Annotated in this window: 56 protein-coding genes (2 of these 56 cut by a window edge); 41 read left to right on the forward strand and 15 right to left on the reverse strand. The window is 69.1% G+C overall.

From position 1 onward, the window contains the following. Both ABZU76_RS12710 and ABZU76_RS12715 read right to left on the reverse strand, forming a co-directional pair. Positions 1-1,295: the 5' portion of an FAD-dependent monooxygenase gene (locus ABZU76_RS12710; RefSeq protein WP_354868167.1), read on the reverse strand. 496 nt of this gene lie to the left of the window's left edge; only the first 1,295 of its 1,791 coding nucleotides appear in the window; its start codon is at positions 1,293-1,295; its stop codon lies beyond the left edge, outside the window. 399 nt (positions 1,296-1,694) lie between these two features. Next, on the reverse strand, positions 1,695-2,585 hold the full coding sequence (locus ABZU76_RS12715; protein ID WP_354868170.1) for an SAM-dependent methyltransferase: 891 nt from the start codon (positions 2,583-2,585) through the stop codon (positions 1,695-1,697). Positions 2,586-3,011: 426 nt separating this feature from the next. Here ABZU76_RS12715 and ABZU76_RS12720 point away from each other — a divergent pair, with 426 nt between their 5' ends. The 4 genes from ABZU76_RS12720 (at position 3,012) to ABZU76_RS12735 (ending at position 5,533) form a co-directional block, all read left to right on the forward strand. Further along, the gene (locus tag ABZU76_RS12720) at positions 3,012-3,275 is read left to right on the forward strand and encodes a flavin reductase family protein (protein ID WP_354868173.1); all 264 of its coding nucleotides are present in this window, start codon (positions 3,012-3,014) and stop codon (positions 3,273-3,275) included. 62 nt (positions 3,276-3,337) lie between these two features. Then, positions 3,338-3,955, forward strand: a complete 618-nt coding sequence (locus ABZU76_RS12725; protein WP_354868176.1) for a hypothetical protein — start codon at positions 3,338-3,340, stop codon at positions 3,953-3,955. Between the two features lie 78 nt (positions 3,956-4,033). Beyond that, complete coding sequence (locus ABZU76_RS12730) at positions 4,034-4,642, forward strand: NAD(P)-binding oxidoreductase (protein ID WP_354868179.1); 609 nt, start codon at positions 4,034-4,036, stop codon at positions 4,640-4,642. Positions 4,643-4,672: 30 nt separating this feature from the next. Then, positions 4,673-5,533, forward strand: a complete 861-nt coding sequence (locus ABZU76_RS12735; protein WP_354868182.1) for a class III extradiol ring-cleavage dioxygenase — start codon at positions 4,673-4,675, stop codon at positions 5,531-5,533. A gap of 195 nt (positions 5,534-5,728) precedes the next feature. Here the strand turns inward: ABZU76_RS12735 and ABZU76_RS12740 are convergent, their stop codons facing one another. The 3 genes from ABZU76_RS12740 to ABZU76_RS12750 form a co-directional block, all read right to left on the reverse strand. Continuing rightward, complete coding sequence (locus ABZU76_RS12740; RefSeq protein ID WP_354868185.1) at positions 5,729-7,114, reverse strand: amidase; 1,386 nt, start codon at positions 7,112-7,114, stop codon at positions 5,729-5,731. A 191-nt stretch (positions 7,115-7,305) separates the two neighbouring features. After that, positions 7,306-7,641 carry a muconolactone Delta-isomerase family protein gene (locus ABZU76_RS12745; RefSeq protein ID WP_220241737.1) on the reverse strand — a complete coding sequence of 112 codons (336 nt, stop codon included), beginning with the start codon at positions 7,639-7,641 and terminating at the stop codon, positions 7,306-7,308. A 41-nt stretch (positions 7,642-7,682) separates the two neighbouring features. After that, positions 7,683-8,384 carry an alpha/beta hydrolase family protein gene (locus ABZU76_RS12750; RefSeq protein ID WP_354868188.1) on the reverse strand — a complete coding sequence of 234 codons (702 nt, stop codon included), beginning with the start codon at positions 8,382-8,384 and terminating at the stop codon, positions 7,683-7,685. Positions 8,385-8,486: 102 nt separating this feature from the next. Between ABZU76_RS12750 and ABZU76_RS12755 the strand changes: the two genes are divergently transcribed. The 15 genes from ABZU76_RS12755 to ABZU76_RS12825 all read left to right on the forward strand — a co-directional run bounded on the left by ABZU76_RS12755 (position 8,487) and on the right by ABZU76_RS12825 (position 23,788). Beyond that, positions 8,487-9,599, forward strand: a complete 1,113-nt coding sequence (locus tag ABZU76_RS12755; RefSeq protein ID WP_354868190.1) for an alcohol dehydrogenase catalytic domain-containing protein — start codon at positions 8,487-8,489, stop codon at positions 9,597-9,599. A 52-nt stretch (positions 9,600-9,651) separates the two neighbouring features. After that, positions 9,652-10,932: a Rieske 2Fe-2S domain-containing protein gene (locus ABZU76_RS12760; protein WP_220241734.1), complete on the forward strand. Its 1,281-nt coding sequence runs from the start codon at positions 9,652-9,654 to the stop codon at positions 10,930-10,932. Positions 10,933-10,960: 28 nt separating this feature from the next. Continuing rightward, a complete protein-coding gene (locus tag ABZU76_RS12765) occupies positions 10,961-11,152 on the forward strand; it encodes a hypothetical protein (RefSeq protein WP_220241733.1) in 192 nt (63 codons plus the stop codon). Further along, the gene (locus tag ABZU76_RS12770; protein ID WP_354868193.1) at positions 11,149-12,141 is read left to right on the forward strand and encodes an ABC transporter substrate-binding protein; all 993 of its coding nucleotides are present in this window, start codon (positions 11,149-11,151) and stop codon (positions 12,139-12,141) included. Before ABZU76_RS12765 ends, ABZU76_RS12770 begins: the two co-directional genes overlap by 4 nt. 46 nt (positions 12,142-12,187) lie before the next feature. Next, a complete protein-coding gene (locus tag ABZU76_RS12775; protein WP_354868196.1) occupies positions 12,188-13,327 on the forward strand; it encodes a hypothetical protein in 1,140 nt (379 codons plus the stop codon). Further along, the gene (locus ABZU76_RS12780; protein ID WP_354868199.1) at positions 13,324-14,283 is read left to right on the forward strand and encodes a PDR/VanB family oxidoreductase; all 960 of its coding nucleotides are present in this window, start codon (positions 13,324-13,326) and stop codon (positions 14,281-14,283) included. Before ABZU76_RS12775 ends, ABZU76_RS12780 begins: the two co-directional genes overlap by 4 nt. A 95-nt stretch (positions 14,284-14,378) precedes the next feature. After that, a complete protein-coding gene (locus ABZU76_RS12785) occupies positions 14,379-15,482 on the forward strand; it encodes an ABC transporter substrate-binding protein (protein WP_354868202.1) in 1,104 nt (367 codons plus the stop codon). Further along, positions 15,479-17,230 carry an iron ABC transporter permease gene (locus ABZU76_RS12790; RefSeq protein WP_354868204.1) on the forward strand — a complete coding sequence of 584 codons (1,752 nt, stop codon included), beginning with the start codon at positions 15,479-15,481 and terminating at the stop codon, positions 17,228-17,230. The genes ABZU76_RS12785 and ABZU76_RS12790 overlap by 4 nt, the downstream gene beginning before the upstream one ends. Before the next feature lie 24 nt (positions 17,231-17,254). Continuing rightward, complete coding sequence (locus ABZU76_RS12795; protein ID WP_354868432.1) at positions 17,255-18,403, forward strand: ABC transporter ATP-binding protein; 1,149 nt, start codon at positions 17,255-17,257, stop codon at positions 18,401-18,403. Positions 18,404-18,511: 108 nt separating this feature from the next. Continuing rightward, positions 18,512-19,186 (forward strand): GntR family transcriptional regulator, encoded by a 675-nt coding sequence (locus tag ABZU76_RS12800; RefSeq protein WP_354868206.1) that lies wholly within the window; start codon positions 18,512-18,514, stop codon positions 19,184-19,186. 151 nt (positions 19,187-19,337) lie between these two features. Continuing rightward, a complete protein-coding gene (locus ABZU76_RS12805; protein WP_255638155.1) occupies positions 19,338-20,030 on the forward strand; it encodes a GntR family transcriptional regulator in 693 nt (230 codons plus the stop codon). 208 nt (positions 20,031-20,238) lie between these two features. Continuing rightward, positions 20,239-20,982, forward strand: a complete 744-nt coding sequence (locus ABZU76_RS12810; RefSeq protein ID WP_220241725.1) for a GntR family transcriptional regulator — start codon at positions 20,239-20,241, stop codon at positions 20,980-20,982. A 21-nt stretch (positions 20,983-21,003) separates the two neighbouring features. Then, positions 21,004-21,375, forward strand: coding sequence for a cupin domain-containing protein (locus ABZU76_RS12815; RefSeq protein ID WP_354868210.1), 372 nt, complete (start codon positions 21,004-21,006; stop codon positions 21,373-21,375). Positions 21,376-21,414: 39 nt separating this feature from the next. Then, positions 21,415-22,845, forward strand: a complete 1,431-nt coding sequence (locus ABZU76_RS12820) for an MFS transporter (protein ID WP_354868212.1) — start codon at positions 21,415-21,417, stop codon at positions 22,843-22,845. A gap of 25 nt (positions 22,846-22,870) precedes the next feature. Continuing rightward, positions 22,871-23,788, forward strand: coding sequence for a polysaccharide deacetylase family protein (locus ABZU76_RS12825; RefSeq protein WP_354868215.1), 918 nt, complete (start codon positions 22,871-22,873; stop codon positions 23,786-23,788). A 489-nt stretch (positions 23,789-24,277) separates the two neighbouring features. Here ABZU76_RS12825 and ABZU76_RS12830 read toward each other — a convergent pair whose 3' ends face one another. The 3 genes from ABZU76_RS12830 to ABZU76_RS12840 all read right to left on the reverse strand — a co-directional run bounded on the left by ABZU76_RS12830 (position 24,278) and on the right by ABZU76_RS12840 (position 26,473). Further along, positions 24,278-24,403, reverse strand: a complete 126-nt coding sequence (locus ABZU76_RS12830; protein ID WP_354868217.1) for a hypothetical protein — start codon at positions 24,401-24,403, stop codon at positions 24,278-24,280. A 3-nt stretch (positions 24,404-24,406) separates the two neighbouring features. Next, a complete protein-coding gene (locus ABZU76_RS12835) occupies positions 24,407-25,411 on the reverse strand; it encodes a TerC/Alx family metal homeostasis membrane protein (RefSeq protein ID WP_354868219.1) in 1,005 nt (334 codons plus the stop codon). 252 nt (positions 25,412-25,663) lie between these two features. Beyond that, positions 25,664-26,473, reverse strand: coding sequence for an IclR family transcriptional regulator (locus ABZU76_RS12840; RefSeq protein ID WP_354868221.1), 810 nt, complete (start codon positions 26,471-26,473; stop codon positions 25,664-25,666). Positions 26,474-26,758: 285 nt separating this feature from the next. On the opposite strand from ABZU76_RS12840, the gene ABZU76_RS12845 reads away from it, so the two are divergent. From ABZU76_RS12845 to ABZU76_RS12855, 3 genes are read left to right on the forward strand one after another with little or no spacing between them, the layout of a single operon-like run. Next, entirely contained in the window at positions 26,759-27,565 is an 807-nt protein-coding gene (locus tag ABZU76_RS12845; RefSeq protein WP_354868224.1) for an ABC transporter permease, read from the forward strand. A gap of 46 nt (positions 27,566-27,611) precedes the next feature. Beyond that, positions 27,612-28,655: an ABC transporter substrate-binding protein gene (locus ABZU76_RS12850; RefSeq protein WP_354868227.1), complete on the forward strand. Its 1,044-nt coding sequence runs from the start codon at positions 27,612-27,614 to the stop codon at positions 28,653-28,655. A 52-nt stretch (positions 28,656-28,707) separates the two neighbouring features. Further along, positions 28,708-29,553 carry an ABC transporter ATP-binding protein gene (locus ABZU76_RS12855; protein WP_354868230.1) on the forward strand — a complete coding sequence of 282 codons (846 nt, stop codon included), beginning with the start codon at positions 28,708-28,710 and terminating at the stop codon, positions 29,551-29,553. 64 nt (positions 29,554-29,617) lie between these two features. Here ABZU76_RS12855 and ABZU76_RS12860 read toward each other — a convergent pair whose 3' ends face one another. Beyond that, entirely contained in the window at positions 29,618-30,433 is an 816-nt protein-coding gene (locus ABZU76_RS12860) for an IclR family transcriptional regulator (protein ID WP_354868232.1), read from the reverse strand. A 169-nt stretch (positions 30,434-30,602) separates the two neighbouring features. Between ABZU76_RS12860 and ABZU76_RS12865 the strand changes: the two genes are divergently transcribed. The 17 genes from ABZU76_RS12865 (at position 30,603) to ABZU76_RS12945 (ending at position 49,519) form a co-directional block, all read left to right on the forward strand. Further along, on the forward strand, positions 30,603-31,418 hold the full coding sequence (locus ABZU76_RS12865) for a sugar phosphate isomerase/epimerase family protein (RefSeq protein WP_354868234.1): 816 nt from the start codon (positions 30,603-30,605) through the stop codon (positions 31,416-31,418). Then, positions 31,415-31,921, forward strand: coding sequence for a MaoC/PaaZ C-terminal domain-containing protein (locus ABZU76_RS12870; RefSeq protein ID WP_220241715.1), 507 nt, complete (start codon positions 31,415-31,417; stop codon positions 31,919-31,921). The genes ABZU76_RS12865 and ABZU76_RS12870 overlap by 4 nt, the downstream gene beginning before the upstream one ends. Next, complete coding sequence (locus tag ABZU76_RS12875; protein ID WP_354868236.1) at positions 31,921-32,676, forward strand: SDR family NAD(P)-dependent oxidoreductase; 756 nt, start codon at positions 31,921-31,923, stop codon at positions 32,674-32,676. The genes ABZU76_RS12870 and ABZU76_RS12875 overlap by 1 nt, the downstream gene beginning before the upstream one ends. After that, on the forward strand, positions 32,673-34,289 hold the full coding sequence (locus tag ABZU76_RS12880; protein ID WP_354868238.1) for a CoA-transferase: 1,617 nt from the start codon (positions 32,673-32,675) through the stop codon (positions 34,287-34,289). Before ABZU76_RS12875 ends, ABZU76_RS12880 begins: the two co-directional genes overlap by 4 nt. A gap of 5 nt (positions 34,290-34,294) precedes the next feature. Further along, a complete protein-coding gene (locus ABZU76_RS12885; RefSeq protein ID WP_354868240.1) occupies positions 34,295-35,551 on the forward strand; it encodes a CoA transferase in 1,257 nt (418 codons plus the stop codon). Between the two features lie 24 nt (positions 35,552-35,575). After that, a complete protein-coding gene (locus ABZU76_RS12890) occupies positions 35,576-36,751 on the forward strand; it encodes a DUF993 family protein (protein WP_354868242.1) in 1,176 nt (391 codons plus the stop codon). After that, complete coding sequence (locus ABZU76_RS12895; protein WP_354868244.1) at positions 36,748-38,148, forward strand: four-carbon acid sugar kinase family protein; 1,401 nt, start codon at positions 36,748-36,750, stop codon at positions 38,146-38,148. The genes ABZU76_RS12890 and ABZU76_RS12895 overlap by 4 nt, the downstream gene beginning before the upstream one ends. After that, positions 38,145-39,122 (forward strand): D-erythronate dehydrogenase, encoded by a 978-nt coding sequence (gene denD, locus ABZU76_RS12900; RefSeq protein WP_354868250.1) that lies wholly within the window; start codon positions 38,145-38,147, stop codon positions 39,120-39,122. Before ABZU76_RS12895 ends, denD begins: the two co-directional genes overlap by 4 nt. A 60-nt stretch (positions 39,123-39,182) precedes the next feature. Continuing rightward, entirely contained in the window at positions 39,183-40,487 is a 1,305-nt protein-coding gene (locus tag ABZU76_RS12905; RefSeq protein ID WP_354868252.1) for an MFS transporter, read from the forward strand. Positions 40,488-40,752: 265 nt separating this feature from the next. Then, positions 40,753-42,114, forward strand: coding sequence for an MFS transporter (locus ABZU76_RS12910; protein WP_354868254.1), 1,362 nt, complete (start codon positions 40,753-40,755; stop codon positions 42,112-42,114). Continuing rightward, the gene (locus ABZU76_RS12915) at positions 42,114-43,274 is read left to right on the forward strand and encodes a mandelate racemase/muconate lactonizing enzyme family protein (protein WP_354868257.1); all 1,161 of its coding nucleotides are present in this window, start codon (positions 42,114-42,116) and stop codon (positions 43,272-43,274) included. Before ABZU76_RS12910 ends, ABZU76_RS12915 begins: the two co-directional genes overlap by 1 nt. Before the next feature lie 27 nt (positions 43,275-43,301). Then, positions 43,302-44,717, forward strand: a complete 1,416-nt coding sequence (locus tag ABZU76_RS12920; protein ID WP_354868259.1) for a PLP-dependent aminotransferase family protein — start codon at positions 43,302-43,304, stop codon at positions 44,715-44,717. A 148-nt stretch (positions 44,718-44,865) separates the two neighbouring features. Then, positions 44,866-46,674, forward strand: a complete 1,809-nt coding sequence (locus ABZU76_RS12925; RefSeq protein ID WP_354868261.1) for an APC family permease — start codon at positions 44,866-44,868, stop codon at positions 46,672-46,674. Positions 46,675-46,740: 66 nt separating this feature from the next. Beyond that, positions 46,741-47,100, forward strand: a complete 360-nt coding sequence (locus ABZU76_RS12930; protein WP_354868263.1) for a metalloregulator ArsR/SmtB family transcription factor — start codon at positions 46,741-46,743, stop codon at positions 47,098-47,100. Beyond that, positions 47,097-47,798, forward strand: a complete 702-nt coding sequence (locus tag ABZU76_RS12935) for a cation transporter (protein ID WP_354868265.1) — start codon at positions 47,097-47,099, stop codon at positions 47,796-47,798. Before ABZU76_RS12930 ends, ABZU76_RS12935 begins: the two co-directional genes overlap by 4 nt. Before the next feature lie 147 nt (positions 47,799-47,945). Continuing rightward, positions 47,946-48,761, forward strand: a complete 816-nt coding sequence (locus ABZU76_RS12940; RefSeq protein WP_354868267.1) for an ATP-binding cassette domain-containing protein — start codon at positions 47,946-47,948, stop codon at positions 48,759-48,761. Beyond that, positions 48,758-49,519: an ABC transporter permease gene (locus ABZU76_RS12945; protein WP_354868269.1), complete on the forward strand. Its 762-nt coding sequence runs from the start codon at positions 48,758-48,760 to the stop codon at positions 49,517-49,519. Before ABZU76_RS12940 ends, ABZU76_RS12945 begins: the two co-directional genes overlap by 4 nt. Before the next feature lie 41 nt (positions 49,520-49,560). On the opposite strand, the gene ABZU76_RS12950 is transcribed toward ABZU76_RS12945, so the two are convergent. The 5 genes from ABZU76_RS12950 to ABZU76_RS12970 form a co-directional block, all read right to left on the reverse strand. Continuing rightward, positions 49,561-49,935, reverse strand: coding sequence for a DUF190 domain-containing protein (locus tag ABZU76_RS12950; RefSeq protein ID WP_354868271.1), 375 nt, complete (start codon positions 49,933-49,935; stop codon positions 49,561-49,563). Continuing rightward, positions 49,932-50,294 (reverse strand): DUF190 domain-containing protein, encoded by a 363-nt coding sequence (locus ABZU76_RS12955; protein ID WP_354868274.1) that lies wholly within the window; start codon positions 50,292-50,294, stop codon positions 49,932-49,934. The genes ABZU76_RS12950 and ABZU76_RS12955 overlap by 4 nt, the downstream gene beginning before the upstream one ends. A 163-nt stretch (positions 50,295-50,457) precedes the next feature. Further along, complete coding sequence (locus ABZU76_RS12960; protein ID WP_354868276.1) at positions 50,458-51,822, reverse strand: FAD-dependent oxidoreductase; 1,365 nt, start codon at positions 51,820-51,822, stop codon at positions 50,458-50,460. Between the two features lie 252 nt (positions 51,823-52,074). Further along, complete coding sequence (locus tag ABZU76_RS12965; RefSeq protein ID WP_354868278.1) at positions 52,075-52,965, reverse strand: M24 family metallopeptidase; 891 nt, start codon at positions 52,963-52,965, stop codon at positions 52,075-52,077. Further along, positions 52,962-53,132 carry a hypothetical protein gene (locus tag ABZU76_RS12970; protein WP_354868281.1) on the reverse strand — a complete coding sequence of 57 codons (171 nt, stop codon included), beginning with the start codon at positions 53,130-53,132 and terminating at the stop codon, positions 52,962-52,964. The genes ABZU76_RS12965 and ABZU76_RS12970 overlap by 4 nt, the downstream gene beginning before the upstream one ends. A 128-nt stretch (positions 53,133-53,260) precedes the next feature. Between ABZU76_RS12970 and ABZU76_RS12975 the strand changes: the two genes are divergently transcribed. Beyond that, entirely contained in the window at positions 53,261-53,995 is a 735-nt protein-coding gene (locus ABZU76_RS12975) for a hypothetical protein (RefSeq protein WP_354868284.1), read from the forward strand. Positions 53,996-54,007: 12 nt separating this feature from the next. Here the strand turns inward: ABZU76_RS12975 and ABZU76_RS12980 are convergent, their stop codons facing one another. Continuing rightward, entirely contained in the window at positions 54,008-54,949 is a 942-nt protein-coding gene (locus ABZU76_RS12980) for a GlxA family transcriptional regulator (RefSeq protein WP_354868287.1), read from the reverse strand. Positions 54,950-55,370: 421 nt separating this feature from the next. On the opposite strand from ABZU76_RS12980, the gene ABZU76_RS12985 reads away from it, so the two are divergent. After that, positions 55,371-56,367, forward strand: the 5' portion of a protein-coding gene (locus ABZU76_RS12985) for a hypothetical protein (protein ID WP_354868290.1). Its footprint extends 203 nt past the window's final position; the window shows 997 of its 1,200 coding nt (coding positions 1-997); it begins with the start codon at positions 55,371-55,373; the stop codon falls past the right edge of the window.

Below are 56,367 nucleotides of genomic sequence, written 5' to 3' on the forward strand. Positions count from 1 at the left end.
TTGGCGATCGCCCGTCGCATGGCGGACTGGAGCTCCGCGTCCTCGTCGCGGTCGCTCCAGAGCCGCCGCATCGCCGCCCAGTTCTCCTCGCCGCCGGCCTCCGGGCTGATGCCGAGCAGCGCGGTCGCCGTCAGGTGGCTAATGGTGTTGTCCAGGGAACGCTGCACGTTGCGCGCGGTCGTGACCCTGCGCTCGGGCTCGTAGGTGGACAGCAGGTCCTCGTCGGCCTGCCCGGCGAGCACGGCGGCCAGCTTCCACGAGATGTTGTGCGCGTCCTGGATCGCCGAGTTCAGCCCGAGGCCACCCGTGGGCGGGTGCCGGTGGGCGGCGTCGCCGAGCAGGAAGATGCGCCCGTCCTGGAACTTGTCGGCGAGCACGCCCTCCACCGACCACCGGGACACGACGTGAACGTCGATCTCGTGGTCGGGCAGGCCGAGCGCGGCCCGCATGTCCGCCACGACCGCGTCGTCGTCCAGCGCGCGGGTGTCGTCCGAGAGGTAGTTCACGTGGCACACCCATTCCTCGGACTCCGGTCCCCAATGATCGGGGCCCAGCGGCGCCATGACCACGCCGAGTCCGACGTGCGGCGCCTGCATCCAGCGGATCAGCACATCGGGATCCCGCGCCCACTCGGAGAGGTCGGCGGTGAGGTGCATGGTCACCATGCGAGCGAGGTCCCGGACGCCGTCCATCGTGACGCCGATCGACGGGCCGACGGTCCGCCCGCCGTCACACCCCAGCAGGAAACGGCTTCGCACGCGGTACTCGGTGCCGGTGGCCTTGTCGTGCACGGTGGTGGTGACTCCGTCGGCGTCCTGGCCGATCGCGATCGCCTCGTGGCCGAACCTGACCCGATCCGGTCCCAGCTCTTCGGCGTGCTGCCTGAGCAGCGGCTCCAGGCGGATCTGCGGCAGGTTGGTCTGGCGGCACGGGCTGGCCGCCGCCCACGCGGGGTTCGTGCCGCCGCGGCCCCAGCTCTCCATCCGGCCGTACTGCCTGCCGCTGTCGGGGTCGTCGCCGCGTAGGCCGGCGTACCAGGCGGTGTAGGCCATCTGCTCGGGCGGGGTGCCTCGCTCGTAGACCATGGCGTCGGCGCCGACACCGCGCAGGATCTCCATAGTGCGCTGGTTCAGCAAGTGCGCCTTCGGCAGCCGGGAGGTGTCGGCCCAGGCGTTGATCAGCAGGGTCTCGACCCCGAGCTGCGACAACAGCATCGAGGCGGTGAGGCCGGCGGCCCCGCCGCCGACGATGAGAATCGGCACTTCGAGGTCCGGGGTCGTGCTGCGGTCGGTCATGATGTTCTCCTTGGTAGGGAAGAAAAGTCGGGAGAGTCTCGGATGCGACGCGTGGACGTCCGATCCGGTCTTCGTCTTCGACAGGTCCTGCCGCCGGCCTGGATCGGCTTCTTCGGCGCCGCGCAAAGCTTCTGGTGCGCGAAGCAGCTCGTTTCCGCGCCGAGGAACTCGCGCGTGACCGGCGGGACCTTCATCGGAAACGATGGCATCGGTCGGAAAGGCCGACAATGGTACGGCGTCACAAAGAGTTTCCTCGGAGCTGATCCCGGATACCGGGCTCTCCGGAGATCAGCGTCCGCGAGATCGCCGGCGCCGCAGACGTGGGCTTCGGCGGGATGAACCGCCGGACCGCGCACGTCATCGGCTTTCCCCGCCGTTGCCGGGAATGTGCGTAATCGGTCAGCGCCGCGTGGCGGTGAACATCCGCACGCGCAGCGGGTCGGGCTTGCGGGGGTCGAAGAGTTCGGGCACGGGTCGCCCGGCCGAGGTGAGCACGTCCACGAGGTCCGGACCGGCACCGTCCCAGCCGTGGGCCGCGAGCCAGTCGGCGGGCGGCCGGCTGCCGGGGCCGCCGCGGTCGGCGGAGACGAAGATCTCCGCGATCGCGCGGTCGCCGTCGTCGGCCAGCGCAAGGTCGGCCAGCCGGGTGCGGCGGTTCAGGTACTCCCCGGCCAGCGTGCTGGTCGGTGCCGAGAGTTCGCGGATCCGGTCGACGAACACGTCGGCTTCGCCGGGCTGCAGGTACATCAGCAGCCCCTCGGCGAGCCAGGCGGTCGGCGTCCGCGGGTCGAACCCTGCGGCGAGCAGGGCGCTGCCCCAGTCCTCACGCAGATCGGCTTTGACGGCCCTTCGTTCGGCGCCGCTTTCGGCACCCAGGCCGGTGAGCACGTTCTCCTTGAAATCGAGCACACCCGGGGTGTCGACCTCGTAGACGATCGTGCCGGCGGGCAGGCGCAGGCGAAACGCCCGTGAGTCGAGGCCGGCTCCGAGCAGGACGAGCTGCCGGCACCCTGCTTGTGCCTGCCCTGCGAGGTAGGTGTCGTAGAAAGGCGTGCGGCTGGAGAAGTAGGCGACGAGGCCGTTCCACAGTGGCGACGAACCGTCCTCTCGCGCGGGTCCGAGCCGGGGGAGTGATCCGGTGAGCCGGTCGAGACCGAGGGCGTGGGCGATGAACTCCGCCGCCTGCGGATCGTCGAACAGCCGGTCGGCGCGCCGGGACTCCTGGGCACGCGCGTAGGCGGTGAACAGGGCGGTGAGACCGACCCCTTCGGGCAGCTGTGGTTCGTTCACGGGTGACCGTCCTCGGATTCTCCGGCCGCGCCCCGGCGAGACGCGGGTATGCGCACTGGGACACTGTCCATTCTGGACGTTTGCGGGCCGGGCGCAACGCGACAGTGATCATGGCGACAGGTCCGCGGCCGCACGGAAAGGTTGCGGGGCAACCGGACCAGTGGACAGGGTGTCGAGTGGACCAGATCCCGGCCGCGTGGTGCGGCTAGGGTCGAGGCAGGGCTGCCCACGACGGTCCGGCCGCGACACGACGAGGAGTGCAGTGAACGCAGAACAGCTTGCGACCGGGCTTTTCCGGGTACTCGAGACCGGCGACCCGGGCTTGGCCCGGCAGGTGGTGGGTCCGGGCAACCACAACCGCGAAGCTGTCGTTTCGCCCGTCGCGTGCCGGCTCCCCGGCCCCGCGGGCACCCTGGCGTCCGGGGCGTGCATGCGCTTCGCCTTCGACGATCTGCGTTTCCCCGTCCTCGGCGTCGCGGAGGCGGACGGTTCTCCGGAGTCGACGAGTCGCCAGGAGCGTTCGGCAATCCCCGGCTGGCCGGCGCCTGCGCGTGGATCGAATGCGACATCAACGCGGTGTCCGACGGCGGTGACCACCTGGTCGTGCTCGGCGATGTGCGGGCGCTCGACGCCGACGATGCGCGGGCTCCGCTGCTGTTCCATCGGGGGAGCTACCGCAAGGTCTTGTGAGGGCCGTCGTGTGAAATGACACTCAGCTGTCACTTCCCGCGGCACTGCTCGGTCTGTTCGGTATGACAGAAGGAATCGAGCCGGCGCGGCGCCGGCTGTACCTGGCCGGAAGCGTGGTCGTCTTCGCGGGTCTCGTGTTCCAGATTTCCTACGGGGTCGCGGGAACCACACCCGGGTCGATCCCGCTCCTGGTCGCGGCCGCGCTGGTCGTCTTGACGGCTACGGCGGCCATGCGTGCGCGGAGGGCCGCCGCGGTCGCCGGATGGGTGGCGGCCGTCCTGCTCGCCGCGGACTTCGGGGGCGCGGTCGCCGACCGGTTCGGCCTGCTGGGCGCGCCGGGCGAAAGCGGTGTCACCTGGGGCAGCTGGACGGCCTTCACGGCCTACACCGGGCAGCTGGTGCCCTGGCTGCCGGCACCACTCGTGGACGCCGCGGCCGTCGGGGCGACGGTGGCGGAGATCGTCGTGTGCGTCTGGCTGTTGTCCGGGTGGCGCCGTCGGGAGGCGGGGGTGGCGGCCGCGGTCGTGCTGGCCGCCTTTTCCGCCGCGATGGTGACGACGGTCGGCCCCGCGGCGGTCGCGAAGAACGCCGTCTTCCTGTTGCTCGGTGGTGCTCTGGTTCTGGCCACGGTGCCGGCGTACGGCGGGTTTCGCGTCCGCAGCGCAGCGCCCGCCCGATGATCGGGGACCGTGGCGCAGGACCTCGAACCCATTGCTGCGCGACCGTATTCACCAGGTGCTCACCCGAGGGAGGAAGTCATGAAGGTATTGGTGCTCGGCGCCACCGGCGCGACCGGGAAGCTCGTCGTCGACCAGGCACTCGCGGCCGGTCATCGAGTCCGCGCATTGGTGCGTTCGCCGGAGAAGGTGCCGCTGAGGCATCCGGAGCTGGAAGTCGTGACGGGGCAGCCCACCGACCCGCAGGACGTCGCGAACGCCATGACCGGCGTCGACGTGGTCATCAGCACGCTGGGTGCGACCAAAGGCAGTGTCCTCACCGACGCGACCCGGGCGATCATCGCCGGGGCGGACCGGAGTGGAGTGCGTCGCGTGGTGGTGTTGTCGTCGTTCACCGTGCTTCGCGGCCGGCTCAGCGGCGCGGCCAAGCTCATGTCGGGCCTGACTATGGGCGCGATGGTGCGGGACAAGACCGCCGCCGAGGAGCTGCTGCGGGCGAGCGACCTGGACTGGACGATCGTGCACGCGATCCGGCTCACCAACGGCCGCCCGACCGGTGTGGCCACGGTGCTGCCGTCCTCGGCGCCCCTCGGCCTGGGAGCTTCCGTCGCCCGGGCCGACGTGGCGGCGCGTCTGCTCTCCTCGGTGTCCGACGACGGCTGGTTCCGCCGTGCGCTGGTCGTCGGCTGAGCCCGCCCCGTCCGTTCGAAAGGCAGCACGATGACAACCGATCCCCGCGGCCCGGCGGGCGCGTACCACGCGCTGGTCGCCCGCGTCCTGGAGCAGGCCCGCGCTCAACGAACCTGGACGAGCGAGGACGGCGCGCTGCCGGCGTTGTTCGTCAGCCACGGGGCACCGCCCACTCTCGACGACCCGGTCTGGCTGGACGAGCTGTTCACCTGGGCGCAGACCCTGCCGAAACCCCGCGGCATCGTCGTCGTGTCCGCGCACTGGGAGGACGCCCCGCTCGCCGTGACCAACCCGGCGGCCGCGACGCCGCTGTACTACGACTTCGGCGGCTTCGACCCGCACTACTACACCTTGGGCTACCCGACGCCGGACGCCACCGCGATCGCCCGGCGCGTCACGGGGAGCCTGCCCGGCACTTCCGAGGTGCACCGGCACACCCGGCGGGGGTTGGACCACGGCGCGTTCATCCCGCTCATGGCGATGTACCCGGCCGCGGACGTCCCGGTCGTCCAGCTGAGCATGCCCGGCCTCGACCCGGGTGCCCTGTTCTCGCTCGGGCAGCGCCTGCGATCCCTGCGCGAGGAAGGCATCCTCGTCATCGGTTCCGGCTTCATGACGCACAGTTTCCTGGCCATGCGGACGCCCACGCTCGCGGACCCGATGCGCGACTTCGACGCCTGGGCGGCGGAAGCACTCGACCGCGGCGACGTCGACGCGCTCACCGACTACCGCGCCAAGGCGCCGTGCGCCGACCTCGCCCATCCGACCGCCGAGCACTTCGTCCCGCTGTTGCTGACCCTGGGCGCCGGCGATCGTCCTGATGCGACAGTCGTCACCGCCATCGACCGGATGGTGGCCAACAACTCCATTCGTTCCGTCCAGGTCGCATGACGGCACGCGGCCCGGCCGGCTCGTGATCCACTTGCGACAGCCGGTGGTTCGTTGTGGTTGCCCGCGCCGCCGTCGGTGCTCGGTGCCGGCGGCGCGGGCAACCTGTTGTCGGACAAGCCGTTCGCCGATCTCGACCCGGTGCCGGCGTCGGTGTCCGGGCGGGCCGATCGGATCACCTACCGGTGGCCGGCGAGGTCACCCCACCGTGCCCACCAGTTCGGGCCGGCCCAGTGCGTCGCCCGCGATCCAGGTGGCCACCTCGAACAGCTCCGCATCGCGGTTGGTGCGGCCCAGTACCTGCAAACCGAGCGGCAGACCTTCGTCAGCCAGTACGGGGAGGGTCAGGGCGGGGCAGCCGAGCAGTGAGGCGGTCACGTTCATGGCGACGTTGCCGGTCGAGTCGAGGCCGGTCGGTGCGGCGCCGCAGGCGGCGACGGTGATCATCGCGTCGAAGTCGGCCGCGGTGTTCTCGTAGGCGGCGCGCACGGTGGTGCGCTGGTCGACGAGCTCGCGGTATTCCTGCTGTGTCATCGCTTCGGCGGTTTTCAGGCGGTCGCGGGCGTCGAGGCTGAGTTTGGCGGCGTCCATGTCGGCGTAGGTGTTGAGCGGCCAGCGACCTTCCCAGGCGACGATCGCCTGGGTGAGCCGCAGAGCGTCGGCGACCGCCTTTTCGACCGTTTCGACCCGGTCGTCCTGTGTGCGGTCCAGTACCTGGACGCCGTGGTCCTGCAGGCGTTGCTTCACCGCGGCGAACGCCCTGCGCGCGCCTTCGGTCGTCGCGCTCCACCCGGCGGTCTCGAGGACGGCGAGCTTCACGGGCTTGGTGCGCCGGGTGAAGTCCACGTCGCCGGCCAGGCCTCCGTAGCCCGGATCGCCGCCCGCACGGTCAGCGATGGCGCGCAGGACCGCCCAGGTGTCGGCGAGCGTCGCGCCGATCGAGCCCTGGCAGCTCTGGCTGAAGTGGTCGTGCGAACCGCTTCGGTTGATTGCGCCGACGCTCGGCTTGAAGCCCACGGCGCCGCAGAAGCTCGCCGGGCGCAGGATCGAGCCGAGCAATTGCGTACCGAGGCCCACCGGCGCCATCCCGGCACCGACGGCCGCCGCCGTGCCGCTGGACGAGCCACCCGGCGTGCGGCTCGGGTCGTGCGGGTTCGTGGTCTCGTGCCACGGGTGTTTCGAGGCCAATTCGGTCGTGGTGGTCTTGCCAAGGACGATCGCGCCGGCCTCGCGCAACGCGTGCACGCTCGCCGAGTCGCGCTTCCAGTCGGTGCCCTCCCACAGCGGCGAGCCCTGACCGGTCGGCATGTCGGCGGTCTCGATGATGTCCTTGATCGCGACGGGCATGCCGTCGATCGGCGACAGTGGCTTCCCGGCGGCCCACCGCTGCGCCGACTCGTCCGCGGCGCGGCGCGCCCCCTCGCGGTTGACGACGACGAACGCGCCCACCGTGCCGTCGAGCTCGTCAATGCGAGTCAGCGTTTCTTCGAGGTACGTACGGGGGCTGAGCCGGCCGGACCGCAGTTCCTCGCCGTGCGACACGTAGCCCCGCAGCCGGCGTCCGGGCATCGTCGGTTCGGTCACGCGTGCACCCCCGGGACCTCGACGTTCGTCCTGCGCAGGCGCCAATTCAGATACGAAAGCATGCCCACATCCTGCGCTACGGGGCGAGAAGACGCCACGATCGTGGCGGATCGCCGAAGTGATGTTCACCCCGGACCCGGCGGATGGGCACGAGGCGCTCGCCGCCTTTCGGCACCATCCGCCGGCGGGGGTCACGCCCTGGTTGCGCCGTTCGTCCCGGTCGGCGCGGTGGCCAGGTTCAGGACCTCGGGCAGCAGCTCCTGCGGATGGGTGGCGAGGGCTTCGACTTCGACGTCGAGGTAGGGGAACAGCGGCAGCGAGGTGAGGATCTCGTGCAGGTGGGTGGCGTCCCGGGCCTCGTACAGGGCGAGCGTGCCGTGTTTGCCGGGCAGCCGCCAGAGTTTCGTCAGGATGCCCTCGGCGCGCAGCCGCATGGCGAGAGTGCGCTCTTGTGCGCGCAGTTCGCCGATGTGGTCCGCGGTCAGGTGCGGGGGGAAGCTGGTGGTCGATCGGACCAGGAACTCCATGGAGGTTCTCTCTGTTCGGAGTGGACGCGGCGTCGGCCGGTTCAGACGGTGATGCGCCGCAGCGAGTCGGCGAGCGCGGCCGGAGCGGTGACCATGGCCTCGTGCCCGGTGCGCAATGCCTCGACGTCGTACCCGCGCTCCGCGGCTCGCTTGGCGTACGGCGCGAACACGGCCATCCAGTCGGTGCAGTCGAGGTAGGTCGCCGGCAGGTCTCGTGGCGGTGCGGCGCTCACGGGATCCAGGTAGGTCTTCCAGGGATGGGGTGACAGGCGCGGGGTCAGCCAGTCCAGATCGTCCTGTTCGGTCACTCCGAGGACTTCCAGCGAGCGCGGGGGGATCAGCCACCCGAAACCGGGTCCGGCCACGGATTCCCGGTAGTGCCCGGCCACGTGTTCGGGCAGCAGGTCGATCGCGCGCTCGCCGGCGTCGGCGACGAAGGCGTCCAGGTACACCGCGCGCCCGATCCGGGCGCGGTTCCTCGCCGCCACCTCGGTGACGACCTGCCCGGCGTAGCTGTGCCCCACCAGCACCACGTCCGTCAGGTCCCACGCCTCCAGCAGGGCGAGTACGTCCTCGGTGTGCGTTTCGAGCCCCACGTCCGGGGAGATCAGGTGGCGCCGGTCGCTGATCCCCGTCAGCGTCGGCGCGAAGACCCGGTGCCCGTGCCGCTGGAGCTCGGCTGTCACCCGCTGCCAGCACCAGCCGCCGTGCCAGGCCCCGTGAACCAGTACGTAGGTGCTCATCCCGCCCCTTCGTTATGTGAACTACATCCTCACGCAGATTGCGCGACAGGATTGTTAACAATAAAGTACAACCAGATCAGCGACGAGGGAAGGACACCTTCAGTGCCGAACGAGCGTCTGGCCCGGGCCGCGGTGACGACCGGCCGCCGGACCGTCGAGTTCCGCGAGCTCCCCGTCCCGGACCTGACCGGCGGCGACGGCCTGCTCGCCGTCGAGGCGGTGGGGATCTGCGGTTCCGACGTGGTTTCCTTCGACCGGGCCGACGAGCCCGCTCGCGTCATGGGCCACGAGACCGTGGGGGTCATTGCGGACGCGACCGCGTCGGCGGTCGCGAGGTGGGGCGTGGCACCGGGGGACCGCGTGCTGCTGGAGGAGTACCTCCCTTGTGGACACTGCCGGTTCTGCCGGTCGGCGGAGTTCCGGTGGTGCCTCGAATCCGATCCGTCGGCGACCCCGGACGCGCTGCGGTACGGGACCACCGCGCTGACCGTGGCGCCGGGACTGTGGGGCGGGTTCAGCGAGGTGCAGTACCTGCACCCGCGCACGGTGCTGCACCGCGTGCCGGACTCGCTGCCGTCCGACATCGCGACCATGGCGCTGCCGGTGGCCAACGGGTACGAGTGGGCCTACCGCAGCGGCGGCGCCGGCCCCGGCTCCGCGGTCGTCGTGATCGGACCGGGCCAGCAGGGCCTCGGGTGCGTCCTGGCCTCCCGGATCGCCGGCGCGTCGGTGATCGTCGCGGTCGGTCTCGAACGCGACGGTGTGCGGCTCGAAGCGGCCCGGTCCCTCGGTGCCACCCACACGCTCACCAGCGGCCCCGACCTGGTGGAGCGGGTTCGGGACGCCACCGGCGGCGAGGGCGTGGACCTGGTCGTCAACACCGCGTCCGGCACGGCCGCGGTGTTCAACGACGCGATCGCCATGCTGCGCAAATCGGGCCGGCTGGTCATGCCCGTGCGCGAGCGGAAGCCGCAGGACGGAGTCGATCTCGGGGCCCTGTCCCGGAAGTGCCTGACCGTGGTAGGCATGCGCGGGCACAGTTTCGATGCGGTGGAGTCGGCCCTCGGCATCCTGCAGGACAACCTCGAGCTCGTCCGTCCACTCGCGACGATGACGGTGCCGTACGACCGGGTGGCCGACGCCATCCTCTCCACCGGTGGTCACGGGCCCGTCGCCGACGTCATCCACGCGACCGTCACCGTCGCGCGGCCGTGACACCCCGCGCTGCTCTGGACACCGCAGCCTGACAGTTCCCCTCGGAGGCAAGATGCGCATCACGCGTGAACAGAACGAACGGCTCACCCGGGTCGAGGGCGAGGCCCCCATGGGGCAGGTCTTCCGCCGGTACTGGATCCCGGCAGTCCTGTCCGAAGAAGTCCCCGAGCCCGACAGCCCGCCCGTGCGGGTAAGGCTGCTCGGCGAAGACCTGGTGGCGTTCCGGGACTCCAACGGCGAGGTCGGTCTGCTCGACGCTTACTGCTCGCACCGGCGGGCGCCGTTGTTCTTCGGCCGCAACGAGGAATGCGGTCTGCGCTGCGTGTACCACGGCTGGAAGTTCGACGTGAACGGCAACTGCCTCGACACGCCTTCGGAGGAACCAGGTGCGCGGCTGCGGTTCCGCGCCGGCATCAAGGCGTACCCGGTGTACGAGGCCGGCGGGATCGTCTGGACCTACATGGGACCGGTCGACACCATGCCCGAACCGCCGGACTACGAATGGCTGCGCGCGCCCGAGACGCACCGCGGCGTCTCGAAGACCAACGAGCCGTGCAACTACCTGCAGGCGATCGAAGGCGGCATCGACACCGCCCACTCCTCGTTCGCGCACAACAACGACCTGTCCAACACCAAGTCGCTGCGGGCGCTGGACCGGCACCCGAAGCTCGAGGTCCAGCTGCAGCCGCACGGGTTCACCTACGCGAGCCTGCGCCGCGTCGGCGGCGGGCGCCGGTACCTGCGCGTGTACCAGTTCGCCATGCCGTTCATGCAGATCCGCAGTGTGCTGCTGAGCTGGCACGGACAAGGTGAGGACGCCGAGTACCCCGCGCTGCACGGTCACATCTGGGTGCCGATCGACGACCACAACACCGCCATCTACAACTTCGTGTACTCCGCGCGGCCCGAGCAGCCGATGCCACAGGGGTGGTTCGCCGAGCACGAGGACGAGATGGGCCGCGGCCCGCAGGACTTCAAACCCGGGACCTACTGGCTGGTCCGGGAACCGGAGAACGATTTCATGATCGACCGCGAGGTGCAGCGCACGCGAACCTTCACCGGCATCGAGGGCGTCAACACCCAGGACTTCGCGATCCAGACCGGCATGGGCCGGATCGTGGACCGCAGCAAGGAAGCGCTCGGCAGCACCGACCTGGCGATCACGACCGCCCGCAAGCTCCTGCTTGACGCGACCGACCGCGCCGAGCGAGGGGAGCCGATGGTCGGTGCCGGCCCCGAAGACCACCGCGACACCCGTGCGGCCGACCTGCTCGTGGCCGAGGGCGACGAATGGCGCGAGGCCGCCAAGGACTTGCAGTCCGCCTGGTACTGAGCCACCGCCGAACTCACGAAAGCGACCCATGACCTACAAGATCGTGACCATCCGCGCCACCGGCCTCACGCCCGAGGCCGTGTCCGAAGAGCTCGAACGCGAGCTCAACAACGCCGTCGCCGAGGGGTGGACCTTCGACCGGATCCAGCCGATCATCTACAACTCCTCGACCACGGGCTACCTGCTGCTCATCCTGAACAAGGCGGGGGAGAGCGCATGACGCGCCGGCTCACCGTCGCCCTCACCGCCAACACGTTCACCCGCCCGCTGCTCGACGGTCGCGTCGGGATCGCCGGCGTCGACTCGACGCTGCTGTCCTACCACCCGTCGGAGCTGTTCTGGCGGCAGCTGCACTTCGCCGAGTTCGACGTCTTCGAGGCGTCGCTGTCGACCTGCTTCCGCCTGGCCTCGCTGAACGACCGGCGGTTCGTGGCGCTGCCCGTGTTCACCACCCGCACGCTGTGCCACCTCGGCATCGTCGTCGGCGAGCGCTCGGGTATCGAGAGCCCCGCGGACCTGCGCGGGCGGAAGATCGGTGTACCGGAGTACCAGCAGACCTCCGCGGTGTGGAGCCGCGGCGTGCTGCAGCACGACTTCGGTGTCGATCCCGCCGACGTCCACTGGGTCATGGAACGCGGCGCCGCCCACAGCCACGGCGCGGCCACCGACTTCCGGCCGCCCGAGGGCGTGCGCGTCGACGTCATGTCCCCGGAGGAGAACATCGGCACCCTGCTCGCCGAGGACTATCTCGCCGGATCCCTGCTGTACTTGTCGGAGAAGAACCTCGTCGACCGCTCGCCCGAGCGCAGCGAAGCCGAGCTGAGGGTCCGCCGGCTGTTCGACCCCGAGGCCGAACGCGCCCGCTACCTCGCCGGCGGCACCGGGCTGCACGCCACGCACTGCGTCGCCGTGCGCCGGGAGCTCGCCGAGGAGCTGCCGTGGCTGGCGCTGAACCTGTACTCGGCCTTCACCGAGGCCAAGGCCGCCGTGCTGGCCGAGGCCGCGCGGAGCTTCGAACCGTGGCGGTTGCTGGATCCCGCGACCGCGGACGCCACCCGCCGGCTCGCCGCGACCGACCCCGTGCCCTACGGCATGGAGGCCAACCGCACGATGCTCGACCGGCTTCGCCAGTACGTGGTCGAGCAGGGCATCGTCGTGCGCGAGGTGCCGCTCGACGAAGTCTTCGCCCCGCAGACCCTGGACCTGTAGGCCACCGCGCCCGTCCCCACCCCCCATCCGCACGAAGGAGAAACGCATGGCTGAGATCGTCGCCGCGGCGGCCGCCGTCCACGCGCCGCAGCTGCTGAGCCGGCCCCAGCACGAGGAGCTCGACAAACTCGACAAGAGCACGGACGCGCTGGTGGCGTTCGGCGCCGCCATCGAGGAAGCCGCTCCCGACGCGGTCCTCGTCATCGGTCTCGACCACCTCGAGACCTTCTGGCTGGAGGCGGTGCCGACCTTCACGATGGTGGTCTCGCAGGAGTGCGAGGCGCACTACATGGAACAGCGGATGCAGAAGAAGGTGCACACCGAGGTCGCCGTCGACCTGCTGAAGAAGGTGATCGCCGACGGCTTCGACGTCACCTACTCCCAGGAAGCGGTGCTGGGACACGCGTTCCTCACGCCGTTCAAGTACATCCTCGGCAAGACCGACGCCCCGGTGATCCCGCTGTTGGTCAACACCTACCTGCCGCCGATCCCGAGCCCGCGCCGCTGCTACGAGCTGGGCCGGGCCATCGGCCGCGCGCTGGAGACCCGGGACGAGCGCATCGCGATCATCGCGAGCGGCGGCATGTCCCACTTCCCGGGCACCTCCCGCTACCTGGCCCCGAACTACGAGTTCGACCGCTGGGTCATCCAGGAGGCCGCCGCCGGCCGCTACCAGGACCTGCTCGACCTCACCCCCGTCAACCTCGACGAGGTCGGCGAAAGCGAGCTGCTGACCTGGTTCGTGCTGCTCGGCATCATCGGCGAGCTGCCCGGGCACCTGCTCTCGTACCAGGAGCTGGCCCACCACGGCCAGGGCGTCGTCCAGTTCCTGCCCAAGGCCGCCGACGACACCGTGCACGAGGCGAGCCGGGAGGTGTCGGTGCCGAAGTACGGCGGGTACGAGTTCATCAGCGAGGACTTCATCTACTACAAGTTCCCCGAGCCGGAGTCATTGCCGCTCAACCGTTTCCTCCACCGCCTGATCGTGGAGGAGCAGCTGCGCGACGACTACGCGCGCGACGCCGACGCGGTGATCACCGCCAGCGGCCTCGAAACCCGCTTCCAGGACGCGTTGCGGGAACCGGGGTTCGACGCGCTCGTCGAGGCCGGGGCGCACCCGTTGCTGGCACTGTCGTCGCGCCAGGTCGTGCGGCTGGCCGCCGACCGCATGGGAACGGGTTCGTGACCGCGCCGGAAGGGACGATCGAGGTCGAGGTCAGTGGGCGGCGCATCGTCGGGAACGGTGTGCTGGAGGTCGAGCTGCGCCCGGTCGACGGCAGCCCGTGGCCCGGCCACGGGCCGGGAGCGCACGTCGACGTGCACCTGCCCAACGGCCTGATCCGGCAGTACTCCCTGCTGTCCGCGTCCGCGGGCGCCGAGACGGCGAAGATCGCGGTGCTCAAGACCGCCGACTCCCGGGGCGGTTCGCGGTTCGTGCACGAGCGGCTGCGGCCCGGGCACCGGATCCTCGTGAGCGAGCCGAAGAACACCTTCGAGCTGGGGGAGGACGACGCGCACGCGGTGCTGATCGCGGGTGGCATCGGTGTGACGCCGCTGCTGGCGATGGCTCGCCGGCTCGCCGCGCGCCACGCCGGCTTCGAGTTCCATTACCGCGTGCGCACGCCCGACCGGGCGGTCTACACCGCCGAGCTCGAGTCCCTCGTCCCCGCCGGCGCCCTGCACGTCGGAGCGGACTCCGACGGAAGCACGTTCGCCCCGGAGGACGCACTGCGCGCGGCCGGTCCGCACTCGACGGTCTACGTGTGCGGGCCCGAGCCGTTCATGGACTACGTGCGCAAGGGCGCGCTCGCCGCGGGGATCGGAGCCGAGGCGTTCCGGGTCGAGCATTTCAAGCACGAGGCCGACACCGAAGGGCGTCCGTTCGTGCTGACCGCGGCCCGGAGCAAGGTGACCGTGGAGGTCGGCGCGACCGAGACTCCGGCCCAGGTCCTCGACCGCGCGGGCGTGTTCGTCCCGACGGCGTGCGAGCAGGGCGTGTGCGGCACCTGCGTGGTGGGGGTCCTCGCGGGGACGCCGGACCACCGCGACGTCGTGCTGACTCCGCGGGAGAAGGCGTCCGGATCGGTCATCACGCTCTGCTGCAGCAGGGCCACCACTTCCGAGCTCGTCGTAGACCTCTGATTGTCCAACAATATTGCTAGTCATATTGTTCGACATCACGTAGTCTCTGTACGCGGGTGCGCGGAGCGCAGCCGTCACCGGAATGAGGAGCAACGATGCTCGAGAAGCCGCGGCAGCGCCTTGCCTGCCTGCTCGCTGTGGCCTGCCTCGGCGGCCTGACGGCGGCGTGCGGGTTTCCCCCTGTGAACACCGAGGCGGTCGCGGTCTACGCGAAATTCGCCGCCATGAAGGGGAAATCGCGCCACGACCAGCTCGTCGACGCCGCCAAGGCCGAGGGCCAGCTGGTCATCTACGTCACCAACACCGCGATCGAGAAGAAGATCGTCCCCGCGTTCGAGAAGGAATACGGGATCGACGTCGCGGTCTACCGCGCGACGACGGAACAGGTCCGCGGGCGCGTCCTGCAGGAAGCGGGCGCGCACCGGGTCCTGAACGACGTGGTCGAGACCAAGGACTCCGAGATGGCGATCCTGGGCCAGCAAGGACTGATCGCCCCGTACACGAGCGACATCGCCGGCACGATCCCGGCCGAGGCGAAGACCGACGACATGGTCGGGGCGTACTACATCGCCACCCTGCCGATCCACAACGTGCGGCTGGTCCAGCCCGGCCAGGTCCCGCCCGACCTCGCGGGTTATGCCGATCCGAAGTGGCAGGGCAAGGTCGCGGTCGACCAGGGCGACTTCAACTGGTACGAGGACTTGTACAACTACTACACAAAGCAGAAAGGCATGTCCGACAACGACTTCGCCGCCATGATGAAGCGCGTCGCGAAGAACTTCCGGGTCGTCGACGGCCACGTCTCCAACACGACGCTGCTGCAGGCGGGCGACTTCCCGGTCTTCCTGTCGGACTTCCTCCAGTACGTGCCCAGCCGCGCGAAGGACCTTTCGTTCCAGCCGGCCATGGACCCCGTGACGCTGCAGATCCTGGGGGCCGACCCGATGAAGGGCGCCGCCCACCCGGCGGCCGCGTTGCTGTTCTGCGACTACTACCTCACCGAGGCGCAGAAGTACCTGCACGACGCCGGGTACATCCCCACCAACCCCGCGGCGATCCCGGGCTACCGGCCGCGCCTGCCGGAAGGAACCGATTTCGTGTACGACGACTGGCGGACCCTGGCCTCCGACCGGGGCAACGCGTGGCAAGAGGCGTGGAGCAACCTGCTCAAGGGCAAGGATCCGGTGCTTCCCCGATGACCCAGACCGTTCTCGACCGGCCGCCTGCCGGTCACGACCCCGGGCCGGGCCCCGGGTTACTGCGCCGGGTACTCGGCCGCATCGAGGCCAAGCACGTGGTTGTGGCGGTGGTCGTGCTGCTGCTCGGCTACCTCGTCCTGGTGCCGCTGGGCTTCCTGCTCTGGCGCACCTTCGTCGCCGACGACGGCTCGGCCGGTCTCGGGGGCTTCGCGCGGGCGTTCCCGAACGACTCCGACACCTGGGCGATGATCGGGAACACGCTGGCGTTCGCCTTCGGCTCGATGGTCGTGTCGATGGTGATCGGCGGCGGGTTCGCCTACCTGGCCGAGCGCACCGACGTCCCCTTCCGGCGACTGCTGAGCCTTTCGGCCCTGATCCCGCTGATCATCCCGGCGATCCTGTACGCGCCGGCGTGGATCTTCCTCGGCAGCTCGAACATCGGCCTGCTCAACAACGTCACCGGGTTCCTGTTCGGCATCCGGCCGTTCGACGTCTACTCGGTGTGGGGAATGATCTGGGTGCAGAGCCTGCACTCCGCGCCGATCGTCTTCCTGTTGCTGTCGGCGGCTTTCCGGGCCGCGGACCCGTCGATGGAGGAGGCGGCGAGGGTCGCCGGGCTCGGCCGGTGGCGGGTGCTGACCCGGATCACGTTGCCGATGGTCAAGCCCGCGCTGGCGGGCGCCGCGCTCATCGTCTTCGTGCAGTCGCTGGAAGTCTTCGAGATCCCCACGTTCCTCGGGCTCTCGGGCGGTCACTACGTGCTCACCAGCAAGCTCTACTACCTGTACCAGGAATATCCCACCGACTACCAGGCGATCGGGGCGATCGGGATCGGCCTGCTGGTGATCGCGTGCGTCGGCGTCTGGCTGGCCGGGCGCGCCGGCGGGTCGCTGCGCGAGTCCGGGACGATCAGCGGCAAGGCGTTCCGCCCGCGGCGCGAGAAACTCGGCCGGGGCAAGTGGGTCGCGGCATTGTTCGTGCTGGGCTACTTCGTCCTCGCCGTGGCGCTGCCGCTGCTGGTCCTGCTCTACTCCTCGCTGCTGAAGAACTACGAACAACCCAGCCTCCAGGCGCTGGGCGATCTGAACCTGGACAACTACCGCACGTTGTTCGGCGACAGCGGGATCATCCGTTCGTTCGAGCACACCGCGATCGTCGCCGTCTGCGCGGCCACCGCGGCGATGGTCCTGTCCGCGGTCGCGTCCTGGGTCGTGGTCCGCACGAGGTCGTCGGGCCGGCGGCTGCTCGACGCGCTGGCGTTCTCTCCGCTGGTGATCCCCGGTCTCGTGTTCGGGGTCGCGCTGGCGGTGGTGTACCTGCGGACGTCGCTGCCGATCTACGGGACGCTGGTCATCCTGTTCATCGCGTACACGACCCGGTTCATCCCTTACGGCATGCGCTACGCGGGCTCCGCGCTCTCGACGGTGTCGGCCGAGCTCGAGGAATCGGCCCACGTCTCCGGGGCCCGCTGGTTCGAAACGATGCGGCGCGTGCTGCTCCCGCTGGCCGCGCCGGGCCTGATCGGCGGATGGGTCTACATCCTCATCGTCAGCTTCCGGGAGCTGCAGAGCAGCATCTTGCTCTACACCCCGGGCAAGGAAGTTCTCTCCGTCACGATCTTCCAGGAGTACCAGGACGGCAACACCACCCTCGTGTCGGCGATCGGCGTGGTCCTCGTCGTCGTGCTGACGGTCCTGGTCGTCATCTCGCAGCTCATCTCGGCGCGCCGCGGCGTGCGCAACCAGTAGCCCGAACCCAAGGCGGTCGAAGTGATGCTCAAGATCAACGACGTGGTGAAGAAGTACGATCCCGCCTCGTCCGGCCGGCTGCGGCGGCGGGGAATCGACGTCGACAAGCACCGTCCCGCGCTGGGCGGGGTGAGCCTGCGCGTCGAGGAGGGGCAGTTCCACACGCTGCTGGGGCCCTCGGGGTGCGGCAAGACCACGCTGCTGCGTTCGGTCGCGGGGCTCGAGCACCCGGACTCCGGCGAGATCGAGCTGGGCGGCGACACGCTCTTCTCCGCCGAGCGGTCCGTCGACCTTTCCCCGGACCGGCGCAAGCTCGGCATGGTCTTCCAGTCCTACGCGATCTGGCCGCACATGTCCGTGCGGCAGAACGTCGCGTTCCCGATGCGGGTGGGCCGGGACAAGCGGCCCAAGGCCGAGGTCGACAAGCTCGTGGTGGCGGCACTGGAATCGGTCGGGCTGAGCGAGGCCATCGACCGGTCGGCCACCAAGCTCTCCGGCGGCCAGCAGCAGCGCCTCGCGTTCGCCCGCGCGATGGTCGGCCGGCCGCGCCTGCTGCTGCTGGACGAGCCATTGTCCAACCTCGACGCCCAGCTGCGCGCGTCGATGCGCCTGGAGCTGAAGCGGTTGCAGAGCGAACTGGGGCTGACCACCCTCTACGTCACCCACGACCAGGCCGAGGCGCTGGCGATCTCCGACGTGATCACCATCATGAGCGGCGGCCGCATCATGCAGCAGGGCACCCCGCGCGATATCTACGACAATCCGGAGAACCTGTTCGTGGCCCGGTTCATCGGGTCGCCGAACCTGCTGTCGGCGAAGATCGACGACGGCTCCGGCCGCCGGACGGTGCTCACGGACATCGGGCCGCTGGTGCTCGACGAAGCGGTCCCGGCCGGCCTCACCGACGTCGTTCTCGTGCTGCGCCCCGAAGACCTCGAGCCGCGGCGACGCGCTGACGGCACCCCCGGTTCGCCGGGGGCCAACGAACTGTCCGGCACCGTGGTCGCCCAGTCGTTCGAGGGCGAGTGCATCCGGCACATCGTGGCGGTCGGCGACGAGCGCATCGAGTGCCGATCGGCCCGGCACTCGGACGTGCGTCCCGGCGACGAGGTGTCGGTCCCGGTGCCCGGGCGGGCGTTGTCGGTGGTCGACGCACACGACGAACCGCACTGAGCCGACGGTGAAACACCCGATCGTCCAATCAGATTGCCAACGATCCTGTTAGGGTAAAATGGCAACGATCCGGCTGGACGGCCGGCCTGGAAAGGAGGGCGGCCGCCTGTGGAAAACCGAGAAACGCTCGTCGACCGGTTGCGGACCGCCATCGTCCACGGCGAGCTCTTTCCCGGCCAGCGGCTCGTCGAGGTCGACCTCGCGGCCGCGTTCGGATCGTCGCGCGGGAGCGTGCGCGAGGCCCTGGTGATGCTGGAGAACGAGGGCCTCGTGATCCGTGAGCGCAACCGCGGCGCGTCGGTGCGGCCGATCTCGCTGCGCGAGGCGATCGAGATCACCGAGGTGCGCGCCGTGGTCGAGGGGCTGTGCGCGCGCAAGGCCGCGTCGGCGATCGGTGCGGAAGACCGGCGCCGCCTTCAGAAGCTCGCCAAGGCGATGCGCGCGGCGGTGAAGGCCGGCGACATCGCCGCCTACAACGACATCAGCCAGGAATCGCACCACGTGATCCGCGAGCTGGGCGACCAGCGGACGGCCACCGAGGTGCTGGAACGGCTGCGCTACCCCAGCGTGCGGTACCAGTTCCAGGTGTCGTTGCTGCCGGGGCGGATCGAGGAAGGGCTCGCCGAGCACGTCAGTGTCATCGAGGCGGTCGCCTCGGGGGACGGGGACCGGGCCGAGGCCGCGATGCGAGCTCACTTGTCGAGCCTGGTCGGGTCCTTGCAGAAGCTCAGCGAGCTGGGCGGCCTGCCCAGGACGACGCTCGGTCGCACGCCGGCTTCGTGACGCGTGCGGCCGGGCCGCGTGGAGTTTCGTTTCGACGAGGTGATCGGCTTGGGTGAGCACGGAGCGGGGACCGGCAGCGTTGCGGCTGCTCGGTTAAGGGAACTGTCGGGGCCGGTCGCTGGGCCGGTGATGTCGCGTGCAGCCTGACGTGGTGGACACCGAAGGTGCGACGTGGCCGTCCGCGGAAGAACGAGAACAGCCGCTCGGGCCCACGGCGGCCCCTGCGATCAGCGACGCCATCCGCGACACGATCCTCCGGGGTGAGTTCGTGCCGAACCAGCGGCTGGTCGAAAGCGACCTGGCCGACCAGTTCGGCGCGAGCCGCAGCGCGGTCCGGCTCGCGCTGCTGGAGCTGATGAACGAAGGGCTGATCGAGCGGGTCCGGAATCGGGGAGCCCGCGTCCGCGCGGTGTCGCTGGACGAGGCCGTCGAGATCTGCGACGTGCGCCTGATGCTCGAACCGTTGTGTGCCTCACTCGCCGCGCTGCGGGCCGACGCGTCCGAGCGTCGTGGCCTGCACGCACTCGGGGACGCCATGCGCGTCGCCGTCGACGACGCGGATCTGGCCGGGCAGTCCGAACTCAACCACCAGTTGCACACACTCGTGCGAAAGCTCAGCGCTCACCACACGGCGACGCGCATCCTGGAACGCCTGCGGGCGCAGTCCGTGCTGCACCGCTTCCGCCTCACCACACGGCCAGGCCGAGCGCGCGAATCCCTCACCGAGCACCTCGCCATCATCTCCGCGATCTGCGACGGAGACGCGGACCGAGCAGCCGACGCGACGCGCCGGCACTTGCGCGCTGTTCTCGATGCTTTGCAACAGACTGGCGCCACGTCGTAGATGTCAACTTGACCGGCGTTCCCGGCGAACGTTCAACTCCGGTCGGCTCGGGTGAGGTGAGCTCCGTGCACCCGCGGTGGGGCGGTTCCGGTCCGCGGTCCGTTGCGCACTTTCCGTAATATCCGCAGGTCCGGGGAGTCTAATCTGGCCTCGAAAGTCCTATGTGCCGACTCTTGTGCGGCCCGGGACACTGGTCTAATCTCTCGGGATGCAGTCTTCAGACCACTCCGAGCGGGCCTCGTTGCCGCAGCGGCGGTACTTGCGTGTGGCTCAGGCTCTTCTGAGTGAGATCCAGCAGGGGGGTTGGACTGCTGGGGCTCGACTGCCCTCGGACCGCGATCTCTCCGCCAAGTTCGAGGTGTCGAGGGCGAGTGTGCGCGAGGCACTGTTCGCGCTGGAATTGAGCGGTGCCATTGTGGTGCGGCACGGCGACGGTACTTACGTGGCGGACCTGAGCCGAGGGCTGTTCAAGGGCTCCGGACGTGAGATCGGCTCAACGCCCGAGCACGTCATCGCCGCACGGCTGGTGGTCGAGCCGCCGCTTTCCCGCCTGCTCGCGGCAAATCCCGGTGATCTCGACCTGGACAAGGTGCAACACGAGGTCGACCTGGCCGCCGGCCTGATCGACGAGCCGGCGCAGCTTCCCGACTTCGTCAACCACTCGATGGCGTTTCACGCCGACTTGGCCGCGATGTGCCCGAATCACATTCTCAGCCACTTCGCGTTGGAACTGGTCGAGATCGATCGGCAGCCGTTGTGGGTCTTGATCAACCAGATCGTGTTGCAGGACCGCGAAAATCGCCTCAAGCTGATCAACGATCACCAGCGCATCCTCGACGCGATTCGCAGTGATGGCCCGCGCGGTGCGGAGGATGCCATGAGGGATCACTTGCGGCTGAACAAGGAACAGCTCTTCCCCGGACAGGCGGGGGTCGAGTGGCCAGGTCTCTGACCGCATCCCAGAAGAGGAATCATGACTGACAGTGTCACGGGAAAGTACGTCCAGGTCACCTACGATCCCGCGAACCCGCCGGCCGACGGCCTGTTGCTGAGCGCGGCCGACGTCCCCGAGATCCAGAACTGCCTCGGTGTGGTGACGATCCCACCAGGATCGCCCAAGACCGACACGATCGCGCACGCCACTTCCGAGGTCATGTACGTCGCCCAAGGGGCTGGTCGGCTGCACACCGACCAAGGCGTTCTGGATTTCGAGCGAGGCCAGGCGATTTTCATCCCGGCGGCTTCGTGGCACGCGCTGGAAAACACCGGAGGCGAGGACCTCGTTTCCGTGTTCTCCTTCCCCTCTCCTTCGCGGCCGTCAACGCGCGCCCAAAGGGTGGCTTGAGGACCCGACAGACAATACTCAACCGTAGGAAGTAGAATCATGGCATTCGATGCGAAAGCCGCCATGAGCAAAAAACCCAGGTCACTCGGTGAAATCATCGATGGCATGGGGCTCACCAGAACCCACTATCTGGCACTTGCTCTCGTGGTGCTGGGCGGCCTCTTCGAGGTCTTCGAGCAGCTCATTCTCTCGGCGCTCGGCCCCTCTCTTCAAAAAGATCTCGGCATCGATGCCTCCGCCTTGGCGCTTCTCTCCACGGTAAGTCTCATCGCCATTGTCATCGGCGGCATCGTCGGCGGTGTGATCGCGGACCTGCTGGGCCGCAGGAGCCTGCTGGCCGTCAGCCTGGGAATCTACTGCCTGGGCTCGGTGCTGTCGGCCATGGCGCCGAACTCGACCGTTCTCGGTGTCACCCGGGTCGTGACCGGCCTGGGGGTCGGCGGCGAGATCGCGGTCGGGCTCACCTACCTGTCCGAGCTGACCCCGACCAGGGTCCGGGGCGTATTCGTTTCCCTGTTCAACACGATCTCCGCGGGCGTCGGCTTGTTTCTCGCCTACGCCTACACATTGTTCGTGATCGGCCCGTTCGCCTCGGCGGTCGGCGCCGGTGACAACGACTGGCGGTGGGCCTTCGGCTTGCTGGGGCTTCCCGCTGTTTTGATCTTCTTCTTCAGGCGGTATCTGCCCGAGACGCCGGCTTACCTCTTGAGCCGGGGCAAGATCCTGGAGGCGAACGAGGCTCTCACCCGCCTGGCGACCGGCAGGCTGCGCGTGCGAAGCGGCGAAATCCACCCCTACGTCGACAGTCAGACCGCCGCCGTCTCGGAGAGCGCACAGGGCGACGGGCCCGCATCTCAGGCGTTGAAGAGTGTCCTCACCAAGCCACTTCGCCGGCGCACCATCGCCTTGGGGATCGCGGCGTTCCTGGCGTGGGGCGCGCAATTCAGTGTGGTGCTGCTGATGCCGATCATGCTGGTCAACCGGGGTTATTCGGTGCAGGGCAGCGTGACGTTCACCATGCTGCAGAACCTGGGTGGTCTCATCGGCTGCGCGATCGCCTCGTACGGCGGATTTGCCATTTCGCGCCGGACCGTGGTCTGTGTGGGTGCGGTGTGCAGTGCCGTCGCCGTGCTGGCCTTCGCCATCTTCGCTCAGGGCGATGCGCTCATCCTGACACTGGGGTTTGTGTTCCAGATCTTCGTGCTCCTCGTCAACACCACCATCTGGACCTGGGCGCCGGAACTCTTTCCGACCCGGGTTCGCAGTTTCGGAACGGCTGTCGTCGTCAACACCGGTTTTGTCGGCGGTGCGATTCTTCCATTGATCGCCAGCTCTCTTCTGCAGGGTGTCGGCCAGTTCTGGGTGTTCGCCATCGTGGCCGTGATGTATGTGGGGTTGGGGCTGGCGGCGCTGTTCGTTCCGGAGACCCATCGGGTTCCCCTTGAGGTTCTTCACGGCTCCGGGCAGTGATTTCGTGAGTGAGGATATGAGGTCGATGCAAGAAATTTCGAGCAACCTTAGCCGGAACCTGGTCGGCTACGGCAAGGATGTTCCGGTCGTCCGGTGGCCCAACGGCGCCAATGTGGCCGTCAACCTCGTGGTGAACTACGAGGAGGGCTCCGAGTACTCCCACGAGATGGGAGATGGCGAGAACGACAGTCTCGCCGAAGTGGAATACGCCTTTCCGGCTCATCTGCGGGATCTGGCCAAGGAATCGATGTACGAGTACGGCAGCCGGGTCGGCGTTTGGCGACTGCTTCGCCTCTTCGACGAGTACGACGTCAAGGCCACTTTTTTCGGCTGCGCGGTGGCCTTCGAGCGCAACCCGGAGGTCGCCTCGGCGGCACGGGAAGCCGGGCACGACCTGCTCGGGCACGGGTGGCGCTGGGAAGAGCAATGGCGCTTGTCGCGCGAGGAAGAGGCGAACCGGATCAAGAAAGCTGTCGCGTCTTTCAAGGAGACGTGGGGGGAAGCGCCCAGTGGCTGGTACTGCCGCTACGGCCCCTCGATCAACACGCGGGAGCTGGTCGTGGAGCACGGAGGATTCCTCTACGACTCGGACGCCTACAACGACGACCTGCCGTATTACGTCGACGTACGCGGAGTCCGGCATCTCGTCGTCCCCTATTCGCTGACCTACAACGACATTCAGGGAACCCGCTCACCGAGCCTGTTTCTCGACTACCTGAAGCGTGGCTTCGATGAACTGTGGCTCGAAGGCTCGAGGGGGCGTCCCAAGATGATGTCCATCGGCCTTCATCCCCGGCTGGTGGGGCAGGCCGCGCGGACGGGGGCGTTGCGGGAGTTCATCGAATACGCCCAGGCCAAGGGTGACGTCTGGTTCGCGCGCCGCGCGGATATCGCCCGCTGGTGGAACGAGCACTCGGCGGAATTCGTCACTGGGCAGGCCTAGGTCCTGCCTGCTCTGAGATTGAGATCGCCTGACCGGTCCTGAGGACGGGTCTTTCGGTGACAGGGCGAGAAGTTCGGCTAACTCGTCCGCCGAGCCGAAAGACCCGTCCCGGTATCACCGCCTACGGCGCGGGCGGCGAACGCGCCGGTCACCCTCGCCTGGCGCGATGCCGCCCCAGCCGATGGCGGTGGCGGTGACGCCCGCGTCAGCAGAGGCGCGGCGGTCTTCGTGCTGCCCTCGGTGCCGTCGAAGCCCATCAGGTTCACTTGGCGGGCCGGGGCGAGGAGGCCGGCGACGCCCATCGAAAGGGCGAGCGCGCCGCTCGCGGCCTGACGTGGTGGCTCTTGCCGAGCTCGCTGAGCAAGCTCATGCCGGCATCGCCGCCACGTCGAACCCGGGAGCGGCGGCCCCCGGCCCCATCCGGCCGACTGCGTCGAGCGTCGGAATCGGAGCGTCAGCCCGACGAAGAAGCCGCCGCCGGCGACCGGCTCAGGAGCCTGGGCCGCGCGGCGGCCGAGGTGGGGTCAATGCCGCACAGGTGATCACCAGCGCGGCGAGGATGAGCAGCGTGACAAAGAGTTCGACCAGGGCGTTGACGAGCAGTTCGGTTGCCATGGCTCAGTCCCGTCCATGGTCGGCGGGCTCGGGTGTGCGGCGTGGCAGGAGGCTGGTGGTGATGACCGTGGCCAGGACGAGGACGATGACCGCCAGCGAGATCGGGGTGGGGATCTGCGGCACGGCGGGCCAGACGCCGTGGGCCCAGTGCAGGACCAGTTTCACCCCGATGAACGCGAGGATGACGGCCAGGCCGTGGTTGAGGTGGCGGAGTTTCGCCAACGCGGTGTGCAGCACGAAGTACAGGGCGCGCAGGCCGAGCAGGGCGAAGGCGTTGGTGGCGAACACCAGATAGGGGTCTTCGGTGATGCCGTAGACCGCGGGCACCGAGTCGATCGCGAACACGACGTCGGTGGTGAACACCGCCACCACCACGACCACCAGCGGAGTGAACACCCGCCGCCCGTGCCGGCGCACGGTCAACCGGGCTCCCTGGTAGTCGTCGGTGATCGGGATGAACCTGCGCAGCAGCCGCACCGATCGCATCCGTGAGGGGTCCGGCTCGGCATCGGCGTCCGTGAGCGCCTGGTGCAGGATCTTCACTGCCGAGGCGAAGAGGACCAGCCCGAACACGAGGAACGCCCAGGTTCCCGCCGCCAGCAGTGCGGCGCCGGCCGCGATGAACGCTCCCCGCAGCACGAGTGCGCCGACGATGCCGTAGAGCAACACCCGCTGCTGCAGCGCGGACGGGACCGCGAACGCGGCCAGCAGCAGCATGAACACGAACAGGTTGTCCACCGACAGGGACTTCTCGACGACGAAGCCGGTCAGGAACTCCACCGCTTGGCCGCTCCCGAACGCGACCCACAGCCAGGCCCCGAACACCACCGGCAGTGCCAGATAGAACACCGACCAGCCGACAGCCTCCCGCATCGACACTTCGTGCGGACGCCGCGTCACCATGAAGTCGGCGACCAGCAGCAAAAGCAGGACTGCGATGCTGATCAGCCACAACCAGAGCGACCCCACCGACTCGGCCGGAGCCGCCGCAACAACTTCCGCGGGCATAAGTACCTCCTCGAACGAGCGCATACCGCGCGTGTTCGAGGTCTCCTTCACCCTGTGCCGCCGACACCCCGTGTCACCGACCTGGGCGGGCTCCCGAGGACATCACCGGAATGTCCGTATTGACCGGGTAGCCCCTGCGGAAGTACTCCCCTCGCGGTCAGTATGGCTTCGCGGTCGAAGAAAGTAAAGAATCATTAAAGGTGGACGAACGTGCCGGCGATCCCGCTCTCGCACCAGGTTCGTCGCCTTGGGTCAGCCCGCCACGCCGAATCCGTTGCGGGAGCGCAGTTCCTGCGTCAGGCTGCCCGCCAGTCCCGACAGTTCGGAGGCTGTTTCGGCGAGGCGTGGCGCGAGCGTTTCCATGCGTTCGTCGGTCAGCTGCAGGCTCGGGCCGGCGATGCTCACGACCCCGAGCGGTGCCCGGGTGTCCGGGTCGATCAGGGGGGTGGCCATCGCGGAGATCCCTTCCTCGACGCTGTCGTGGACGCGGGCCCAGCCGCGCTCGCGGGCTTCCTGGATCCGGGACTGGACCTCGGCCAGGGTCGTGGGTGCGTTGTGTCCCGCCGGGTAGCGTTCGTCGAAGTCCTGGCGGGCGACGAGGCGCAGAGCGTCGTTGTCGCTGAGGCCCGAAAGCCACGCGACGCCGCTGGCGGTGGAGGCGAACGGGACCTCCGAGCCGTGGTCGGGGTCGTAGCGCAGGCCGGCGCGGGAGCCCTGGGACTTCGCGACCCACAGCAGCTGTTCGCCGTCGACGAGACCGAGCCGGACCAGTTGCCCGGATTCGGTGGCCAGTCTTGCCAGCACGGGCACGGCGAGCTCGAAGATCGTGCTGCTGGCCAGGTGTTTGAGGCCCAGACTGACGATCCGCAAGGTGAGCGCGTAGTTGCCCGACGGCTCGTGCTGCCGGGCGAACCCCTCGTCGACGAGGTTCACCAAGATGCGGTGCGCAGCGCTCTTGGGCAGGTCCACGGCCTCGGCGATGCGGGTGAGCGGCAGGCCTTCCGGTGACCCGACCAGGCACTGCAGCACTGCCAGCCCGCGTGACAACGCCCCTGCTGGCATGGCTCCCCGCTCTCCGCCGCACCGAGGTCCGGCCGCCGTCTCCGGGCGTCGTCGGCGCGTGCCCGGTCTTCTCGTCAGTCGTTTGACATCATAACAGAACGGTGTTCCACTCTTGAAGGCCGTTCCATCGTATGGTGCACTTTCGACGCCCGGCCCGGCCTCCCCAGGACGGCCGTGCCGGCAACGGGTCGCGCTGGGCCGGTTTCGCAGTCAAACAAAGGAGTTTGAATGTCTTCGTCGTTGTCGGCAGCAAGAGACGCGTCGCCGCCGGGTGACACTCGGCGGGTGACCGGGGGCAACGGCGAGCGCAGCAAGGCCGCACGCCGCAAGCGAGTCCGCCGCCGGATCTGGAGCGTCGTCCCGATCGCCACGTTCTTGGGCATCATCGCGCTGTGGGCGCTGGTCGTCGCCGTGCTCGACATCCCCAACTACCTGCTGCCGAGCCCGTGGGCCGTGTTCGAGCAGATCGTGACCGGCTGGTCCGTGCTGTGGGAGAACGCGCAGACGACGATCGCCGAGATCCTCCTCGGCTTCGGTATCTCCATCGTCATCGCGATCCCGCTGGGGCTGCTGGTCGCCCGGTCGCTCGCGGCCCGGCAGATCATCTACCCGCCGGTGATGCTCGTGCAGCTCGTGCCGAAGGTCGCCGTCGCGCCGCTGTTCGTGGTGTGGCTCGGGCTCGGCTTCAGCTCCAAGCTCCTGCTCACGGTCCTGATGACCTTCTTTCCCCTGCTGGTTTCCAGCATCAGCGGATTCTCCATTCTGGACACCCGCCTGCTGTACCTGACGAAGTCGATGGGCGCGAGCGGCTGGCAGACCTTCCGCTACCTGCGGTTCCCGGCCGCGCTCCCGGTGGTCTTCTCCGGCCTCAAGACGTCGGCGACGCTGGCCGCGACCGCCGCGATCGTCGCCGAGTTCGTGGGGGCCAACAGCGGGCTCGGGTACGTGCTGCTGCAAGCCACCAACACGCTCGACTCCACCACCGTGTTCGCGGTCCTGGTGCTGCTGACGCTGCTGGGCGTGATCCTGAACTACCTCGTCGAGCTCATCGAGTTCCTGCTGACGCCCTGGCAACGCGCGAAGCTCACCTGAGCCGTCGTTCGCGAAAACTCCCCTCCCCGCAACGAAAGGACTTCCCATGCACATCGCGTTCAGAAGGGCCGTGGCCGTCGTCGCCGCAGTCGGTTCCGTGAGTCTCGCCGTCGCCTGTTCGTCCGACGGGTCCGGGTCCTCTTCGGACGGTTCCGGCGGGACGAAGATCAGCTTCCAGCTCAACTTCCCGCCGGGCGGCTCGAACGCCGGGTTCGCCGCCGCGGTCGAGGAGGGCTACTACAAGGCCGCCGGCCTCGACGTGACGATCGTGCCCGGTACCGGTTCGTCGCTGACCGCGCAGATGGTCGCCTCCGGGCAGGCCTCGATCGGCTACGCCGACTCCACCGCGACCGCGCAGCTGATCGCCAAGCAGGCACCGCTGTCGGTGCTGGCCACGGTCTACCAGTCCAATCCGAACGCCGTCCTCGCCCTCCCGGGCAGCGGCATCACGTCGGTGCGGGACCTGAAGGGCAAGAAGGTGGGGACGCCGGTGCCGTCGTCGCAGGCGACGATGCTGCCGCTGTTCCTGGCCGCGAACGGACTGTCGGCCAAGGACGTCAACCTGGTCAACCTCGCGCCGACGTCGCTGGTCCAGTCGCTGTTGCAGCACCGCGTCGACGCCATCCTCGGGTCAACCGACGCCTACCAGGTGCAGCTTGAGCAACAGAACGCCGGGAAGCTGTTCGTCGCGCCGTTCGCGACCAACGGTGTGCCGACGGTCAGCACGTCGATCTTCGCCGACAAGGACTGGGCCGCGTCGCACGCGACCGAGGTGAAGGCGTTCGTCAAGGCTTCGTTGCAGGGCTGGCATTTCGCCGCCACGAACCCGGACAAGGCGACCGCGGACGTGACGAAGCTGTGGGGTGCCAAGGCGGACAAGGCCTCCGGCGCCGAGCTGAAGGCCATCATCGGCAGCAACCTGATGTGCGCGGGCGGTGCGAAGTTCCTCGGCAAGGCCGAACCGGCCCAGTGGGTCAAGACGCAGGACCTGCTCTCCCAGGTCGGCCTGCTGCCCAAGGGCGTCGACCCGACGAAGTACTACAGCTACGACTACCTGCCGGCCGACTTGCAGCCGTGCCCCGTCAAGTGAGGACCGGTCTGATGAAACCGCACGCAGAACCCGCATCCGGGAGGCCCCGACCATGACCGCCGCGCAGTCCGCCGGCCCCGCTATCCGGGCGGCGAGCACCCCGATCGTCGTCGACGGGGTCAGCAAAGTCTTCGGCGAAGACACCGACAAGCCGTTCGAGGCGGTGCGGAGCGTGTCGATGGACATCGCACCCGGCGAGTTCGTCTCGGTCGTCGGCCCGTCCGGCTGCGGCAAGAGCACGCTGATGCTCATGATCGCCGGCCTGCTGGAGCGCTCGACCGGCACCATCACCGTGGGCGGTGAGACCGTCGACGGTCCGATCACCGACGTCGGCATCGCGTTCCAGGACCACCTGCTGCTCGATTTCCGTACGGCGGAGAAGAACGTGCTGCTGCAGGCCGAGATCCGCGGGCTGGACAAGGCCCGGCTCAAGGCCCGTTCGGACGAGCTGTTCGAGCAGCTGCGCCTGGGCCAGGCGAAGTCGCGCTACCCGCGCCAGCTGTCGGGTGGCATGCGCCAACGCGTGTCGCTCATCCGGACGCTGGTGCACGACCCGTCGGTGATCCTGATGGACGAGCCGTTCGGCGCGCTGGACGCCCTCACTCGGCTGCAGGTGCGAACCGACCTGGAAGCACTCTGGCTGGAGCGCCGTCCGACGGTCGTGTTCATCACGCACTCGGTGGAGGAGGCGGTGGGCCTGTCCGACCGGATCTTCGTGATGAGCCCGAGCCCGGGGGAGATCGTCGACGAGGTCGTGGTCGAGCTGCCCCGGCCCCGGCCGATCGTGCTGGGCGAGTCGCCCGAGTTCTTCGCCTACGTCGACCGCATCTACAAGCAGTTCCAGCGGATGGGTGTCCTGCACGGGATCGACGTGCCCACCACCGGCGGGGAGGCCTGACGGGCCGTCGGCGGCGGTGTCCCGGTGCTCGCCGCCCGTGCGGGCGCCGGGACACCCGCTCAGGTCAGCTCGACACGCCGAGTTCGGTGCGGGTCCGGATCTCCTGCGACAGACTGCCCGCCAGCCCCGACAATTCCGCCGCCGTCTCGAGCAGGCGGGGCGCGAGTTCCGTCATGCGCTCGTCCGGCAGCTGGAGACTCGGGCCGGCGATGCTCACGACGCCCAGCGGCGCACCGCTGTCGGGGTCGACCAAGGGGGTCGCCATCGCGGAGATGCCTTCTTCGACGCTGTCGTGGACGTGGGCCCAGCCGCGTTCGCGCGCTTCGTGGATGCGGGACTGGACCTCGGCCAGGCTGGTGGGCGCGTTGTGTCCCGCGGGGTAACGCTCGTCGTAGTCCTGGCGGGCGACCAGGCGCAGCGCTTCGTCGTCGGTGAGCCGCGACAACCAGGCGACGCCGCTGGCCGACGACGCGAACGGGACCTCGGAGCCGTGGTCGGGGTCGGGGTCGTAGCGAAGGCCGGCCCGGGCGCCCTGCGACTTGGCCACCCACAGCAGCTGCTCACCGTCCACCAGGCCCAGGCGGACGAGCTGGCCGGACTCCGCTGCCAGCCGGGCGAGCACGGGCACGGCGAGTTCGAAAATGGTGCTGCTCGCGAGGTGGCGCAGCCCGAGGCTCACGATCTTCAACGTGAGCGCGTAGTTGCCCGACGGCATCTGCTGCCGTACGAACCTTTCCTCGACGAGGGACGTCAGGATGCGGTGCGCGGCGCTTTTCGGCAGGTCCAGCTCCTCGGCGATGCGCGCCAGCGGGACGCCCTCCGCGTGCCCGACGAGGCTCTGCAGAACACCCAGACCGCGCGACAATGCCCCTGCTGCCATTGCTCCCTGCTTTCCGCCGAACCGACGTCCGGCAAGCGTAGCCGAGCGCTGCCACGACGGCGCTCAGTGTGGTCACCAGCTGATTGACAATTTTTCAGAACGATGTTCCACTCTTGAAGTACGTTCCATTTCTGGCGATGCCGCCGCCGCGAGAGACAAAGGAGTCGGAGTGCCTGCCGTCGAGACCGTGCTGAGCCAGGGCAGCTTTCTGCACCTGGATACCGGTGAGTTCGTGGCGGCGGCGGCCGGAGCCGGGTTCGATGCGGTGGCGGTGTGGCGCCAGACGCCGGGATACCGCGGACCCCGTGCGACGGCGAAGGAGGCCGAACGCGCGGGGATCCGGGTGGACACGGTGTGCCGCGGCGGTTTCCTCGGCCACGCCGAGCACGACGAGACCGTGCGCGCGCTCGACGAAACGGCCGAGTTGGGCGCAGGCGTGCTCGTGGTCATCGCCGGACCGCCGCGGCCCGGCGATCCGCGCGCGGCCGAAGCGGACCTCGAGGCCGCACTCGAACTCGCCCTGCCGGCCGCGGAACGGGCCGGCGTCGTCGTGGCGCTGGAGCCCTTCCACCCGGTGCTCGCCGCCGACCGGTCGTGGCTCGTCACGTTGGCGCAGGCGACGGACGTCGTGGAAAGGTTCGACTCGCCGTTCCTCGGGATCGCCGTCGACAGCTACCACCTGTGGTGGGATCACCGGCTCGCCGCCGGGCTCGCCCGGGCCGGGCGCCGGATCGCCGCCGTGCAGATCGCCGACTCGGTCGTGCCGGAGCCTGGCCGCCTGCCGCCCCGGGGTCTCCCCGGTGAGGGCGTCGTCCCGCTCCGCGAGTTCGTCCGGCTCACCCGGGAAGCCGGCTACGCGGGCGCGTTCGAGATCGAGGTGCTCGGCGACCGGTTCCGGTCGCTGCCGCCGCTCGAAGCGGCCCGTTCGCTCAAGACCGCTCTCGACGACACCGGTGTCGGGGCAGAGGAAGGAAGCCACGCATGAGCAAGGAGATCCCCCGGCAAGGACTGCTGTACGAGGACCTGTCCGTCGGTCTTTCGTTCCGCAGCCCCGGCCGCACGATCACGGATGCCGACGTCATCGGCTTCGCCGGGCTCACCGGGGACTTTTCCGAGGTGCACACGAGTGACGTGTACGCCAAAGCCAGCCAGTTCGGCCGGCGGATCGCCCACGGCATGCTCGGGCTGGCCTACGCCCACGGGCTGATGTGGCCGCGCACGGAACTGCTGCGGAACACCGCGATCGCGTTCCTGGGCATCAAGGAGTGGCGGTTCGTCGGGCCGATCTTCATCGGCGACACGATCTTCGTGAACTACTCGGTCGCCGAGATGCGCGACTCGAAGTCCAAGCCGGACCAGGCGATCGTGACCTTCGACGTCGAGGTGGTCGACCAGGACGGGCGGGTCTGCCAGCAGGGGCAGAAGGTCGAACTGCTGTCCAAGGTGCCGCTGGGTGGCGTCGCCGCGAGTGAGAAGGCCGGCGACTGATGGCGGGACGGTTCACCGGCAAGCGCGCTCTGGTCACCGGCGGGGGCCGGGGCATCGGCCGCGCGATCGTGGAGCGTCTCGCGGCGGAAGACGCCGCGGTCGTGGTGGCCGACGTCGACCTCGCACACGCCCGGTTGGTGGCGGAAGCCCTGCGGGACAAGGGCTTCACCGTCGAGGAACGAAGCCTCGACGTCGGCGACCCAGCCTCGTTCGCCTCGTTCGACGAGCGGCTCGACGTGGTGGTCGCCAACGCGGGCATCCAGACCTTCGCTCCCGCGAGCGAGCTGACCGTCGCCGACTGGGACCGGGTGCTCGACGTCAACGCGCGCGGCACGCTGCTCACGCTGCAACTGGCCGCGCGATGCCTGCGCGAGGGCGGCGCGGTGGTCACCGTCGCCTCGATCCAGGCGCTGCTGCCCAACGCGCTGTCGGCGAACTACGCCGCGTCCAAGGCCGCCGTGCTCAGCCTGACCAAGTCGTTCGCGGCCGAGCTCGCACCGCGCGGGATCCGGGTCAACGCGGTCGCGCCGGGCCGGATCGACACCGCCCTGTCCGACTTCGGCAGCGAACAAGTCGGGCGCATCACCGGCCAAGACGCGGCGGAAGCGCTGCAACGCCGGCTCTCGACCAACCCGCTGGGCCGCATCGGCCGGCCCGACGAAGTGGCGGCCGCGGTGGCGTTCCTCGCGTCCGACGACGCGTCGTACATCACCGGCGAGTGCGTGAACGTGTGCGGCGGGGACGTGATGGCGTGATCCCGCTCGACGCGGCGCCCTCCGGCCGGGACCGCACCGACTTGCATCTTTCGCCCGAGGCGGCCGTCGCGCTCGTGCCCAGCGGTGCGACCGTGGCGGTCGGGGGCACAGGCTCCCTCCTGCAGGTCCCCGAAACGCTCCTCGCAGCGCTCGAACAGCGCTGGGAGGACGGCGGTTCGCCGTCCGGTCTCACGGTCGTGCACGTGATGGGGCTGGGCGACCACGAAGGGCGGGGTGTGGACCACGTCGCGATCCCGGGGCTCGTCCGCCGGTTCGTGGGCTCGCACTTCGTGCTCTCACCGCGGGAGCAGGGGGTGATCGCGCGCGACGAGGTCGAGGCCATCGGCCTGCCCGCGGGCACGATCTCATTGCTGTACCGCGAGATCGCCGCCGGTCGGCCCGGCCTGCTCACCGACATCGGCCTGGGCACCTTCGTCGACCCCCGTCGGCAGTGGGGGCGGATGAACGAGCGCACCACCACCGGGCTGAGCGAGCTGGTGACCCTCGGCGGGCAGGAGTGGCTGTTCTACCCGCGGTTCGGCGTCGACATCGCGCTGCTGCGCGCCACCGAAGCCGACGTCGACGGCAACATCGGCATGGACGACGAAGCCGCGTTCGGCGACAACCTCGCGATCGCGCAGGCCACGCACGCCAGTGGGGGACTGGTGCTCGTCGAGGTCAAGCGGCTTGTGGACCGGGGCGAAATCCCGGCGAACCGGGTCCGGATCCCCGGACCGCTGGTCGACCACGTCGTGCTCACCGGCTACCCCAACCAGACGCCGATCACGGTCGCCGACCCACGCCGCACCGGCACGCTGCCCAACCGGCCGACCGAGGTCGAGCCGCTGCCGTTCGACGAGCGGAAGGTCGTCGCGCGCCGGGCGGCGATCGAGCTGCACGAGGGCGACCTCGCGAACCTGGGCGTCGGCATGGCCAACGGCATCAGCTACGTCGCGTTGGAAGAAGGGTTCCTCGATCGCTTCACCCTCACCGTGGAACAAGGCGTCTTCGGCGGCTTGCCCGGTGTCGGGCTCGACTCCGGTACCGCGATCAACCCGTCGGCGATCGTGGACATGCCGAGCCAGTTCGACCTCTACGACGGCGGCGCGCTCGACTTCGCCGGGCTCGCGTACGCCGAGATCGACCGGTACGGCAACGTCAACGTCGCCACAGCCGGCGGCAAACCGATCGGTCCGGGCGGGTTCATCGACATCAGCCAGAAGGCCCGCACGGTCGTGTTCTGCGGGACCCTGCGTGGCGGAGGGCTCGACGTCGGCGTCACCGACGGGCGGCTCGTCATCGCGAAGGACGGCCGCTACCCGAAGTTCGTCGACGAGGTTTCCCACATCTGCTTCAGCGCCGAACGTGCCCACGCGCAAGGACAGCAGGTGCTGTACGTGACCGAGCGCGCGGTGTTCCGGCTGGCGGCCGAGGGGGTGGAGCTCGTCGAGATCGCCCCCGGCGTCGACCTGCGGCGCGACGTACTCGACCAGATGGGCTTCGTGCCCCTGATGCGTTCGGAACCCGGCTTGATGGATTCCCGCTTCTTCCGGCCCGAGCCGGCCGGGCTGAAACCGCGCCCGCGGCGTGACAAGACCACAGAAAGGCCGTAGTTCTCATGACCGATGCGTTCGAAGGTGTCCGCATCCTCGACTTCACCCAGCTCGAGCAAGGCCCGTCGGCCACGCAGGTGCTGGCCGACTTCGGGGCCGAGGTGATCAAGGTCGAGCGGATCGACGCCGGCGAGATCGGCCGGTTCCAGCCGCCGTTCCTGGCGAACGGGTTCAGCCCGCACTGGTCGGCGACCAACCGCAACAAGAAGAGCATCAGCGTCGACGTGAAGTCGCCGGAGGGCAAAGCTCTCGTCCACCGGCTCGCGAAGGACGCCGACATCGTCGCGAGCAACTTCCGGCCCGGCGTGATGGACCGGCTCGGCTTCGGCTGGGACGAGCTCTCGAAGCTCAACCCGCGGATCATCGTCGCCTATGCCTCGGGGTACGGGCTGTCCGGGCCGTACGTGCACCGCCGCGGCCAGGACCTGGCCGCCCAGTCGATCAGTGGCCTGATGGCGCTGACCGGAAGCCAGGCGACCGGCCCGGTGCCGGTGGGCACGTTCATGGTCGACTACCTGGCGTCCATGCAGTTCGCACAGGGCATGATGATCGCGCTCGCCGCCCGGGAGAAGACCGGCCGTGGCCAGGTCGTCGACTCGAACCTGCTCAACGCGGCGATCACCAGCCATCTGCAGGAAGGCACGACCTACCTCAACACCGGGCAGCGGTTCGACCGGCCGTCCGCCGGCATCGCCCACGCCCACAACACCGCGCTCTACGGCTACTACGAGGCCGCCGACGGCCTGTGGTTCACGCTCATCGGTGAGTTCTACGTCGATGAGCAGTGGAAACGCTCGGCTCGCGCGTGCGGGCTCGCGTCGGAACACGTGGACGACCCGCGGTTCCAAACCATCGAGGGTCTGCGCGAGCACACCGAGGAGACGCACCGGCTGCTCGCCGAGGCGATCCGGAAGTTCCCGCGTGCCGAGATCATGGCCCGCTTCGAAGCCGAGGACGTGCTCGTCGCCCCGGTCCACGAGTACGACGCCGTGTTCGAGGATCCGCAGGTGCGCCACAACGGCCTCGTCATCGAGTCCGATGTGGACGGAGTGGGCCCGGTCAAGTGGGTCGGCATGCCCGTCGCGCTCTCGGAGACCCCGGCGCGGCTGCGCCACGTCCCGCCGAAGATCGGCCAGCACAACGACGACGTCCTCACCGCCGCGGGCCTCACCCCCGAACAGATCGCGCACCTCAAGGCCACGGGCGTGATCGGCTCCGAAGCCGACCGCGAACGCACCGGCGGCACAGCCGCCTGGTCCTGACCCCCAGCAAGGAGATTCCCCGCAGTGACCACCCTGAATTCGACGTCGCTCGTCGTGCCCACCCTGGACGGCGGCACCACCCGGCACGTGATGCACGAAGCCGTCGACTATCCGCGCCACCCGGCGCCGTTCGCCTCGCGCACCGTGCTCGCGGCCGCGCACGTGGTCGCCGACGCGCGCGCCGACTACCAGCCGGGGCACCGGCCGCCGGTCGACTGGGAAGCGACCATCGCCTTCCGGCAGCACCTGTTCTCCTACGGTGTCGGCATCGCCGAGGCCATGGACACCTCCGAGCGCGGGCCCGGCGGCCTGGACTGGTCCCAGGCCCAGGAGCTCATCCGCCTCGGAGTCGCCGCAGCCCGGGAATCAGGGGCCGCCGTGGTCGCCGGGGCCGGCACCGACCAGCTCACCTCGGCCCGGCCCGAGCTCGCGGAGATCGTCGACGCCTACACCGAACAGCTCGAGTTCGTGCAGGCGCAGGGGAGTGCTGCGGTCCTGCGCGCGAGCCACGCCCTGGTGTCCGTCGCGAAGACCTCGGACGACTACCTCTCGGTGTACCGCGACGTGCTGTCGAAGACGGACAAGCCCGCCATCGTGCACTGGCTCGGCACCGGGTTCGACCCGAGCCTGGCCGGGTACTGGGGGCACACCGACGTGCTCTCGGCGATGGACGTGGTCGTCCAGCTGGCCCGCGACAACGTCGAGAAGCTCGAAGGCATCAAGTTCAGCCTGCTCGACCACGAGCTCGAGCAGGAGTTCCGCCGCCGCCTGCCCGCCGGCGTGAAGGTGTTCACCGGCGACGACTACGGCTACACCGACCTGCTGCTGGGCGACGGCGAGCACCACAGCCACGGACTGCTCGGGGTGCTCGACCCGATCGCGCCCATCGCGGCGGCCGGATTCGCGGCGCTCGACGCCGGCGACGAAGCCGGCTTCACCGAGACGATGAACCGCTCGATTCCGCTCGCGGTCAAGATGTTCGAGGCCCCGGCCGACCGGTACAAGGTCGGCACGGTGTTCGTCGCCTGGCTCTCGGGCCACCAGGACCACTTCCGCATGGTCAGCGGCCGCGAAGGCATGCGGTCGCTGCAGCACCTGACCGACCTGTTCGTGCTCACCGACGAGCTCGGTCTCTTCCCCGACCCCGAGCTGGCCGCCCACCGCATGCGCCTGCTGCTGGCCACCGAGGGGATCGAGTGACCCCGGGGACGCTGCCGCCGGTCCGCGGTGTCCCGGTCGAGCAGGTGCGGCGCGCGCTCGCCGGTGCCCGCCAGGTCGCGGTGCTCGACGACGACCCCACCGGCACGCAGACCGTGCGCGAACTGCCCGTGCTCACCCGCTGGACGGTCGAGGACATCCGCTGGGCCCTGCGGCAGGGCACTGCGGGGTTCTACGTGCTCACCAACACCCGGAGCCTCTCGCCCGAGGACGCCGCCGCCCGTGACCGTGAGGTCGCCGAGGCCTGTCTCGTCGCGGCGGAACAGGAGAACGTCCGGCTCGCGTTCGCCAGCCGCAGCGATTCGACGCTGCGTGGCCATTTCCCGCTGGAGACCGACGTCCTGGGCGACGTGGTGTCGCGCCATGGTGCGACGGTCGACGGGGTCCTGCTGGCACCGGCCTATGTGGACGCCGGGCGCGTCACGATCGGGGGTACGCACTGGCTGCGCAGTGCCGGCGGTCTCGTGCCGGTGGCCGAGAGCGAGTTCGCCCGCGACGCGTCCTTCGGCTATCGCTCGTCGAAGCTCTCCGAGTGGGTGGAAGAGAAGAGCGCGGGCCGCATCCCGCGGGGCGAAGTCGCCGAGCTGACGCTGGACGTGATCCGCACCGGCACGGACGGCACGTTGCGCGCCCGGCTGGACGACGTCCGGAACGGCCGGGTAGTCGTGCTCGACGCCGACGAGGACGACGACCTCCGCGCGAGTGTGCTCGCGATCCTCGCGGCGGAACAGGACGGAAAAACGTTCCTCTACCGCGTCGGCCCGTCGTTCGTGCGAGCGCGGGTCGGGCAGGAGGCGCAGCCGCCGATCGACGACGGGACGCTCGCGCGGCTGGTCGAGGGCGACGCGCACGGCCTCGTCATCGTGGGGTCCCACGTAGGACTCACGAGCCGGCAGCTCGAGCACCTCGCCGTCCGGCGCCGCTTCACCACCGTCGAGCTCGACGTGCCGACGATCCTCGACGACCGACGTTCGGAACGGCACCTGCGCGACGCTGTCACCGCGGCCACGACCGCGCTGGCGGAGTCACTCGTCGTCCTGCGAACCTCGCGAACCCTTGTCACGGGCCGGGACGAAGCACACAGCCTGGAGATCGCGCGGCGGGTCAGTGCCGCACTGACCCGGGTCGCGGGGGAGACCGTCGCGGCGCGGCGTCCGTCCTATGTGGTCGGGAAGGGCGGTATCACCTCGTCCGACGTGGCCACCGAGTCTCTCGGGATCGACCGGGCGTGGATCCGGGGCTCGCTGCTGCCCGGCATCGTTTCTCTGTGGGAGCCGGCGTCGGGTCCGGCGCGGGGGCTGCCCTACATCGTGTTCGCGGGGAACGTCGGCGGCGAAACGTCACTGGCCGACGTCATCGACCGACTGGAGAAAGCATGAGCACGCGCATCGTCATCACCGGTGGCGCCGGATTCCTCGGCGCGCTGCTCGCCCGTCGTCTGCTCGAAGCCCCGATCGGCTTCGGCGGCGCGGCACCCGAAGAGATCGGTGAGCTCGTGCTCGTCGACTTGGTCACCCCGCCCGCCGACCTCATTGCCGACAATCGGGTGCGCTCGGTCGTCGGCGATCTCGCGACAGCACTCGACGATCTCGGTCCGGTGGACGCGATCTTCCACTTGGCCGGTGTGGTCAGTGGCGCGGCGGAGGCCGATTTCGACCTCGGCATGCGGACCAATCTCGACGGCGCTCGCACACTGCTGGAGTACGCACGGGCGCTGGCCGTGCCACCGGTGGTGGTGTTCTCCAGCTCGCTGGCGGTGTTCGGCAGTGATCCGGCGGTCGGCCCGATCGGCGCCGTCGACGACGACACCTTGCCGCGGCCGCAGTCCAGCTACGGCATCCAGAAGTTCATGGGCGAACAGCTCGTGGCCGACTACACCCGCAAGGGATTCGTGCGCGGCCGGTCGGTGCGGCTGATGACCGTGTCGGTCCGGCCGGGAAAGCCCAATGCGGCAGCGTCGAGCTTCCTGTCCGGCATCATCCGCGAGCCGCTGGCCGGAGAGCGCGCCGCTTGTCCGGTGCCGCCCGGCACGCCGATCGCGTTGTCCTCCCCGCGCAAGACTCTGGAGGGGCTGCTGCGTGCGGCCGAAGTCGGCGACGCCACGTGGGGAAGCGCGACAGCGATGAACCTGCCGGCGCTCACGACCACCCCGCAGGAGATGGCGTTCGCCCTCGACCGCGTGGCGGGTACCGGTACCAGCGACCTCATCGACTGGACGGACGACGCGGGAGTCGGCGCCATCGTGCGCAGCTGGCCGGCCCGGTTCCACACCCCCCGCGCGGACAATCTCGGCCTGGCAGCGGAACTTTCCTTCGACGACATCGTCCGCGCCTACGTCGACGGCTTGAAGTAAGGAAGCGCACCAGATGACAACGGCAACGAAGCCTCCGTCCCTTTGCGACGGAGGCCGGGCATGACCATCCGCGACCTGGAGCCAGAAGTGTCCCTCCGCACCGCGAAAGAGGTTCGCCGCGTCGGCTTGGCCGGCGGCATCGGCACGCTCATCGAGTACTACGACTACGCCCTCTACGGCTACGTCTCGGCGATCATCGCGCCCTTGTTCTTCCCCGGCAAAGACCCCGTGGCGTCCCTGCTGGCGGTCCTGGCCGTGTTCGCCCTGTCGTACGTGATCCGCCCGATCGGAGGGATCGTGTTCGGCTGGGTCGGCGACCGGTTCGGGCGTAGGCGGGCGCTGCTCGTCACCGTCGTCGGCATCGGGCTCGCCAACACCGCCATCGGCGTGCTGCCGACCTACGCCATGGTCGGTGTCCTCGCACCGGTCCTCCTGCTGGTCGTGCGGCTGGCGCAGGGCTTCTTCGCCGGCGGCGAGGTCGGCGGTGCCGCGACCGTGATCTCGGAGGCCGCGCCACCGGGCAAGAAGGCCCGCTACGGCGCGTTCACCCCGATGGGCACCAACGCCGGCTTCGCGATCGCCTCGGCCGCGGTCGGCATCGTGTCCGGAGTGCTGGCCGCTGACCAGCTGAGCTCCTGGGGCTGGCGGATCCCGTTCCTGATCGGCCTGCCGCTCACCGTCGTGTGCTACCTCGCGCGGCGCATGCTGCCCGACATCGACCGCGACGTCACGACCGCCCGCCACGGTTTCCCCTTGACATCCGCCCTGCGGGACTACCCCGGGGCCCTGGTCAAGGCGACCGCGCTCGGCGTCGGCGTGCAGGGCGCGGCGTACATCGGCTCCACGTTCATCTCCATCTACCTGGTCACCAACCTGCACTACGCGAAATCGCCGGTGTACTGGATCACCGCGGCGGTAACGCTCGTGGCGGTCGGTCTCATGCCGTTCACGGGGCGGCTCGCCGACCGCATCGGCCCGCTCAAGGTCGCCACGATCGGGCTCGTGGGCTACGCCGTGATCACCTATCCCGGCTTCCTGCTCATGGACGTCGGCAACCTGGGGCTCGCCGCGCTCGGCTACGTGCTCATCATGGTCAACATGGCGTTCCTCCAGGTCGCCTCCTACACCGTGACACCGCAGCTGTTCCCCGACGAGGTCCGCTATACCGGCACCGCGCTGGCCACGAACATCTCCGTGGTCATCGCCGGCGGCACCGCGCCCTACATCGGCACCTGGCTGGTCAGCGCGACCGACGATCTGCGCTCGCCGTACTACTTCGTCCTCACCACGTCGCTCGTCGGGCTGATCGCGGTGGCGGCGATGCGGAAACGGCGCCCCCTGGCGCAATCCACCGTCGCCGCCTGAGGACGCCGCCCCACCACGGGTGGCCGCGACCGCTGTTGAAGCGGTCGCGGCCACCCGTGTCAGTTTTCGCCTTTCCTTTCGAGACCGAGGACCGCAGCGGCGAGCAGGCCAGTTGACCCGCACTGGCCTGGCATCCCTCCCGTGGCCTGACGCACCGTTGCACGAGCCGACGGAGAAGCGAGCTGTCCTGGTCGGACGGACGCTCCGGCGCGAGATCGTGGATCCGTCGTGCCCGCATCAGTCCTTAATGGAGAGGATGACATGAATGGATGCGCGACGAACACCGGCTGAGCCGGACCCGGTCGACGGCGGGAAGTCGCCGATGCGGCGCCGAGTCGTGGCCGCCAGCATCATCGGCAGCGCCCTCGAGTGGTACGACTACGCTCTCTACGGGCTGGCGTCGGCGTTGGTGCTGAACAAGTTGTTCTTCCCGGACCTCGGTTCGGAGGTCGGCACGATCGCGTCGGTGGCCACCTTCGCCGTCGGGTTCGTGGCGCGGCCGCTCGGCGGCGTGGTGCTGGGCAACCTCGGCGACCGCCACGGCCGCAAGGCCGTGATGATCACCACCCTCGTGCTGATGGGCATCGCGACGACGTTGATCGGCGCGTTGCCGACGTACGGCAGCATTGGCATCTGGGCGCCGATCCTGCTCGTGTTCCTGCGGCTGTGCCAGGGCTTCGGCGCGGGCGCCGAGTTCGGCGGAGCGGTGGTGATGAGTGCCGAGTACGCGCCTCCCGGGAAACGGGGCCTGTTCGCGTCGACCGCGCAGGTCGGCGCCGAGATCGGGATGCTGCTCTCGACGGCCGCCTTCGCCGTGATCGGCACCCTGCCGGAGGACCAGCTGCTCTCGTGGGGCTGGCGAATCCCGTTCCTGGTCGGGATCGTGCCCGTGGCGGTCGGTCTGTTCCTGCGGCTGCGGGTGCAGGAAACGCCCGAGTTCCAGCGGGTCAAGGGCACCGGCGAGCAGCCCCGCGTCCCCATGGCGGAACTGCTGCGCACGGCACCGAAGCAGGTGCTCCTCGCCGCCGGCGCGCGGCTGATGGACCCGCCGCTCGGCTACCTCTACACGGTTTTCGTCACGGTTTACGCGGTCAAGCAGGTCGGCGTCGCGCAGCAGACGGTGCTGACCGGCCTGCTCATCGCGTCCGCCCTCGGCATCGGGTCCGTGGCGCTGTTCGGCCACCTCACGGACCGGCTGGGCACCAAACGGGTCTACCTGACCGCGGCCGGGTTCGCGATGGTGCTCGCGTTCCCGTTCTACTGGCTCGTCGACACCGGGCAGCCCGTGGTCATCTGGCTCGCGCTCATTCTCGGCACGTCGGTCGGGAAGGAACTGAACAACGCCGGGCAGGCGGCCTACCTGACCGAGATGTTCGAGCCGCGGATCCGGGTGAGCGGCGTGTCCCTGGCCCGTGAATCGGTGTCGGCGGTCGGTGGCCTGATCCCCGTGGCCGGGCTGAGCCTGGTGAATCTGGCGGGTGGTTCCTATTGGCCCGTGGCGTTGCTGATGGTCGTGCTCGGCGCGATCAGCTTCGTCTGCATCTCCCTGTCCAAGCCCGCGGTCGCGGGTGCGAACGATCCCGACGCGACCGCCGCGCCGGCCTACGCGAAAGACGGTGCCGCCTGATGAAGATCACGAAGGTCGAGCCGATCCTGGTCGACCGCTACCTCTTCGTCCAGGTCCACACCGACGAAGGCCTCGTCGGGCTCGGCGAGTCGGGGGCGTGGGGCTTCCACGAGTCCGCCGCCGCCGCGGTCGTGAAGTTCGGCGAGTACCTCCTCGGCGAGGACCCGCTGCGGATCGAGCACCACTGGCAGTACCTCTACCGCGCCTTCCACTTCCGCGGCGCCGACATCATGGGTGCGCTCAGCGCGATCGACATCGCACTGTGGGACCTGGCCGGCCAGTACCGCGACGCCCCGGTCCACGCCTTGCTCGGCGGCCCCGTCCGTGAGCGCGCGCGGGTGTACCAGCACGTGGTCGGCACGACCCGCCAAGAGCTCGTCGCCGGCGTGAAGGCGGCCAAGGAGCAGGGGTTCACGGCCGTCGGGCACCTGACGCCGTTCCTCGACGAAGACCGCTCCGTGCCGTACTTCGAGACCCACGCGGCGAAGATCGGCCACGCGATCGAGGCCGTCGGCGCCTACCGCGACGCCGTCGGTGACGACGTCGACCTGTGCATCGAGATCCACCGCCGCCTCACCCCGGCCGAGGCGGTACAGCTCGGCCTGGGCATCGCCGAGTTCCGCCCGCAGTTCCTCGAAGACCCGGTGACGCCGGACAACTTCGACGAGATGGAATACGTCGCGAGCCGGGTCGACGTGCCGATCGCGACGGGGGAGCGGCTCACCTCGATCTGGGAGTTCGCCATGCTCCTGCGCCGTTCGGCGGTGCAGTTCGTGCGGCCGAACGTCGGCATGGTCGGCGGTATCACGGGAGCCAAGAAGATCGCCGCGCTCGCCGAAGCGCAACACGTCGGGGTCGTGCCGCACAATCCGCTCAGCCCCGTGCTCACGGCCGCGTCGCTGCAGATCGCGGCAGCGATCCCCAACTTCGCCCTGCTCGAGTACCCGGGCCGCACCTGGCATTCGCTGCTGGCCGACCGGCCGGACGGCGACGAGATCGTGACGGGTCAGCCCGAGTACGACGGCCGGGGGTTCCTCCTGGTCGACCCGAGCCCGGGGATCGGGGTGAAACTGCGTCCGGACGTGACCGAGCGCGTGCCGTACGTGCCACGGCCGGTCAAGGCGCGGCTCAGCATCGACGGGTCCGTGATCGACCAGTAGGTACCGTCGGGCCGGGAGGAGGACCGGATGCCACCGTCGGAAGGGCGGGTCGAGCCCGCGCGGCTCGCGCGGATGCTCGGCGACTGGCCGAGCAACGACCGTGGTTTGGCGCGCGCGCTCGCCTTGGGGATCAGCCAGCTGATCACCGACAGCCACCTGGCCGACGGGGCGCTGCTGCCCTCGCAGCGCAAGCTGGCCGAGGCGCTCGGCGTCTCCCGCAGCACGGTCACCGAGGCCTATGAAGCACTGGTGGCCGCCGATGTCGTCGAGTCCTTCCAGCGCTCCGGGTGCCGGGTGCGCCGGAAGGGCTTCGGCGCGATCGGTGCCGACCAGGGCGCCGCGCCGGTCCTCGGCCCGGACGCACTGGCGTCCTACGACATCGCCCGCGGAGCGCTGCCGGGGCTGCCGATCGTGGCCGACGCGATCGCGGGCATCGACCGGCGCCGGCTCATGGGCCACGTCGCGGCCGGCGGGTTCTTCCCGGCCGGTCTTCCGGAGCTGCGCGACGCGGTCGCCGCGTACTACGCGAATCTCGGCACACCGACGACGCGGGAGAACATCCTCATCACCGGCGGCGCCCAGCAGGCCACCTGGCTCGTGGCGCAGCTGCTGATCGGGCCCGTCGACGAGGTCGTGGTCGAGGACCCCACGAGCCGCCGGACCCTCGACGTGCTGCGGCGGGCGGGGACCCGGCTGCTGCCGGTCCCGTTCGCCGGCTCGGCGCTGCGGCTCGACCTGCTCGAACAGCTCGTCACGCGCCGGCGACCACGGCTCGTCTACTGCCAGCCGGTCGTGCACGACCCCACGGGACTGACGATGGACGTGCAGTCGCTGCGCACGTTCGCCAGGATCCTGGACGTCCACCACACCTTCTGCGTCGAGGACGCCTCTTCGGCCGAGCTGCTGTTCGCCGACGAACGCCGGCCCGGGCTCGCCGCTCTGCTGCCGCCGGACCAGCACCTCACCGTGAGCACGCTGTCGAAGCTGACGTGGGGTGGTCTGCGAGTCGGCTGGATCCGGGGGAGTGTCCCCGTCATCGAGCGGCTGACGGAGCTGAAACGGTCGATCGACCTCACGTCGTCGGTGCTCGACCAGCTCGTCGCCGTCGATCTGCTGCAGCGGCTCCCCGAATTGCGGGCCTTGCGGACCGCCGACCTGCGCGGCGGCTACGAGATCGCGCGGCGCGTCCTGGCGCGCGTCCGGCCGGACTGGCGGTGGACGGAGCCCTCGGGCGGAACCGGCCTGTGGGTGGACACCGGCGCGGACGCGGGGGCGATCGGGAGCGCACTCAGATCCGGCGGTGTCCGCGCGCTGACCGGGTTCGAGCACTTCTCGCCGTTCGGTGGTCTGGGCAGCTACCTGAGCCTGCCGCTCTGGTACTCCGAGGAGCACCTCGAGCCGGCGCTGCGGGCCCTTGACCGGATCCGCCCGGCGCAGCGCTGAACCGTTGCGCCCCAACGGGTCCGACGGCGTTCTTGGTGTTCGGTCCGGCGCGGCTCCTCCACCGTGCAGGGACGGATTTTCCCGGCCGTCATCAAGAAATCGTCAACGCCGGGGAAACCCCGATGGGGTGAACCTCATCCTGTGCCTCGTGACCACTGCTGTTACCCGCCGCGAGGCCGGCGCATCCACCGGCCGCGGTGATCGGCACCGGCTTTCCGTTGTCGGCGGGCTGGCCGCGTTGTCGCTGGACGCGATGGCGTCGGTGGCGTACGGGCCGGAAGCCATCGTGATCGTGCTCGCCGTGGCGGGTGGGACCGGGCTGGGGTTCACCTTGCCGGTCACGTTCGCGATCGCCGGGTTGCTGGGCGTGCTGACGCTGTCGTATCGGCAGGTGATCGCCGCGTTCCCGGACGGCGGCGGGGCCTACGGGGTCAGCCGCGCTCACCTCGGCCGGCGGGCGTCTCTGGTGGCCGCGGCGTCACTGATCGTGGACTACGTGCTGAACGTCGCGGTGTCGGTCGCGGCGGGAGTCGCGGCCTTGACGTCGGCGTTTCCCGTGCTGCTGCCTTACACGTTGTGGCTGTGCCTCGCGGCGCTGGCCGTGGTGACGGTGGTGAACCTGCGCGGCATCGCCGAGAGCGCGCGGGTGTTCATCGCGCCGACGGCCGTCTTCGTCGGGGCGATCCTGACGGTCGTGGTGGTCGGGCTGATCCGCACGGAGCCGGCGGCGGCCATCGCGGTTCCCGGGCACGCCGCGAGCCTGCAGACCGTGGGAATCCTGCTGTTGCTCAAGGCTTTCGCCAACGGCTGCGCCGCACTGACCGGTGTCGAGGCGATCGCGAACGCGGTCCCGTCGTTCCGGAAACCGCGTGTGCGCCGGGCGCAGCGAGCCGAGGTCGCACTGGGCGGACTGCTCGGGGTGATGCTGATCGGGATCGCCGTGCTGATCGGGAAGTTCTCGATCCACCCGGTCGACGGCGTCACCGTGCTTTCGCAGGTGACCACTGCTTCCCTCGGCGACGGGTTCGGCTACTACGTGGTGCAGTTCTCCACGGTGGTGCTGCTCGCGCTCGCGGCCAACACGTCGTTCGGCGGCCTGCCGGTGCTGGCCCAGCTGCTGGCGAAACACAACAACCTGCCCCACGTGTTCGCGCTGCGCGCCGAACGGCGGGTGTACCGCTACGGCGTCGGTTTCCTGGCGATCACCTCGGCGCTCCTGCTGATCGTCGCGGACGGCGACATGAACACGCTGGTGCCGCTCTTCGCGATCGGGGTGTTCGTCGGCTTCACCCTGTCGCAGACGGGCATGGTGCGGCACTGGCTGGGCGACCGTCCGCGGGGGTGGCGCGGAAAAGCCGCGCTCAACGGGTTCGGGGCACTGCTCACCGGCGTCGCCGCGATCGTGGTGGCCGCGACGAAGTTCGGGGAAGGCGGCTGGCTGATCGTCGTCGCGCTGCCGTTGCTGGTGGCCGCGATGGAATGGGTCAACCGCAGCTACCGCCGAATCGGCGAGCGCCTCGAACTGGGCCGGACCCCGGCGCCGCCCCGGCCTGACCGGTCGCTCGTCGTCGTTCCGGTACACACGGTGTCGCGGCTGACCCGTGACGCGCTCGCCGCGGCCCTGTCCCTGGGTGAACGCGTCGAAGCCGTGCACGTCGTCCATCCGGAAGACGAGGGCGCGGCGAGCGCGTTCGTCGAGGAGTGGGAGCGCTGGCATCCGGGGGTGGCGCTCGTCCAGGTCCACGACGAGCGCCGCCGCCTGGGTGCGCCGCTCGTCGAGCACCTGCGCTCGCACGGCGACTGCCGCGTGTTCGTCCTGATCGCCGAGGTCGAGCCCGCGCGTCCGTGGCAGCGGATCCTGCAGAACCGGCGCGGGGCCGTGCTCGCGCGGGCACTCCGGCGGCACACGGACATGGTGGTCTGCCGGATGCGGTTCCGCCTCGGCGCCGAGCACTGAGCGCCGGCGTCCACGGAACTGTTCAGCCCTTGCTGTTGTATCAGTGATCGCTGTACTGTTCGGCGCATGCTGACGTGCGAAACGCGGGGCGCGGCGCTGGCCCGGCTGGGCAAGGCGCTGGCCGACCCGACGCGGTGCCGGATCCTGGTAACGCTGCTGGACGGGGTTCGGTATCCCGGGCAGCTGGCCGAGCAGCTGGGCCTGAGCCGTTCGAACGTGTCGAACCATCTCGCGTGCCTGCGTGGCTGTGGCCTCGTGGTCGCGACCTACGAGGGGCGCCAGGTGCGGTACGAGCTGGCGGACGCGCACCTGGCGAAGGCGTTGAGCGAGCTGGTGCACGTGGTGCTGGCGGTGGACACCGACGAGGCGTGCCTGAACGAGGTCGCGCCCACGGCGTCTTCGGCGAGCGTGAAGGCGGCCCGATGAGCGAAGCCCACGAGCGCCTGAACCTGCCGTTGGCCACGCCCGAAACGGACGGGTGCGCCGATGACTGCTGCGCGCCGGTGTCGCAGCCGACGACGTCGGTTTCCACCGAGCGTCGCGCTGTGCTGTCCCGCCGGGTGCGGCTGCTGGTCGGTGCCACGATCTCCTACAACGTCGTCGAGGCCGTGGTGGCGATCTCCGCGGGGTCGCTCGCTTCGTCGACGGCCTTGATCGGGTTCGGACTGGACTCGGTCATCGAGGTCGCCTCTGCCGCGGCAGTGGCGTGGCAGTTCTCCGGCCGCGATCCGGAAGCGCGCGAGCGCACCGCCTTGAAGGTGATCGCGGTGTCGTTCTTCGCGCTGGCCGCCTACGTGAGCGTCGAGTCGATCCGCGGCCTGTTCGGCGCGGAGCCGGCGGAGCACTCGACGGTGGGCATCGTGCTGGCGGCGGTGTCGCTGCTGGTGATGCCGTTCCTGTCCTACGCCCAGCGCCGCGCCGGCCGCGAACTCGGTTCCGCCAGCGCCGTCGCCGACTCCAAGCAGACCCTGCTGTGCACCTACCTGTCCGGCGTCCTGCTGGTCGGGCTGCTGCTCAACTCGTTGTTCGGCTGGTCCTGGGCCGACCCCGTCGTCGCCCTCGTCATCGCCGCGGTCGCGGTCAAGGAAGGCCGCGAAGCCTGGCGCGGCGAACACTGCTGCTGAACCCGGACCCGGGCCCGCCGGCCGGTGAACGCCGGGCGTGGTCGGTGTCAGAGCCGTGTCAGCCGGATGTCAGTCCCGTGGGGGATCGTGGCCGCTACCGCCACGAAATCCTTATCCCACCGTGGATCTGAGAGAACGGACACCGGGATGACAGTCGATCAGGTGCACAGGCCCGCGATCCGCGTGCAGGGCCTGAAGAAGTCCTACAAGAGCCTGGAGGTGCTGCGCGGGGTCGACTTCGACGTGGCCCGCGGCAGCATCTTCGCGCTGCTCGGCTCCAACGGGGCGGGCAAGACCACGATCGTGAAGATCCTCTCCACATTGCTCAAGGCCGACGCGGGGACCGCCGACGTCAACGGTTTCGACGTCGCCACGCAGGCGGCGAACGTGCGGGACTCCATCAGCCTCACCGGGCAGTTCGCGGCCGTCGACGAGATCCTCAGCGGGCGCGAGAACCTCGTTCTGGTCGCCCGGTTGCGGCACCTCAAGAACCCGGGTGGGATCGCCGACGACCTGCTCCGGCGGTTCTCGCTGACCGACGCGGCAGCGCGGAAGGTGTCGACGTACTCGGGTGGCATGCGCCGCCGTCTCGACATCGCGATGAGCCTCATCGGGAATCCGGAAGTCATCTTTCTCGACGAGCCGACGACCGGGCTCGACCCGCAGGCCCGCATCGAGGTGTGGCAGGCCGTCAAGACTCTCGCCGAGCACGGGACGACCGTGCTGCTCACCACGCAGTACCTGGACGAAGCCGAACAACTCGCCGACCGGATCGCGATCCTGCACGAGGGCCGGATCATCGTGAACGGCACGCTTACCGAGCTGAAGCAGCTGCTCCCGCCCGCCAAGGTCGAATACGTCGAGAAGCAGCCGACCCTCGAAGACGTCTTCTTCGCCATCGTCGGCGACAACGGAACAGCGGACGTCGCGGCGTCGGCCCGGATCAGTGAGGAACGACGGTGACCCAACACTTCTTCGGCGACACCACTGTCCTGCTGGGACGGTCGCTGCGCCACATCACGCGCAGCGTGGACACCATCATCACGACCACGATCATGCCGATCGCCTTCCTGCTGCTGTTCGTTTACGTGTTCGGCGGCGCGATCAAGGCCGGGTCGGGTTCGTACGTGAACTACCTGCTGCCCGGCATTCTGCTCATCACGATCGCGTCGGGCATCTCCTACACCGCGTTCCGGCTCTTCCTGGACATGAAGAGCGGCATCTTCGAACGCTTCCAGTCCATGCCGATCGCCCGCTCGTCCGTGTTGTGGGCGCACGTGCTGACCTCGCTGGTCGCCAACCTGATCTCGGTCGTGGTCGTTGTGCTCGTCGCCCTCGTCATGGGCTTCCGCTCGGGAGCGGGCGTGCTGTCGTGGCTCGCGATCGCCGGCATGCTGATCCTGTTCACCTTGGCGTTGACCTGGATCGCCGTGATTCCCGGCCTCTCCGCGAAATCCGCGGACGGCGCGAGCGCGTTCGCCTACCCGCTCATCTTCCTGCCGTTCATCAGCTCGGCCTTCGTGCCCACCGACACCATGCCCGGCCCGGTGCGGGCCTTCGCCGAACACCAGCCGGTGACGTCGATCGTCAACGCCATCCGCGACCTGTTCACCGGGCAACCGGTCGGCAGCGGCATCTGGATCGCACTGGCCTGGTGCGTCGGCATCCTCGTCGTGGCTTACTTCTTCGCTGTCTTGACCTACCGCCGCAAGATCTCCTAGCCGGCGACGGCACGCTTTCCGGAGTGCGACGGGCGCGGTCGTCAGTGTTCGGTGAGCGATCCGGTCGCCGGGCCCAGCGTGGACCACCCCATCGTCATGACATCGACCTCGTCGAGGAGGACGGTGCCGTTGCTGATCACCTCCCGCAGTTGGGGCAGGAACGCCCGGATCTTGTCCGGCCGGTCGATGAGCAGGACGAGGATGGGCATGTGGTCGGCCATGCTCAGTAGCCGTGTCGTGTGGATCATGCGGTGCAGGCCGTACCCTTCGCAGCCGCGCAGCACCGTGGCCCCGGCGAGGCCGGCCTTGCGTGCGCGGTCGAGGATCTCGCGGTGCAGCGGTGTGTGCTGCCAGAGGTCGTCTTCGCCGATGAGGATCGTCATGCGCAACGCGGTTCCCGTGAGCTGCATCGTCATCGCACTCCCTCTCGAGTGGGTGGCCACCGCTGGACCGTGAAGGGATGGGACTCGAGCTCGTCGATCACCACCGGCGCGGTGAGCTCGAGGTCATCCAGCTGTGACAGGAACTCCCGGATCTTCTCGGGCGAGTCGACGATGACGATCAGCAACGGCAGGTCCGCGCCGAGCGGCAGCCGACGTTGCGTGTGGATGCGCAAGTTCGCGCCGTAACCGGCGATCCCGTGAAACACGCTCGCCCCGGCCAAGCCCGCCCGGCGCGCGCGGAACACGATCTCGACGTCCAGCGGCCGGTGGTGCCAGGTGTCCCCATCGCCAAGGAAGATCGACAATCGCAGAAAGTGACTGGTTGTCGTCATGACGTCCTCCCGGTCCGCTGCAGCACGCATCGTCCAGGAAGCCATCAGCCGTTGCATCCGGCGGTTCGGGCCGTGTGGCCCCGGCGGGATCCATCGCCGCTACCAGTACATCCCCGCTGGTCCGATGGGTCAAGTACCGGGGCGGAAGACGGAGGGGCCCGCGTCAGCTCCGCGTAGCGGCCAGCACTTCGTTGAAGGCTTCAGTCGACGACGGGTGCGTGTAGATCCCGTCGCGCAGATCCGCGGCGGTCACCCCGTGCCGCATGGCCAGCGTGACCAGGTTGATCAGCTCCTGCGCGTCGACGCTCAGCAAGGCGGCGCCGAGGATCTGGTCCGTCCTCGCGTCGATCACGAATTTCATCAGCCCTCGGGTTTCTCCGAGGATCTTCGCTTTGGGCATCGCCACGATGGCCGCGACCGCTTTTTCCGCCACTTTCACCGCGTACCCCTGCTCGCGCGCCTCCCGTTCGGTGAGTCCCACCCGTGCCAAGGGGGGCGTCAGGAAGAGCGTGTAGGGGATGTGCGCGCGGTCGGCAGTGGATCGGGTGCCGAGGCCGCTGAGTTGGTCGGCGACGATCCTGCTGTCGTCGAGGGAGACGTAGGTGAACTGCGGTCCGCCCTTGACATCGCCTACCGCGAAGATGTGGGGCTGGCTGGTGCGCAGCCGATCGTCCACTTCGACCGCACCGCCGGCCGTGGTCGCCACACCCGCGAGGTCCAAGCGCAGGACTTCGGTGGCGGGCTTGCGGCCGGCCGCGACCAGCACGGCGTCGACGACGATCGTGCCGCCGTCTTCACCCTGGCGGTAGTCGAGCCGGGCGCCCTCGGCCGTCTCGGACAACCGGGTGACCTGAACGTCGAGGACGAACCGGACTCCGGTGTCGGCCAGCACCTGTTCCGCGGCCGCCGCGACGGCGTCGTCCTCGCGGCCCAGGATGCGCGGCGCCTGGTCGAGCACCGTCACCTCGCTGCCGAACTGCGCGAACATCGACGCGAACTCGATGCCCACGTGCCCACCGCCGAGCACGGCCAACCTGCGCGGGAGGTTGTCTCGCCCGATGAGGTCGGTGCTCGTGTGAACGCGGTTGCTGTCCGCGAACCCGGGGATCGCAGGCAGGACGGGCTCGGCCCCCGTGTTGATGATGATGGTGTCGCCGGACACGGTCAGGCGTTCGTCGCCGGCGCTGACCTCCACCGTTTTGGGGTCGACGAACGCGGCCCGTCCGGTGAGGACCGTGACGGAGTCGATCGAGTCGAGGGTGGAGAAGTTGATGCCGCGCAGCCTCGTGGTCAGGTTTCGCGTCTTTCCGACGGCTTCGCCGTGGCCGGTACCGGTTTCGGCGTGGTGGATCAGCGACTTGGTGGGCACGCACCCAACGTTGGGGCAGGTGCCGCCGTACATCTGCGCCGACCGCTCGATCACGGCGACGCGCTTGCCGCGCCGCCCCATCGCGGCGGCCAGTGTTTTGCCTCCTCTGCCGAATCCGATCACGACGAGATCGAAGTGCGTGGAGTCCACGGTGGACATTGCTCTCCTCCTGGCTGCGCTGTGCGTCGGGGTTCCCCTCGGGGACCCACTCAAATGTACGTACATTTGAATATAGGACGACGTCCGCGCAGTGGGGCCGAGTGTGTCGGGCGCGACAGCCCGGAAGAAGTGACCGTCACTTCAAGGGGTACGGGGGCTTGCGGTCGTCGAAGTCATGGTATTTCTCCTGGTGAACTGTGAGTCTCAGGAAGCCGGACCCGCCGGAGGAGTCCGGCGCGGCGCTGTCACCACTCAGGAAGCGTCCTGGGCAACACCGTGATCAGTCCAATAGCGAACGTGCGGCAGGTCGTCGTCGAGCCAGTACGCGGTGTCCTCGGTCACCACGAGAACCTCGCCCCATTTCGCGCCGACGTCGCCGCGGCCGATGTGCGGCTCGAACGCCCACAAACCCGGCTCACACGGCCGGTCGGACTTCGGTTTCCAGAAGGGCGCGGCGCGAACGTCCAGGCGTAGAGCCGATCCGACGATGTCGCCCGCCAGATAACTGACCGTCTGCGGGCTGAAACCCTTCACGTTGAACGTGGGCAACCGCAGGCCGGGCACTCGGCCGACGCGGTGCGCGATCGCGGACCCGGGGTACATCGAGTGGATGTTCACATAACCGTGATCTTGGGTGTAGTCGTCCACCGCTTTGTCGATCCTGGCTTGGGTATCGCCATTGCGCACCATCTCCAGAATCATCGGACGAAAGGCGGCGAGTGCCATTCTGGTTTCGTGGAATTCTTCCGTCGGCTCGCCGAGTGTGCAAGAGTACCCGATATCGGCGGCTCCGCGCCGATAGATGGGGCCGATATCGAGAATGACCGCATCGCCCTGCGTCAACCGGCGACCGCTCGGCCGATAATGTCCACTAGCCGGTTTGGCCTCGAAGAGGTCCCGGACCCGACGCGGAAGCGGCGGAAAGTCCAGGAACCGAGTACGGTCGCCGAACCAGACGAAGCCGTAGTGGAAGAAGTGGGAAACGCCACGCGCACGCAGCCAGCGCTCGAGCTTCCCGGCCGCCTGCTGCTCGGTGATCCCTTCGTGCAATTCGGCTTCGATCGCGACAGTCGCGTCGAAGGCGAGACGTTGAGCCGCCTTGAACGCTACGAGTTCTTCTTCGGTAAACAGTTCGCGGGTCAAGGTCCGGTGCCTCCGGTGGTGGCGTCGATGTTGATCAGCACCAGCGTCTGCGAGCCCGGTACGGCGCTGAAGAGCAGAATCTGACGAAAATCCCACAGATCCGGACAGAGGCCGACCACCTCGCCGGCCTGGAGCAGTCGCGTCCGAATTTGTGGGCTGCCGGTCACCCACCGACTGGGCGGGACTTTGCCGATCATCAAAACTGGAAGCAGGAAACCCCCGTCTCACTGGAGCCCTCGTGTGCGCAAGCGGCGACGCAGCAAGTGGATCGACCTCTGTTACCTCGTCGTCAGCGATGGCCGGCTACGACTGGGTCTGCGAAACGAACGGCGTACTGACTCGCGCCGAGCGTTCGTCCGTCCGCGCCGGCATGCGAAAATTCCTCCTGGAGACGATCGGTGGTTTCCTCACGTGGCCTATGAACCGGCCACGCTCGACGGAAACCCTCGTTCCGGACATTCCCGACACCGAAGTCGCGAGCACCGCCGTCGAGATGGCCAAGAAGCAAGGCACCACGCTTCTCTTCCACGGCTACCGAACCTGGCTGCTCGGCACGGCGCTGGCCCAGGCGGACCAGACCGAGGTCGACGCGGAACTTCTCTTCGTGACGGCACTGCTGCACGACTCGGGAATGCTCGTCAGCGTGCCCGGGGAGGATTTCACCCGGCGCTCGGCGGACTCCGTTCTCGAGGTTTTCGACCGCGCCGGCGCGCCGCGCCGCAGAGCCCTCGAAGCCGCCGATGCCGTGGTCGCGCACGCGACACCCGGCCTCGGCAGGTCCACGGACCCGATCGGCTACTACGTCCAAGCCGGTGCCATGGCCGATCTTGCCGGCATCCGCAGGTGGCACCTGCCGCCCGGGGCCATCGGTCAAGCCTATGCCCTGTATCCGTCCCACGACATCCACCGCACTCTTTCGGCACTGGCTCGCCGAAACGCCGAAGAACTACCGGGCGGTCGAATGTCGCTGCTCCTTCCGAAACCACTGGGCAAGGCACTTCGCTTGGCCCTGAATTTCTCGACCGGATGACCGGCACGAATTCTAGGGCCTGCCCGTGCTCTTGAACCGGTCGCGATATTGGCTCGGCGAGAGCCCCAATCGGGCCACAAAGGTGCGGCGCATCGTCTCCGGACTTCCGAATCCCGCGCCCGCCGCCGCCTCTTCGACGTTGTGTCCTGAATCCAGCAGCGACTTCGCGTGATCAAGCCTGACTTTCTCGACGTACCTCGCGGGCGTCATGTCGAACTCTGCCTGGAAGAGCCGGATGAGGTGCCGAGCGCTCACCCCGACCCGGTCGGCAAGCCGGCCGGCGCTGTGATCCAGGCCGGGGTCCGCGGAAATGAGATCGACGACGTCTCGCAGCGTCGGCGTCCGGGCAGGCTTGATCTCCAAAGGGGCGGAGAACTGAGACTGGCCACCGGGGCGTTGCATGAAAACGACAAGGTTTCGAGCAACGGCACGCGCGAGGTCGGGGCCGTTGTCGGCCTCGACCAAGGCCAGGGCGAGGTCGATCCCGGCGGACACCCCCGCCGACGTGAACACCCCTCGGTCCTCGACGAAGAGAGCATCCGGGAGCACGTCGACGTCCGGGAACGCACGAGCGAAAAGCTGCGCGTGGCGCCAATGTGTGGTTGCCCGACGCCCGGACAACACGCCCGCGGTGGCCAGGGCGAAGGAACCCGTGCAAATGGAGACGAGCCGGCGGGTCCGCTCGCGAAGCACCCGGATGGCAGCCACGAGTTCGGGATCGATGGGCGCGCCGACGAGGACATCGCCGCCGCAGACCACGACGGTGTCCGCGCGCGCCACGCTGTTCGCGGGACCGTCGACGGGCATGGTCGACCCGGTCGAGGTGGCCACGGCCGCACCCGAGGGTGACACATAGTACAGCGAGTAGTCCGCCCCGAAGAGGTTCGCTTCGGCGAAGACCTCTGCCGGCCCGGCCACGTCCAGACTTTTCACCCCGTCGAAGACGACGAACACCACGGTCCTCGAGCTGGGCACTGACCTGACCTCGCAATCGTCGAACCCGGCGCGCGGTTGCCGAAGCGCCGGGTTGTCCGAAGCGTTGCATCCCTGGCTCCTCGTGCCGAACCGATGTCCGGATCTGTGGGAACCCGGTCGGTTTTCGCTCTGCAGCACAGCCGACCACTCCCGGCAGACTGACGGAGTCCACCTGGAAGTCGTGGTAGGACAACACTTCCTGCTCGGTCAGCCGCCACCGTCGTCGCACCAGCAGGAAACTCGTCGACGACAACACGAAGGACAGACACCGGAATCACGCGAAACCAGGTTGATCCGGTTTCATGCCGACTTCGGGTCGGGCAGATCAGCGCGGGGGAGCGACCGGGTCGGTGAGGAAAGCGGTGCCACGTTTCTCGGCCGTTCGCCGCTCACCGGCGACATGACGACGCTCCCCGCGCCGTCCGTCGGGCGAGCTCCCGGCGCTCTGGGCCGCTGGCTCGCGGGCGGTGCGCTCGTGGCCGTGGCCGCCGGCCTCGCTTACCTACTCTCGGCGGCCGGAGGCTCGCTGCCGCACGTGCTTCCCGGTTACGACGTGTGGCAGGAGCAGGCGTACGCCCGGATTCCCCCATTCCTGCGCTGGTGCCTCGGCGACACGACCGAGGCGCAGTCGTTCAAAACCGATCTCGGCGGGCTCGGCCTGCTCGCCGGCGGCTGGATCGCCCACGTCGCGGCGACCCGGCGGCGCCGCTGGGCCGGGTTCCCGATCGCTGCCGGCACCGGGTTGTGGCCGTGGCTCACCGGATCGGCGCTGCTCGGGCTGCTGCTGTCGAACCTCGCGTGGGGCTGGACGATCCCCGCCACGGGTGCGTGGCAGCCGACGTTCGTCGCGTTCGTGTCGATCCCGCCCGCGGTCGTGCTGATCTACGGGCCGGGCTGGCGGGTGGCCCTCACCGGCGCGGTCCTCGGTGTCATGCTGACGACGCCGATCGCGATCGGACTGGTCCAGTTCGTGTGCTACCCACTGGGGCTGCCCAACTCGATCGGCACCGCCAGTGGCATGTGGCTCAGTGCGCTGCTCGCGTTCCCCCTGTGCCGGATACTGCCGTGGTTCCCACAACTGCCGACACCGACACCGGCACCCGATCCGGCCGATTCGCCACGCCAAGGACCTGCGTGGGTCATCCGCCGCGTACTGGCCGACTTCACCGAAGCACCGTTCCACGGCAACGAAATCAGCTCGGCCGGCCTGCTCGTCGGCACGCTGCTCACGTACCTGCTCAACCCGCTGACCCCGGCGCACGGCACCGCGCTTCTCCCGGCACTGCTCACCACCCAGGTCCTGACCTCCACGCTCGGCGTCCTGCTCTACCGCCGCCAGTGGGCCCGACACGGCTGGTACCCGACTTTTGTCCCGCTGGTCTCCGTCGCACCCGCCG

Origin of the sequence: Amycolatopsis sp. NPDC005232, from assembly GCF_040607795.1 — a bacterium.
Taxonomy (GTDB): domain Bacteria; phylum Actinomycetota; class Actinomycetes; order Mycobacteriales; family Pseudonocardiaceae; genus Amycolatopsis.

Coding starts and splice junctions, on each gene's coding strand:
- ABZU76_RS12750 (WP_354868188.1), bottom strand. CDS start 8,384: ATGAGCACCTACGTACTGGTTCACGGGGCCTGGCACGGCGGCTGGTGC.
- ABZU76_RS12835 (WP_354868219.1), bottom strand. CDS start 25,411: ATGCCCGCGGAAGTTGTTGCGGCGGCTCCGGCCGAGTCGGTGGGGTCG.
- ABZU76_RS12770 (WP_354868193.1), top strand. CDS start 11,149: ATGACGCGCCGGCTCACCGTCGCCCTCACCGCCAACACGTTCACCCGC.
- ABZU76_RS12910 (WP_354868254.1), top strand. CDS start 40,753: ATGGATGCGCGACGAACACCGGCTGAGCCGGACCCGGTCGACGGCGGG.
- ABZU76_RS12840 (WP_354868221.1), bottom strand. CDS start 26,473: ATGCCAGCAGGGGCGTTGTCACGCGGGCTGGCAGTGCTGCAGTGCCTG.
- ABZU76_RS12725 (WP_354868176.1), top strand. CDS start 3,338: ATGACAGAAGGAATCGAGCCGGCGCGGCGCCGGCTGTACCTGGCCGGA.
- ABZU76_RS12730 (WP_354868179.1), top strand. CDS start 4,034: ATGAAGGTATTGGTGCTCGGCGCCACCGGCGCGACCGGGAAGCTCGTC.
- ABZU76_RS12915 (WP_354868257.1), top strand. CDS start 42,114: ATGAAGATCACGAAGGTCGAGCCGATCCTGGTCGACCGCTACCTCTTC.
- ABZU76_RS12775 (WP_354868196.1), top strand. CDS start 12,188: ATGGCTGAGATCGTCGCCGCGGCGGCCGCCGTCCACGCGCCGCAGCTG.
- ABZU76_RS12975 (WP_354868284.1), top strand. CDS start 53,261: ATGGCCGGCTACGACTGGGTCTGCGAAACGAACGGCGTACTGACTCGC.
- ABZU76_RS12935 (WP_354868265.1), top strand. CDS start 47,097: ATGAGCGAAGCCCACGAGCGCCTGAACCTGCCGTTGGCCACGCCCGAA.
- ABZU76_RS12930 (WP_354868263.1), top strand. CDS start 46,741: ATGCTGACGTGCGAAACGCGGGGCGCGGCGCTGGCCCGGCTGGGCAAG.
- ABZU76_RS12885 (WP_354868240.1), top strand. CDS start 34,295: ATGACCGATGCGTTCGAAGGTGTCCGCATCCTCGACTTCACCCAGCTC.
- ABZU76_RS12810 (WP_220241725.1), top strand. CDS start 20,239: ATGCAGTCTTCAGACCACTCCGAGCGGGCCTCGTTGCCGCAGCGGCGG.
- ABZU76_RS12745 (WP_220241737.1), bottom strand. CDS start 7,641: ATGGAGTTCCTGGTCCGATCGACCACCAGCTTCCCCCCGCACCTGACC.
- ABZU76_RS12765 (WP_220241733.1), top strand. CDS start 10,961: ATGACCTACAAGATCGTGACCATCCGCGCCACCGGCCTCACGCCCGAG.
- denD (WP_354868250.1), top strand. CDS start 38,145: ATGAGCACGCGCATCGTCATCACCGGTGGCGCCGGATTCCTCGGCGCG.
- ABZU76_RS12815 (WP_354868210.1), top strand. CDS start 21,004: ATGACTGACAGTGTCACGGGAAAGTACGTCCAGGTCACCTACGATCCC.
- ABZU76_RS12920 (WP_354868259.1), top strand. CDS start 43,302: ATGCCACCGTCGGAAGGGCGGGTCGAGCCCGCGCGGCTCGCGCGGATG.
- ABZU76_RS12950 (WP_354868271.1), bottom strand. CDS start 49,935: ATGACGATGCAGCTCACGGGAACCGCGTTGCGCATGACGATCCTCATC.
- ABZU76_RS12955 (WP_354868274.1), bottom strand. CDS start 50,294: ATGACGACAACCAGTCACTTTCTGCGATTGTCGATCTTCCTTGGCGAT.
- ABZU76_RS12785 (WP_354868202.1), top strand. CDS start 14,379: ATGCTCGAGAAGCCGCGGCAGCGCCTTGCCTGCCTGCTCGCTGTGGCC.
- ABZU76_RS12905 (WP_354868252.1), top strand. CDS start 39,183: ATGACCATCCGCGACCTGGAGCCAGAAGTGTCCCTCCGCACCGCGAAA.
- ABZU76_RS12870 (WP_220241715.1), top strand. CDS start 31,415: ATGAGCAAGGAGATCCCCCGGCAAGGACTGCTGTACGAGGACCTGTCC.
- ABZU76_RS12760 (WP_220241734.1), top strand. CDS start 9,652: ATGCGCATCACGCGTGAACAGAACGAACGGCTCACCCGGGTCGAGGGC.
- ABZU76_RS12735 (WP_354868182.1), top strand. CDS start 4,673: ATGACAACCGATCCCCGCGGCCCGGCGGGCGCGTACCACGCGCTGGTC.
- ABZU76_RS12855 (WP_354868230.1), top strand. CDS start 28,708: ATGACCGCCGCGCAGTCCGCCGGCCCCGCTATCCGGGCGGCGAGCACC.
- ABZU76_RS12875 (WP_354868236.1), top strand. CDS start 31,921: ATGGCGGGACGGTTCACCGGCAAGCGCGCTCTGGTCACCGGCGGGGGC.
- ABZU76_RS12960 (WP_354868276.1), bottom strand. CDS start 51,822: ATGTCCACCGTGGACTCCACGCACTTCGATCTCGTCGTGATCGGATTC.
- ABZU76_RS12860 (WP_354868232.1), bottom strand. CDS start 30,433: ATGGCAGCAGGGGCATTGTCGCGCGGTCTGGGTGTTCTGCAGAGCCTC.
- ABZU76_RS12825 (WP_354868215.1), top strand. CDS start 22,871: ATGCAAGAAATTTCGAGCAACCTTAGCCGGAACCTGGTCGGCTACGGC.
- ABZU76_RS12795 (WP_354868432.1), top strand. CDS start 17,255: ATGCTCAAGATCAACGACGTGGTGAAGAAGTACGATCCCGCCTCGTCC.
- ABZU76_RS12790 (WP_354868204.1), top strand. CDS start 15,479: ATGACCCAGACCGTTCTCGACCGGCCGCCTGCCGGTCACGACCCCGGG.
- ABZU76_RS12940 (WP_354868267.1), top strand. CDS start 47,946: ATGACAGTCGATCAGGTGCACAGGCCCGCGATCCGCGTGCAGGGCCTG.
- ABZU76_RS12850 (WP_354868227.1), top strand. CDS start 27,612: ATGCACATCGCGTTCAGAAGGGCCGTGGCCGTCGTCGCCGCAGTCGGT.
- ABZU76_RS12820 (WP_354868212.1), top strand. CDS start 21,415: ATGGCATTCGATGCGAAAGCCGCCATGAGCAAAAAACCCAGGTCACTC.
- ABZU76_RS12830 (WP_354868217.1), bottom strand. CDS start 24,403: ATGGCAACCGAACTGCTCGTCAACGCCCTGGTCGAACTCTTTGTCACG.